General features: G+C 66.9%; 49 protein-coding genes and 1 tRNA gene (1 of these 50 running past the window's edge). 27 read left to right on the forward strand and 23 right to left on the reverse strand.

Features of this window, described 5'->3' with window-relative positions; all coding sequences use genetic code 11:
- From EV148_RS17270 to EV148_RS17290, 5 genes are all read left to right on the forward strand, one after another.
- A partial coding sequence (locus EV148_RS17270; protein ID WP_132000105.1) for an Ig-like domain-containing protein occupies positions 1-1,450 on the forward strand: 1,450 nt, incomplete at its 5' end.
- 390 nt (positions 1,451-1,840) lie between these two features.
- Positions 1,841-3,349, forward strand: a complete 1,509-nt coding sequence (locus EV148_RS17275; RefSeq protein ID WP_158287528.1) for a cadherin repeat domain-containing protein — start codon at positions 1,841-1,843, stop codon at positions 3,347-3,349.
- A 302-nt stretch (positions 3,350-3,651) separates the two neighbouring features.
- Entirely contained in the window at positions 3,652-4,944 is a 1,293-nt protein-coding gene (locus tag EV148_RS17280; RefSeq protein ID WP_132000107.1) for a choice-of-anchor Q domain-containing protein, read from the forward strand.
- Entirely contained in the window at positions 4,941-6,068 is a 1,128-nt protein-coding gene (locus EV148_RS17285) for a right-handed parallel beta-helix repeat-containing protein (protein WP_132000108.1), read from the forward strand. Before EV148_RS17280 ends, EV148_RS17285 begins: the two co-directional genes overlap by 4 nt.
- Positions 6,065-6,679, forward strand: a complete 615-nt coding sequence (locus EV148_RS17290) for a cadherin repeat domain-containing protein (protein WP_132000109.1) — start codon at positions 6,065-6,067, stop codon at positions 6,677-6,679. Before EV148_RS17285 ends, EV148_RS17290 begins: the two co-directional genes overlap by 4 nt.
- Before the next feature lie 41 nt (positions 6,680-6,720).
- Here EV148_RS17290 and EV148_RS17295 read toward each other — a convergent pair whose 3' ends face one another.
- The 3 genes from EV148_RS17295 to EV148_RS17305 form a co-directional block, all read right to left on the reverse strand.
- A complete protein-coding gene (locus tag EV148_RS17295; protein ID WP_132000110.1) occupies positions 6,721-7,317 on the reverse strand; it encodes a hypothetical protein in 597 nt (198 codons plus the stop codon).
- 295 nt (positions 7,318-7,612) lie between these two features.
- Positions 7,613-10,150 (reverse strand): choice-of-anchor Q domain-containing protein, encoded by a 2,538-nt coding sequence (locus EV148_RS17300; RefSeq protein WP_132000111.1) that lies wholly within the window; start codon positions 10,148-10,150, stop codon positions 7,613-7,615.
- A gap of 339 nt (positions 10,151-10,489) precedes the next feature.
- Positions 10,490-12,328 carry a serine hydrolase domain-containing protein gene (locus EV148_RS17305; RefSeq protein WP_158287529.1) on the reverse strand — a complete coding sequence of 613 codons (1,839 nt, stop codon included), beginning with the start codon at positions 12,326-12,328 and terminating at the stop codon, positions 10,490-10,492.
- A gap of 686 nt (positions 12,329-13,014) precedes the next feature.
- Between EV148_RS17305 and EV148_RS17310 the strand changes: the two genes are divergently transcribed.
- The 5 genes from EV148_RS17310 (at position 13,015) to EV148_RS17330 (ending at position 21,346) form a co-directional block, all read left to right on the forward strand.
- Entirely contained in the window at positions 13,015-14,199 is a 1,185-nt protein-coding gene (locus EV148_RS17310; RefSeq protein ID WP_132000113.1) for a choice-of-anchor Q domain-containing protein, read from the forward strand.
- Positions 14,200-14,388: 189 nt separating this feature from the next.
- A complete protein-coding gene (locus tag EV148_RS17315; RefSeq protein ID WP_132000114.1) occupies positions 14,389-16,923 on the forward strand; it encodes a right-handed parallel beta-helix repeat-containing protein in 2,535 nt (844 codons plus the stop codon).
- Positions 16,924-17,313: 390 nt separating this feature from the next.
- Positions 17,314-19,230 carry a DUF1800 domain-containing protein gene (locus tag EV148_RS17320; protein WP_132000115.1) on the forward strand — a complete coding sequence of 639 codons (1,917 nt, stop codon included), beginning with the start codon at positions 17,314-17,316 and terminating at the stop codon, positions 19,228-19,230.
- Positions 19,231-19,239: 9 nt separating this feature from the next.
- Entirely contained in the window at positions 19,240-20,652 is a 1,413-nt protein-coding gene (locus tag EV148_RS17325) for a DUF1501 domain-containing protein (RefSeq protein ID WP_132000116.1), read from the forward strand.
- A 121-nt stretch (positions 20,653-20,773) separates the two neighbouring features.
- The gene (locus EV148_RS17330) at positions 20,774-21,346 is read left to right on the forward strand and encodes a hypothetical protein (protein ID WP_132000117.1); all 573 of its coding nucleotides are present in this window, start codon (positions 20,774-20,776) and stop codon (positions 21,344-21,346) included.
- A gap of 250 nt (positions 21,347-21,596) precedes the next feature.
- Here EV148_RS17330 and EV148_RS17335 read toward each other — a convergent pair whose 3' ends face one another.
- From EV148_RS17335 to EV148_RS17350, 4 genes are all read right to left on the reverse strand, one after another.
- Positions 21,597-22,544 (reverse strand): LysR family transcriptional regulator, encoded by a 948-nt coding sequence (locus tag EV148_RS17335; protein ID WP_132000118.1) that lies wholly within the window; start codon positions 22,542-22,544, stop codon positions 21,597-21,599.
- A 375-nt stretch (positions 22,545-22,919) separates the two neighbouring features.
- Entirely contained in the window at positions 22,920-23,477 is a 558-nt protein-coding gene (locus EV148_RS17340; RefSeq protein ID WP_158287530.1) for an ECF-type sigma factor, read from the reverse strand.
- 137 nt (positions 23,478-23,614) lie between these two features.
- Entirely contained in the window at positions 23,615-26,137 is a 2,523-nt protein-coding gene (locus EV148_RS17345) for a serine/threonine-protein kinase (protein ID WP_132000120.1), read from the reverse strand.
- A 138-nt stretch (positions 26,138-26,275) separates the two neighbouring features.
- The gene (locus EV148_RS17350) at positions 26,276-27,190 is read right to left on the reverse strand and encodes a prohibitin family protein (RefSeq protein WP_132000121.1); all 915 of its coding nucleotides are present in this window, start codon (positions 27,188-27,190) and stop codon (positions 26,276-26,278) included.
- Positions 27,191-27,206: 16 nt separating this feature from the next.
- Between EV148_RS17350 and EV148_RS17355 the strand changes: the two genes are divergently transcribed.
- The 4 genes from EV148_RS17355 to EV148_RS17370 all read left to right on the forward strand — a co-directional run bounded on the left by EV148_RS17355 (position 27,207) and on the right by EV148_RS17370 (position 31,062).
- Positions 27,207-28,286, forward strand: coding sequence for a hypothetical protein (locus EV148_RS17355; RefSeq protein WP_132000122.1), 1,080 nt, complete (start codon positions 27,207-27,209; stop codon positions 28,284-28,286).
- Positions 28,287-29,112: 826 nt separating this feature from the next.
- Positions 29,113-29,352: a DUF2188 domain-containing protein gene (locus tag EV148_RS17360; RefSeq protein WP_132000123.1), complete on the forward strand. Its 240-nt coding sequence runs from the start codon at positions 29,113-29,115 to the stop codon at positions 29,350-29,352.
- A gap of 2 nt (positions 29,353-29,354) precedes the next feature.
- Complete coding sequence (locus tag EV148_RS17365) at positions 29,355-29,771, forward strand: ATP-dependent DNA ligase (protein WP_132000124.1); 417 nt, start codon at positions 29,355-29,357, stop codon at positions 29,769-29,771.
- Positions 29,772-30,219: 448 nt separating this feature from the next.
- Entirely contained in the window at positions 30,220-31,062 is an 843-nt protein-coding gene (locus tag EV148_RS17370) for a hypothetical protein (RefSeq protein ID WP_132000125.1), read from the forward strand.
- Positions 31,063-31,348: 286 nt separating this feature from the next.
- Here EV148_RS17370 and EV148_RS19170 read toward each other — a convergent pair whose 3' ends face one another.
- From EV148_RS19170 to EV148_RS17385, 3 genes are all read right to left on the reverse strand, one after another.
- On the reverse strand, positions 31,349-31,636 hold the full coding sequence (locus tag EV148_RS19170; protein ID WP_132000126.1) for a transposase: 288 nt from the start codon (positions 31,634-31,636) through the stop codon (positions 31,349-31,351).
- Between the two features lie 45 nt (positions 31,637-31,681).
- Positions 31,682-32,320, reverse strand: coding sequence for a tyrosine-type recombinase/integrase (locus tag EV148_RS17380; protein WP_132000127.1), 639 nt, complete (start codon positions 32,318-32,320; stop codon positions 31,682-31,684).
- Between the two features lie 173 nt (positions 32,321-32,493).
- Positions 32,494-32,570, reverse strand: a tRNA-Met gene (locus tag EV148_RS17385).
- Positions 32,571-32,718: 148 nt separating this feature from the next.
- Here EV148_RS17385 and EV148_RS17390 point away from each other — a divergent pair.
- The 3 genes from EV148_RS17390 (at position 32,719) to bfr (ending at position 34,148) form a co-directional block, all read left to right on the forward strand.
- Positions 32,719-33,246, forward strand: a complete 528-nt coding sequence (locus EV148_RS17390) for an RNA pyrophosphohydrolase (RefSeq protein ID WP_132000128.1) — start codon at positions 32,719-32,721, stop codon at positions 33,244-33,246.
- Positions 33,247-33,331: 85 nt separating this feature from the next.
- Entirely contained in the window at positions 33,332-33,538 is a 207-nt protein-coding gene (locus tag EV148_RS17395; protein ID WP_132000129.1) for a (2Fe-2S)-binding protein, read from the forward strand.
- Positions 33,539-33,677: 139 nt separating this feature from the next.
- Positions 33,678-34,148, forward strand: coding sequence for a bacterioferritin (gene bfr / locus EV148_RS17400; protein WP_132000130.1), 471 nt, complete (start codon positions 33,678-33,680; stop codon positions 34,146-34,148).
- Positions 34,149-34,161: 13 nt separating this feature from the next.
- Here the strand turns inward: bfr and EV148_RS17405 are convergent, their stop codons facing one another.
- The gene (locus EV148_RS17405) at positions 34,162-35,856 is read right to left on the reverse strand and encodes an EAL domain-containing protein (RefSeq protein WP_158287531.1); all 1,695 of its coding nucleotides are present in this window, start codon (positions 35,854-35,856) and stop codon (positions 34,162-34,164) included.
- A gap of 46 nt (positions 35,857-35,902) precedes the next feature.
- Positions 35,903-36,331, reverse strand: coding sequence for a protoporphyrinogen oxidase HemJ (hemJ, locus tag EV148_RS17410; protein ID WP_132000132.1), 429 nt, complete (start codon positions 36,329-36,331; stop codon positions 35,903-35,905).
- Positions 36,332-36,463: 132 nt separating this feature from the next.
- On the opposite strand from hemJ, the gene EV148_RS17415 reads away from it, so the two are divergent.
- The 9 genes from EV148_RS17415 (at position 36,464) to EV148_RS17455 (ending at position 44,167) form a co-directional block, all read left to right on the forward strand.
- Complete coding sequence (locus EV148_RS17415) at positions 36,464-37,186, forward strand: DUF6776 family protein (protein WP_132000133.1); 723 nt, start codon at positions 36,464-36,466, stop codon at positions 37,184-37,186.
- Positions 37,173-37,607: a bactofilin family protein gene (locus tag EV148_RS17420; RefSeq protein WP_132000134.1), complete on the forward strand. Its 435-nt coding sequence runs from the start codon at positions 37,173-37,175 to the stop codon at positions 37,605-37,607. The genes EV148_RS17415 and EV148_RS17420 overlap by 14 nt, the downstream gene beginning before the upstream one ends.
- Positions 37,608-37,659: 52 nt before the next feature.
- Positions 37,660-38,028 carry an iron-sulfur cluster insertion protein ErpA gene (gene erpA / locus EV148_RS17425; RefSeq protein ID WP_132000135.1) on the forward strand — a complete coding sequence of 123 codons (369 nt, stop codon included), beginning with the start codon at positions 37,660-37,662 and terminating at the stop codon, positions 38,026-38,028.
- Between the two features lie 28 nt (positions 38,029-38,056).
- Entirely contained in the window at positions 38,057-39,028 is a 972-nt protein-coding gene (gene nudC, locus EV148_RS17430) for an NAD(+) diphosphatase (protein ID WP_132000136.1), read from the forward strand.
- A gap of 82 nt (positions 39,029-39,110) precedes the next feature.
- A complete protein-coding gene (gene ampE / locus EV148_RS17435) occupies positions 39,111-40,001 on the forward strand; it encodes a regulatory signaling modulator protein AmpE (protein ID WP_132000137.1) in 891 nt (296 codons plus the stop codon).
- Between the two features lie 214 nt (positions 40,002-40,215).
- Complete coding sequence (locus tag EV148_RS17440) at positions 40,216-40,530, forward strand: PepSY domain-containing protein (protein ID WP_199222820.1); 315 nt, start codon at positions 40,216-40,218, stop codon at positions 40,528-40,530.
- Entirely contained in the window at positions 40,527-40,994 is a 468-nt protein-coding gene (locus EV148_RS17445) for a DUF2271 domain-containing protein (RefSeq protein ID WP_132000138.1), read from the forward strand. The genes EV148_RS17440 and EV148_RS17445 overlap by 4 nt, the downstream gene beginning before the upstream one ends.
- A gap of 16 nt (positions 40,995-41,010) precedes the next feature.
- Positions 41,011-43,200 (forward strand): PepSY domain-containing protein, encoded by a 2,190-nt coding sequence (locus EV148_RS17450; RefSeq protein ID WP_132000139.1) that lies wholly within the window; start codon positions 41,011-41,013, stop codon positions 43,198-43,200.
- A complete protein-coding gene (locus EV148_RS17455) occupies positions 43,181-44,167 on the forward strand; it encodes an FAD:protein FMN transferase (RefSeq protein WP_132000140.1) in 987 nt (328 codons plus the stop codon). Before EV148_RS17450 ends, EV148_RS17455 begins: the two co-directional genes overlap by 20 nt.
- Positions 44,168-44,203: 36 nt before the next feature.
- Here EV148_RS17455 and EV148_RS17460 read toward each other — a convergent pair whose 3' ends face one another.
- On the reverse strand, positions 44,204-45,331 hold the full coding sequence (locus tag EV148_RS17460; RefSeq protein WP_132000141.1) for an MGDG synthase family glycosyltransferase: 1,128 nt from the start codon (positions 45,329-45,331) through the stop codon (positions 44,204-44,206).
- Entirely contained in the window at positions 45,328-47,202 is a 1,875-nt protein-coding gene (locus EV148_RS17465) for an MFS transporter (protein WP_132000142.1), read from the reverse strand. The genes EV148_RS17460 and EV148_RS17465 overlap by 4 nt, the downstream gene beginning before the upstream one ends.
- Positions 47,203-47,362: 160 nt before the next feature.
- Here EV148_RS17465 and EV148_RS17470 point away from each other — a divergent pair, with 160 nt between their 5' ends.
- A complete protein-coding gene (locus EV148_RS17470; protein WP_158287532.1) occupies positions 47,363-49,012 on the forward strand; it encodes a tetratricopeptide repeat protein in 1,650 nt (549 codons plus the stop codon).
- A 30-nt stretch (positions 49,013-49,042) separates the two neighbouring features.
- On the opposite strand, the gene purD is transcribed toward EV148_RS17470, so the two are convergent.
- The 9 genes from purD to accB all read right to left on the reverse strand — a co-directional run.
- Complete coding sequence (purD, locus tag EV148_RS17475) at positions 49,043-50,323, reverse strand: phosphoribosylamine--glycine ligase (RefSeq protein WP_132000144.1); 1,281 nt, start codon at positions 50,321-50,323, stop codon at positions 49,043-49,045.
- A gap of 142 nt (positions 50,324-50,465) precedes the next feature.
- Positions 50,466-52,043, reverse strand: coding sequence for a bifunctional phosphoribosylaminoimidazolecarboxamide formyltransferase/IMP cyclohydrolase (gene purH / locus EV148_RS17480; protein WP_132000145.1), 1,578 nt, complete (start codon positions 52,041-52,043; stop codon positions 50,466-50,468).
- 79 nt (positions 52,044-52,122) lie between these two features.
- Positions 52,123-52,404 carry a helix-turn-helix domain-containing protein gene (locus tag EV148_RS17485; protein ID WP_182517827.1) on the reverse strand — a complete coding sequence of 94 codons (282 nt, stop codon included), beginning with the start codon at positions 52,402-52,404 and terminating at the stop codon, positions 52,123-52,125.
- A gap of 221 nt (positions 52,405-52,625) precedes the next feature.
- On the reverse strand, positions 52,626-53,414 hold the full coding sequence (locus EV148_RS17490; protein ID WP_132000146.1) for a zinc-ribbon and DUF3426 domain-containing protein: 789 nt from the start codon (positions 53,412-53,414) through the stop codon (positions 52,626-52,628).
- A gap of 83 nt (positions 53,415-53,497) precedes the next feature.
- On the reverse strand, positions 53,498-54,277 hold the full coding sequence (locus tag EV148_RS17495; protein WP_310734958.1) for a YiiX/YebB-like N1pC/P60 family cysteine hydrolase: 780 nt from the start codon (positions 54,275-54,277) through the stop codon (positions 53,498-53,500).
- A gap of 282 nt (positions 54,278-54,559) precedes the next feature.
- Positions 54,560-55,459, reverse strand: a complete 900-nt coding sequence (prmA, locus tag EV148_RS17500) for a 50S ribosomal protein L11 methyltransferase (protein ID WP_132000148.1) — start codon at positions 55,457-55,459, stop codon at positions 54,560-54,562.
- Between the two features lie 104 nt (positions 55,460-55,563).
- Positions 55,564-56,931, reverse strand: a complete 1,368-nt coding sequence (gene accC, locus EV148_RS17505) for an acetyl-CoA carboxylase biotin carboxylase subunit (protein WP_132000149.1) — start codon at positions 56,929-56,931, stop codon at positions 55,564-55,566.
- 39 nt (positions 56,932-56,970) lie between these two features.
- Positions 56,971-57,354, reverse strand: a complete 384-nt coding sequence (locus EV148_RS17510; RefSeq protein WP_132000150.1) for a four helix bundle protein — start codon at positions 57,352-57,354, stop codon at positions 56,971-56,973.
- A gap of 15 nt (positions 57,355-57,369) precedes the next feature.
- Positions 57,370-57,671 carry the 3' portion of an acetyl-CoA carboxylase biotin carboxyl carrier protein gene (accB, locus tag EV148_RS17515; RefSeq protein ID WP_132000151.1) on the reverse strand. It continues 166 nt past the right edge of the window, so the window shows 302 of its 468 coding nt (coding positions 167-468); its start codon lies beyond the right edge, outside the window; its stop codon occupies positions 57,370-57,372.

Genomic DNA, 57,671 nt, shown 5'->3' on the forward strand with positions numbered 1-57,671 from the left:
GGCGGGCAACACGAACGGTGCGTTCGCGATCGATCCGGCGACGGGTGCGCTGACGGTCGCGGCAGCGCTCGACTACGAGACGCAGTCGAGCTACGTGCTGACGATCGAGGTCTCGGACGGTGCGCTGAGCGGCACGGGCACGGTGACGGTGAACGTGACCGACGTGGTCGGCGGGCCGGGCGTGGAGAACATGGCTCCTGTCGCGATCGACGATGCAATCCAGCTCGAACCGCTCGGTACGGCCACGACGCTGACCGGAGGTGCAGCCAGCGTACTGTGGAACGATCTCGATCCGGATGCGGGCGAAACCGCTTCGCTGACCGTCACGATGGCGGTCGCACCGACAGCAGGTACGCTGACCTTGAATCCGGACGGAACGTTCCTCTACGCCAATACGGTCGACGCCGGTGCGGACAGCTTTGAATACGAAGTCTGCGACGCGCACGCCGCCTGCAATGTCGGTATCGTCTCCATCACGATAACGACAGGTGCGCAGAACCGTCTGCCGGCGGTCGTCGACGATGCAATGCAGGTTGCCCCCTTGGGTACGCAGACGATCCTGACCGGCGACCTCGCCAGCGTGCTGCAGAACGATTTCGATCCCGATGGCGATGCCTTGAGCGCCAAACTGCTTGTCGCTCCAACGGCCGGCATGGTGGTGCTCGCGACGGACGGCACGTTCAGCTACACGCACACGGTTGCGATGGCGACGTCCGATGCCTTCTGGTATCAGGCGTGCGACGTGCATGGCGCCTGCATGCCGGGCCGCGTGTCGATCGTCATTGGCGCCGACGTCATCAATCAACTCCCCTTGGCCATGAACGACACCACCGTTACGCTGGCACCGGGCGGCACGGCGGACACGCTGGCGGACGGCGAGACATCGGTGCTGGCGAACGACAGCGACCCCGATGAGGGTGAAACGGCGACGTTGACGGCGACGCTGATCAGTCAGCCGTCGAAGGGCGAAGTCGCGCTCAACCAGAACGGGACGTTCAGCTACACGCACGACATTGCCGCCAGCGTCGGTGACGACAGCTTCTGGTATGAGGCGTGCGACATCCATGGTGCGTGCAGCGCTGCCAAGGTGAGCATCACGATCACCGCGGACGCTCCCGAGGTCAGCTGCCAGCTGGATCCGCAGATCCATACGGTGGGGGATGCGGTGGATCTGGATCTCTCCCGTCTCTTCGTCGCACCGAATGGCCAGGCACTCGCCTATTCGATTGCAGGTTTGCCGGCATCGCTGTCGGTCGACCCGACCACAGGTTGGTTGAGTGGCGTGCTGGGCGAAGGTGACGCCTCGCTCACGCCCTACACAGCAATATTCATCGCGACCACCGTGCCCGATGGCGTCAGCGCCAGCGAGTCGGTGAGCTTCGCGGTCTTCCCCGAAGGGGAAGTGGTGTTCCGCGACGGCTTCGATCTGCCACCTCAGCACTGCCAGTGACCGAGCAAGTCGGTTGCTTGAGAGACATTCCCCAATCTCTCTTCGAAGTGATGTGGAAATCGAGATCGTAGCGGGTCACGCTGGCCGGCGGCTCCTCCCCAAGCCGCCGGCCAGCGGATTTGTCGAGCAGAAGCTCAATGCCCGCAGAGTTCTGCGTTCCGCGCCGCCTCGATAGGCCGCGGCCATCGGTCCCATCGGCTCCGGCGCCGTGCAATGCGAGCAGGGCTCGGGGGCTCGCCGCGAAACGGACGTCGTCGCAATTCCAGTCACGCCGGTTCGATTCGGAATCCTGATCGACGGATCAAAATCTTTCATTGGATATCCGAAGTTTGCTCCGCGAGCATAACGGCCGTCCGCGGTGCATTGGCGTTCGACTGTCGACGTATCGAGATGGGCTCGATCGTCACACGGCAATCGACGCAGCGGGCCATTCCATTCCACCAAGATCGCGACATCCGGGACAGATCCATGAACTGCATATCGAAAGCCAACGCCAAGCTTCCCAGCGCCACCGTTCTGACTTGCGCCGTGGGAGTCGTGCTGGCCATGGCCAGTTCGATCGCACACGCAGAGATGTTCTGCGTCGACGCGACCGCCGGCCTCCAGATCGCGCTGGACGATGCCCTTTCGAACGCCGAACCGGACGAGATTCGCATTCAGGCGGGCGACTACATTCTCAGCGCAGGGCTCGTGTACAACACGCAGGTCCCCGGTGCGGACCAGCACGCGTTGACGATCAGTGGTGGCTATGACGCCGACTGCGTGCAGCGCATCGGAGTCTCGAAGCTCAACGGAAATACACAGGTTCAGGTCATCAAGCTCGTTCTGGGGGCTCCGGTATTCATGGACCACGTGACCATCGCCGGTGGTCGTGTCGAAAACACGCCGGGAGATTCTGGCCGCGGTGGCGGCGTATTCGCGCAGCTGCAGGGCAGTTCGGCCGAGCTGCACCTGGATGCGGTGCGCCTGATCTCGAACGTGGCGTCCGGTTTCGGAGGAGGGATTGCCGTGATATCCAACGTCGGTGGTGGCAGTCACTTTTCGCTTCGCAACAGCCTCCTCGCAGGCAACGTCGCGCAAGGCGCTGGCGGTGCCGCGATCGGAGTCGTATCGAAAGGCATGGTCGACATATCGAACAACACGATCACTGCCAACGTGAGCGACAACGCGTCAGCGGTGCATCTCCAGGCCAACGACGCTTCGGCCCAGTTCCGCGTGGACAACAACATCGTCTGGGGCAACGGCGCAAGCCCTTCGTATGACCTGCAGCTCGTTGCGCCTCCCGCGGGCGGCGATCCGTACCATCTCGTTGCCAACGACATCGGATCGACTCAGGGCATGCCGGGCGACGACAGCGACCTGAACGTATCGATCGATCCTCTGTTTGTCGCTTGCGCGTTCTGCTCGAACTATCCGTTGAGTGCCGCGTCGCCACTGATCGACGCGGGTGTCGGCGATCCCGCGGGAGGTTTGGCGCAGACGGATCTGCTGGGTGCGGCGCGCGTCATGGGTGCCAGCGTCGACATGGGCGCTTACGAGTTCGTGCAGCCGAACATCGCGCCCACGGTTGCGGAAGACCAGGCCTTCGTCGTCGACGAATCGGCCGCGCAAGGCGCCATCGTCGGCACGGTAACGGCGACCGACGACTATCTGCCGCAGCCCCATGCGATCACCTATGCGATCGTCGACGGCAACACCGGTGACGCTTTCGCGATCGACGCGGACAGCGGCGTGCTGACGGTTGCCAATCCGGATGCGCTCGATTCCACCGCGATGCCGGCTTACGCACTCGCCATCAAGGTGACCGACGGCGAACTGGACGGCGTCGGCGTCGTGAACGTCACGGTGTCCGGACCCGGCGAATCGGATGTCATTTTCCAGGACGGCTTCGACGGCTGAGCGGTTGGAAGACAGACCCGATGGCAAAACCAGGAGGGCTCGCTCGCGGATCGAGTCGGGCAGTGCCCGATCCGTGGGAGCGCTTCCAAACGTGTACCGGGCGCGCGACCGGGAAAGCCCGGCTGGACCCGATTTCTCTGCATGCTCCGAGTGGTGGCCGGCGCGGGGCGACACGGCGCTGGTGCCGTCTCGCACCTGCTTCGACGAGTACGCGAGTTGCGGGCTGAAATGTCGGAATGAAAAGGAACGCACCGCGGACATCGCGGCGTTCCTGTGCGGCGCGAAACTGGGGAGAGGAACACATGAACTTTCATGAAGAATCATCGGCCGTAGCGCCGCCCGCAGGGCCAGATCGGCGAACGGCGTCGTGGAGCGAGCGCCGGAACAAGAAGGCGACCGTCGCACCGGGGCAGGCGGCGCGGCTTCGCGCGATTGCCACGGACAGGCGCCGGGAGGTCCATCCGCTGCGTGACGCGTTTCGCCGGCTGCGGTCCGCCGCGAGCATCCTGCCGCTGCTCGTCCTGCTGGCGCTCGTCACGACACGCCTCGCCGCGGCAGCCGATTTCTGCGTCGTCAACGAGGCAGGCGCCCACATTGCGCTGGAGATCGCGCGGACGAATGGCGAGCCGGACTACATCAAATTCCGGTCGGGACTGCTGAGCCTGACGGACGGGCTCGAATACGACACAGAGGCGGTGGACAGCGACCACGAGCTGTTGTACATCGGCGGCGGCTACAACGACGACTGCACGGTGCGAACGGACATCACGATGCTCGATGGGCACGACCAGATCATGCCGCTGACCGTGCTGCTGCACGGTGTCGACAAGGTGATTCTTGAACACATTTCATTTTACCGCAGCAAGACGTGTGCTCTTTGCGTGCACATGCAGAACGAGTTGGCGGCGGTCACGGTCGACTCGGCCCGATTCCTGAACGGCACCAGCGACTCGGTCGGTGGGGCTCTGGTGGCTTCGGGCTTTGGATACCTGCGCGTCAGGAACAGCCTCTTTGCCGGAAACGAATCGGTGACCGGAGCCGCTGCCCTGGTCGCGTTGGATGGTGACGCTTTCTTCATCAACAATACGATTACGCGCAACGCCACGGTCGTCGGCGATCCCATGGCCTTCTATGCCGGCCCTTACGGTTCCGGTGAAGAAGCACACTTCTCGTTCACCAACAACATCATCTGGGGCAACACTCCGGATGGCTCGCCCGTATCCGACGGCTACGACCTTTACCTCGACGACGGCGGGATCTACCGCCTTTCCGCCAACGACATCGGCGCCTCCCGCGTGCCCGCGGCCGAAGCGGGTGGCATGCCGAACCTGTCGGTCGATCCGCAACTGCCCGCCTGCTTCGTGATCTGCTTGGACCAGCGCCCGAGCCCGAACTCACCCGCAGTGAATGCAGGGGACGACATGCCCGATGGCGTAGGAGCGGCGCTCGACATTATGGGCCTGCCCCGCAAGATGGGCGCTCACGTGGACATCGGTGCCTACGAACTCGACGAGATCTTCGTCGACGGCTTCGAGAGTCTTGCGCTTGCGTCGATCTCGTTCGACGCCGACGTGCCGTTGGGGAGGACGCCATGACGACCTGGGCATGGCGCCGCGGGTGCGAGCGGTTCGGGGTATTGCGGGGCGGCTGCATGGCAGCGGCTGCGATGTTGCTTGTGGCGATACCGGCGCACGCAGCGATCTTCTGTATCGATCCGGTCGATGTGCCCATCGGCCAGACCATCACGGACGTGATCCAGGCGAGCCTCCAAGAGGCGCGCCAGAATCAGGAAGCAGATGCGATCCGATTCCGGTCAGCGCTCATTCTGCTCTCCCATGACCTGGTCTACGATGCCATGGATGGTGAGCCGGCGATCTCGATCAGTGGCGGATGGAATGTCGGGTGCACTGTGCGGTCCGGACCGGCGACGGTACTCCATGGGCAAGGCACAGCGCGGCCTCTGGCATTGCTCCTTCGCGCGGGCAGTCATGTGACCCTCAGTCATCTGATACTGCATGGCGGACTTGGCGGCTCGATCGTCAATGCGGGAGGCGGATTGTTCGTGGGGGGGGCCTCCGGGTCGGAGCCGGCTACCGTGGCAGTCGATTCGGTTCGCTTCAGTGCGAATACGGCGCTTTACGGTGGCGGCATGTTCGCTTCCGGCAACGTCACCGTGTCATTGCGCAACAATGTGTTCGTCGACAACCAGGGCTTCATGGCCTCGGCAGTGCATTTCGAAAGCCTGGCAGGCGAAATCTACATCACCAACAACACGATCACCAACAATGTGGTCACGGGCGACGCGATGCCGTTGCAGGGCGCGGCAAGTGCCGCGATGTACGTGGAAAGCAGCGGTATGCTCCATTTCAACAACAACATCCTCTGGGACAATCCGGGATCGGATGCGGCACTGGTCCTCGGTAGCGTCGCCTCCGAACTGATCGCAAATGACCTGGAGTCGTACGCTGGCTTTCCCCCCGCCATCTACGAAATGAATCGCTCGGTGGATCCGCAGTTCGCACCTTGTGGCGTACCGTGCTTCGATCGACCGATCCTGAGCACATCGCCGTTGGTCGACGCCGGTTTCGACGCGCCGGCGGGGGGGCTTCCGGCGTTGGACATTCTGGGCCTGCCCCGCAAGATGGGCGCCCACGTGGACATCGGTGCCTACGAACTCGACGAGATCTTCGTCGACGGCTTCGATTCCGCATCGCCATGACCGAAGCGCCGAAGCCGCACGATCGGGCGGCGTCGCCGGCGGGCGATCTGCACCGGTTCACCCTGCGGCGCTGCCAGGCGCCTGCACGTCGGCGTGCACATGGCGGGGGCGAAGCGCTGTTCGCGATCGATCCGGAGACCGGCCGACTGACGGTCGTGCAGCAGGCGCGCGGTGGATCGCCGGCGTACATCCTGAAGGTGGAGGCCTCCGACGGGAAGGTGGGCGGCTTCGGCGACGTCACGGTCGGCATCACCGATTGCGGCGAAGCGCCGGCAATCGTCCCGGGCCAGGTGTTCCTGATCGCACCGGGGATGGCGTCGGGCGAATCATTCGGCAGGGTGCTCGCGGTCGCCGATGGCGGCAGCGTGCCATCGGCATGGAGCTATGCCATCGTTGCGGGCAATGCCGGCGATGTCTTCGCGATCGACCCGACCACCGGGGATCTGGCGGTCGCGGGCCGGCTGGATGCCAGCTCGGCATCCAGCTACGGCTTGGCCATCAGGGTATCCGACGGCAGGCGCAGCGGCGTCGGTGTCGTCGTGATCGACATCGTGGCATCCGCTGCGAAGGCGAGTCTGGATGAGGCCGGCTTCGGCGAGTTGCCCGCATGAACCGTTTGGCCCGGTCGAGCAGCGACCGGCATGTTCGGGCATCAGGATGGCAACGACATCCGGCGCGCGGGACCCTGCCGGCGCAGCCAGCGCAGGAGGCGATCCGGATAGATCTCGCAGGCACTGAAAACCGCGGCCAGCGCGGCCACCACCGCCACGCGGAATGCGAACGACGGCCACCACGGCTGGAACACCGCCAGCCAGGCGATCACCGCGCCTGCCAGCACGATGCGAAGCCACGCATGCGCAATCCGCAGCGCGATTCTCGATGACGTGGCGGCGTCCGTGGCACGGCAGGTGTCGCGGTACAACGTGTGCCATTGCAGGAAGGCCTGCAGCAGCAGGCCGAGCCAGAACCCCGAGCCCGGTACGGCGACCACCAGGTCTTCGAGGCGACAGCCGAAGAGCCGGGTCAGCAGCCAGGCAGCCAACGCATGCGGCAACAGCAGGACGGCCGACAGCAGCATGACCGCGGGCCAGCGAAGCCACGCGGCTACGCGATTGCCGCGGTGCTTGCCGGAAAGCACCAGTACGGACGTCGCCGTCATCAATGCCGCGTCCAGCAGGAAACTCGCCACCGTGGTCGCCGCCGACCATGCAAGCAGCGTCACGCCGAGAACGGGCACGAGGTTGCGCATCGCGACGTCGATCGCAGCCCGGCCGCCGATGTCCGGCTGCCAGCGGTCGCGCGCGGGCGGATTCGCATGCATTCCGATGTCCGGCGGGTCTGTCACGAGACATCAATCCAATCGTTGGCCGGGAGGGTTGTTCGCAAACCGTCTTGCCCCCGGTACCGGCGCGCTGCGCGGGGTCCTTGCCGGTAAAGCCGTTCAAGCCGCACAGCGGCGGAACATTTCGCGTCCGGACCTGGGCATCACACCGCGCCGCGCTCGACGGCACCGGCCGTCGGTCTCGAGTCGTGGCGCGGCTCTGCTACAGTCCGCGCTTCTGGAAAGCATCCCGGAAGATCGTGTCCACCGCAAAACACGGCGACAGTTCGCTGGTATCGCCGGTGTCGAGGTTGGTTGCCGTCGCCGCCAGGTAGCCGGACGTCAAGTGCGTCGGATCCAGATCGACTGCGACCGACACGACACCGCTGCCGCTGTTCATGCTCGCGATCGCGAGACCGACGAGGCTTTCCGCGTCGGCGCCGCGCTGTCCACCGGGGCAGTTGGGGGCATGATAGAAGGCGAAGAGGATCGACGTGTCCGCCTGTGTGTTCAACGCCGCCGTCACCTTGGCCGGGGTCGAGTCCTGGTCCAGGCCGATGATGACGGGGTAATTCTGCAGCCCGTTCGGCCCGGCATCGGCGTCGCCGTCGTCGTTCGGTAGCGGCCCGAGATCGCCGAGGTCGATACCCAGTCCCATACCGTCGCGGCCATTGTTCCAGATCCTGTTGTTTACAATCGTTACGCCGCTGCCTGCGGAGGACTGCACCTGAACGCCAGCGGTGCGATTGCCGGAGATCAGGTTCGGGTACGAGTTGACTTCGCCGATCGCGTGATGGCCCGAGCCGGAACCCACCACGATGCCTGCGTCGTTCGCGTGCTGCGCGACGCCGTAGCCGGCCGCGTTGACGCCGATGCGATTGCCGAGCACGGTGAATCCCTGGGTGTTCGAGCCGAGATAGATGCCACGCACGCTGCCATCGATGACGTTGTCGCGGATCCGCACGCCGGTCGCGCCGGCGAATGCATAGATGCCGTCCGCGGCGTTCGGCTGCACGGCAAGGCCGTTCGGTGCCACGCCGATGTAGTTGTTCACGATGTAATGGCCGCTCGTCGCGCTCCCGGAGATCTGGATCGCGTTGTTCCCCAGTCCACCGAAGTAGTTTCGCGACGCGGCGTCCGAGGCGCCGATGTGCGCGTCCACGGCATTGTCCCTCAACATCACGCCGCGCGGCACGCTCCCGATCGAGCCACCCTGCGGCAGCAGCCCGCCGAACACGCTGCCGCGCACGACGTGACCTTCGCCGCCCCGCAAGTCGATCGCCGCAGTGGCGAACGCGGCGAAGGCGGAACCGAAGGACAAGCCATCGGCCACCAGCGTCGTGGTCGCCGGCTGATCCGATGCCACCCGCAGCGCGTGCGTGACACCGGCCACGGCCGGCACCAGTGTCACGCAGACGCTGGCATCGCTGCCCATGTTGTCGCTGTTGCGCTGCGAACCGGGCTGCGTATACCCGTCGATCACCACGCTGTCCGTGATGTCCGGAAGCGGGCTCTGCAGTGCGATCGTGCGCGGGCAGTTGCCGGGCATGTCGAACGTGATGGTCTGGGGCACGGGGTCGCCCACCCATGCATTCGCCGTGGCAATGGCCGCACGCAGCGAACCGGGCCCGCTGTCGCTGTTGCTGGTGACCACGATCGCGGCCGGCAGGTTGTCGTTGATGGGCGATTCGTGGGCGCCGATATCGTAGCGCGTGCCAACCAGGCGGACCTGTCCGCGCAGATCGGTGGACGGCACGGAGACGTCGGCCTGCAGCGCCTGGACCAGGCTCATGCCTTTGTTCACGGCCGGCGAGGTGGCCGCCAGGCGGTAGTCGCCCTTCGCGGGATCGACGAACTGGGGATCGGCGCTGATGACGTTGCCATTGGCGATGAGGTCGCCCTCCACGCCGCCGCCATGAGTCAGAAGCAGGTTGTTGCGTGGCGTGATCGGGATGCCGCCCATGCTGGTAGCCACAAACAGATCCGTCGCGCAAGAGGTCGATCGCACGATATTGTGGTGAAACATGAATTCGGGATTTTTCGTACGTACGTACAGGCCATATTCGCCGGTGCTGCCGCAGGCCAGATCGGCAAACGTATTGAACCCGATCTCCGACTCGCTCGCGGCGGCGTCCCTGATGAAAACAGCCCGCTCACCCAAGCCACCGACATTCGCGACAAGATTTTGTTGCATCTCCAGTGCATTTGCGTCGTTTGCGATGATGGATACCCAGCCACCATACGAGAATTTATTTTTGTTGATCACCATATAGCCGGTGTCAGGGCAAATCTGGCCGGCACTGCAGAACTTGTCGTCCACTTGGAAAACGTGGAACCGACTGAAGTGGATTGCGTAGATGACGTAGGCGCTATTGTCGCCCTTGAACAAGAAATCCGCCCCCTCCGGCGCGGGGAAAGCGTTGGAAGCGTATAGGGTCGTGAAGGACGGATCGCGCGTTGTCTGCTGGCTGCAGTCCTGGTTCCAGCCGCCCCTCAACAGGAACTCCTTGTCGTCCTTGTCTCCGCTCGGATTGAATGCCAGCCCATTGCTGAGAGAGTAGGTGCCGGTCCTGACACGGATATCCCACGTGGAACCCTCGTCGCCGGCATTGGCATCGGCGATCGCCTGCTGCAATTGCGCGACCGTGCCGACGCAGCGTCTATTGATCTCGGCGGCCCTGGCGGGCGGCGCGATCATCGCGCAGGCGACCAGGCCCAGGCACAGGCACGCAAGCGCCATTCTGGTGGACGTGTTGCGCACGGGCGGTAGCCGCGCGTCCGTGCGGCCGTACGGAAACTCCAATGGCGATGGGATCGAATTGCACACGACAGAGGCCTCCGTGATTCGTTGAATGCTGCCGGAGGAAGATCCCGGATCCTTGCCCTGGCACATCCGCGCGGACAGCCGCGGATCCGCCGGATCCAGCGCTCGACATCGTCGTGCGCCATGACTTCCACCCGGCCTCCCAAGCGTGGAATCATCGGTATATGTTCGGCGCCGCGCCAATGAAACGATGTGATGGTGCGATTCACATCGTCGATGCCCATAACCTGACGTTGTGGCGCGATGAGCCGGAGTCATGGATGACAAACCCCCGGTTCACCACAGCCAGGTGCGCAGGCCGAGCAGATGATTGACGGCGAGCCAGATCGTCAATCCGCACGCCGCAACGGCCACCAGCAGGCCATGCCAGCGCGCGATCACATTCATCGGCAGCCGCCATGTCCGCACGACCTGCGTCAGCGCCGCGATCGCGAGTGCGGCGAACAGCAGCGTGAAACCGCAGATGCCGACGCTGTACACGTTCGGCTCGAATACGCCGTCGACCGGCATCGCGATCGCGCAGGCGGTTGCAGCGAGGAACGCGATCGCGGCCAACGCCGGCAGCACCCGTGCCGACTTGCCCGGCGCCCCGCGCAGCTTGCCGAAGGCCATGCGCAACAGCCACACCGGCGCGAACAGCACGCTGGACAGCAGGAGGAAGATCGCACCGAAAAACGCGTAGACCGGCAGGCCCGCCGCGAGGAAACCGCGCTGGCTGTAGAACTGCGTGCGCGTCACGAGGGCGGTCACGCCGTCGGCGTCGCGCGTGAATATCGCGCTGGGCGCGGTCGCATCGACCAGGCGCAGTTGTCCGCCGGCGAGTGCGCGATAGCGGGCCATCTCGCCGAACAGCGGGTGGCGGAAGACGACTTCGTCGCCTTCGATGTCGATGCGATTGTTGCCGAGCATGCGCTCGATGCCGGCCATGATGACGTTGCGGGGACTGGCCATCTCGTACCAGCCGGCGTAGGGCGCCAGGTCGCCATGTGGCGTGTCCTGCGCGGCGACGGGCGGTGTTTCCCCCTGCATGAGGTACTCCATCGCCAGCCGCTCCAGGCGACCCTGCGTATCCGCGTCCATGCGGTTGATCATCACCACGTAACCCAGGCGTGGCTCGTGCGAATAGCGGAACGCGGCCGAGAAACCCGTGATGCCGCCGTCGTGACCATGAAGCGGCACGCCGGCGCGTTCGCGCACGGCGTTGCCAAACCCATAGCCGGCGGCGAGGCCCGCGCGTGCCGACAGGGTCGACGCGGGGTGCTCCATGCGCTCGATGGAGGCCGCCGACAGCACGCCCGGCACGCTGGTGCCGCGGCTGGCATACCAGCGCAGCAGCTTGGCCATGTCGGCGGCGGTCGAGACGACGGCGCCGGCCGGATACATCGAGAGATCGTCGAAAGGCTTGGCGGCGCCGTCGTCGCCGTAGCCGGTCGCGAGCGCCGTGCCGGCCTCCTGCGCCGTCCAGAACGTTTCGTTCATGCCGAGCGGCTTCCAGATGTGTTCGCGCACATAGGCGCGATAGTCCTCGCCACTGATCTTCTCGATCAGGTAGGCCGCCACGCCGTAGCCGGGGTTGGCGTACGCGAAGCGTTCACCGGGGCGCCAGCGCGAGGTCAGTTCCGCGTCGAAATGCCCCAGTTCCGCCAGCAGGGTACCGTCCCCGTGTCGCCGGAAATTGCGGAAACGCATGTCGTCGAAGCCCGCCGCGTGTTCCAGCAGGTGCACCACGCGTACCGGATCGGTGGCTTCCCACGGATTGGACAACGGCAGTTCCGGTGCGAGGGTGCGCACGGGCGCATCGAGCGACAACCGCCCCTGCTCCACCAGTTGCATCGCCGCAATGGCGACGAATGTCTTGCTGACCGATCCGATGCGCAGGCGCGTGTGCGCATCCATCCGTCTCGCCGCGGCCACGTCCGCAAGACCGACGCCATCGGCGAGCACGACGTCGTCGCCGCGCAGCAGCACCAGGCTGGCACCGGCGATGCCGGTGTCGGACAGGATCGTGTTGGCGCGGTCGAGTACCGCATCGGTCGATTCGGGAGGGGCAGGCTGTTGCGCCCATGCCGCAGGCGGCGTCGTGGCAAGCGGGGCCAGCAAGCAAACGATGCTCATGACGGCGCGCAATGGATACCTGGTCAAGTTTTCCGTGAAGTGCATGGTGTGGTCCCGATCTCGGAACAGTTGTTGCCCACGCCCTCATTGTCCGCAACGGGCGAAAGGGCGACCCTGGTGCGAATCGGGCGTCCGCGTCCGCGGAAAACCGCCGATGCCGACGCGGAAACCGTGCCGCCTGGCACGGGCGCCTTCCCGATACGCCGCGGGTGCCGCGCTTCGGTGGCCGCCACCCGTGCGCCCGCGACGGCGGCGGCTCACCCGGACGCAATCATGGGGCCATGTGCGCCGCGATGCCAATGAATGGATGTAATCGTGCGATTCCTGTCTTCGATGCGTGTGGCGCCGCGGCCGTGGCGTCGCCGCAGGATCGACAACCGCTGCGGCATCCGTGCAGCCCGGCCGTGCCACCTTCGAGCGGCATTCCCCGGTCGGGGATGTGCAGCACGCGCTTCGTCATCAGCATCACCGTGCGTAATCCGGCGATGAGTATCGGCGATGGCCATTCGTGCGATTGATGCCGGCATCGAATCATTTCATTGGCGAAGCGCCGAGCGCCAACCGCATGATGGCCACGCGCGGAACGAGAGTGCTGCACGCGACGCGCCGTTCGCGGCCGGCCAGTGCCAAGGGTGCCCGGATTCACCGCCGATCGCGTGTCGTTTGTCCAAAGCGGGGAAGCCGTCGTGCACTTCCATCTTGCGATGTCCGGGCGCCGGGGCTGTTGCTCCGGCGTCACTGCCAGCGAAACAACCGCTGTTCTGCAGCGCCGCACCGCAACGGCGATGTGCCATCGCGTGCCGGCGATGGCCGTATGCGCGCTTGCGTGCGCGACCGCATCCATGCCCGCGACGGCCGCGACGTTCTGTGTCGCATCCGAATCCATGGCGCAGCAGGCACTGGACGCGGCTGCCACGAACGGCGAGATCGACGTCATCTACTTCCACGCCGGGACATATCCGCTCGTCAACGGCCTGCATTTCTCCACGCAGGTCGCGGGTGACCACAAGAAGGTGATTGTCCGCGGCGGCTACAACCCGTCGTGCGACACGCGCATCGGATACACCGTGCTTGATGGCCAGAACCTGATACGACCCTTGCTGATCCATCTGCAGGGGCCCGACGAGCTGCACCTCGAATACCTGGTCTTCGAGCACGGTACCGTCGGCGCGGCATCGACGTTCGGGCCGAATGGCGGCGGGATGTACGTCCAGGCTTCCGTCGATGCGCAGTCAAGGCTTGTCCTGGACTCTCTCCGGTTCCTGGCCAATGCCGCCGATGGCGGAAGCGGGGGTGGCCTGGTCGTGGCCGGCGGCGTCAGCCTGGAACTTCGCAACAGCCTGTTCAGAAGCAACACGGCGCAGGACGGTCATGCGGCCGGCATGGTGCTGTACGGGGACGCGCACATCGTCAACAACACGGTTTCAGGCAATGCCGGTCTCCCGCCCGAGCCACAGGCGGCGTTCTTCATCACCATGGCGCAAGGCCATACGGCCTGGCTCGGCAACAACATCTTCTGGGGAAACCCGGGGGCAGCGCACGACCTGCGTCTCGAGGTATTCGGAGACGGTGCCTTCCAGCTCGTCGCCAACGACATCGGCACGCGCGGCGGCGTGGAGCCCGTTGAAGTCGGCGACACGAATCTCGACAACGTCGACCCGCAGTTCGACATGCAGGACACCGGCTTCTTCGACCTGCCGCTCGGACCCGCATCCCCGCTGATCGACGCCGGCGAGAGCGCACCCGCCGGTGGGTTGCCGGCTTTCGACCTTCTCGGAGCGCTGCGCGTCAACGGGCAAGGTGTCGATCTCGGCGCGTACGAGCTCGACCGGCTATTCGCCAATGGTTTCGATGGGTTGCCGGTCGAATGAATCCGGCACCTGAACCGATGGCGAGAGATGGCCCGCGGCTGAAGGAGGGCGGGGAATCGCAGCGGGTGCGGCGTCGAGCACGCCACGTCGGCGACGCCGCAGACCCTCGTTCCCGATACCTCGACGCAAACGACGAACCGCGGCCATCGCGGTAACGGTGACGCCACATATCGGTTTGGAGAAGGTTTCATGAAGAGTCAGCGACACTGCGATGCACGGCTTGCCATGCGTGGCGTGGCGGCGATCTTCCTGGCGTCGCTCGCATTGGCGGTGTTTCCGGCACGGGCCGCGGTGCGCTGCGTCGGCACCGCGCAGGAACTGCAGCAGGCCGTGGCGGACGCCAAAGCCGCCGAAGCCGGCTCGGTCTGGGACATCCGTGTCAGGCAGGGTACCTACACGGTGCCCGGCGGGCTGGACTTCGCGACGGTGGCGTCTTTCCCCGCAGACAAGCAATTCACGTTGCTCGGCGGATACACCGCCGGCTGCTCGTCGTCGCAGCGCGCGCGCGATCCGGACCTCACGGTCGTCAAGGCGGGCGGGGGGGCGTTCGCCTTCCGGGGCAAGAACAGGAAATACGACATCGAATCGATCCGGTTCGAAGGTTTCGCCTTTTTTGACGTCCGTGACGATGATGGGCTTACGGGCGGAAATGCCGACTCCCTCATCGTCGTCGACAATCATTTCGATTCGGGTGGGAGCGTTCTTATCACTTCACGCACGACCAACCATGTCGCCTTCCGGGGCAACCTCGTTACCGGCATCACCGCGCTCGAAGCATCACCGGTCGACATCTGGATTGACAACAACGAGGCCTCGCCCGACATCGGCTTCAACACGATGGTCGATCTCGATTGCCAGGACAGCAGTGCCGCGAGCGGCCTGACACTGCACAGCCGGAATCCGACCCTGAAGTTCCATCACAACATCATCTGGTCCGGCGCCTGCACCTACGACATCTACAACGACACAAGTCACGAGGGCAAGGTCATCATTCCGTACAACAACCTGTACGGCAACCAGCAGGGCGGATTCCCCGTCGGCAGCGGCAACATCGTCGGCAGCGACCCGCAGTTCGTCGACGCCGCCGGCGGCAACTTCGATCTTGCCGCCGGATCGCCAGCGGTTGACGGCGGCATGAACGTTGCGGAAATGGCTTCGCTGTTCATCCCGGTACCGACCTATGACCTGCACGGGAATACCCGGCCAGTGCTTCCCCGCTTCGATATCGGGGCGTACGAACGCCAGCCGGACGTCGTGATTCCGTCCACCTTCACCGTCACCAACATCAGCGACAGCGGCCCCGGTTCGCTGCGCGACGCGATCCTGCAGGCCAATGCCGATGCCGGATACGCGCAGACGATCAAGTTCGCCATTCCGGGCGGTTGCCCGCGCACGATCGCACTGCAGAGCCCGCTCCCGGACGTCACCGATACCCTGTTCGTTCTCGGCTACACGCAGCCGTTCGCCCAGCCCAATACGCTGGCGATCGGCAGCGACGCGAACGTGTGTGTCGTGCTGACGCCGGCGAGCAGCGGGGTTGCCCATGCAATGCGCGTCCCCTCCGGCCAAGTCTCCACTCAGTTGACCGTCGAGGGATTGGGTTTCGGCAGCGGAACGTATACGTTCACGAGCGCCGCGGTCAGGCTCCAGGGCGGGAACGGTCACAAGGTCCGCGGCAGCGTCTTCGGCGGCGAAATGCCGCCCCAGGGTCACATCCACCCGCCGCTGGGCAATCTGCAACGCGGCATCATGATCGGCGGCTTCGCCACGGGCGTGGTGATCGGCGGCGAAAACGAAGCGGAGCGAAACTATTTCGGCGGCCTGCAGCAGAACGCCATCGTGCTCAATGACGGCACGACAGCCAATCACGTCATCGAGAACAACTACTTCGGCCTGATGCCCGACGGCAAGGTCGCGCAGCCCAACATGTTCAGCGCGATCAGCGCCTCGGGGGGCTCCGGTGTGCACATCATGGGCAATGTCATCGCAGCCGGTGGTGGCTGCGGGATCCACCTGCTCAACGAGTCCGTGAAGAGCTTCTTTATCCAGGAGAACCGGATCGGCGTGAATGCGATCGGCGTCGACGATGAAACGCTGGCCAACAGTGCCGGCATCTGCATTGCCGGCGGTTCGAAGGATCACGTCATCGGCGCGGACGTGGGAGCGTTCATCGATTCCAGCAGCTTCTCGAACGACATCCGCAACAACAACGGCGCGGGTATCCGGATCGACCCCACGGCCGGCGCCGGGACGGTGATACGCGGCAACCGGATCAGTTCGAACGGACGCAGCGGCACCGGCTTGGGGATCGATCTGGACCTGCCAGGCCAGCTCCAGAACGACGACGGCGACGGCGACGCCGGCCCGAACGGTCTGCAGAACCACCCGATGATCGTCGGCTCGACCCCGCACGGCGAGAACGGAAGCCTGCGCGAGGTGGTCCTCGGCCTGAACACGACGCCGGGAGCGTACTTCGTCATCGATGTCTACCGTTCTTCGTCGTGCCCGCAAGGACAGAAAGGGGCGAACGCAACGACGTACGTCGGCGGGGTCGACGGCACCGCCGTGGGGAGCGGCAACCGGTTGACGTTCGACGTCTCGGGCATCGGTGCGCCCGGTTACCTCACCGCGACGGCCACCACGGCCGACGGTACCAGCGAGTTCTCGCCCTGCTTCAGCGAGGACACGATCTTCCGCGACGGTCTGGAAAGGCCGGGGCTGTGAGGGCCCGCAGGTTGGTACGGCCCTCGCGGCCGAGCGCCGGTACGTTCAATCGCACAAGGAGAGTTCATGGTGCGTGGAAGCGCTTCTCTCACGAATGCGGCGCTTCGGTCGCGGCTGCGCCGCTCCTACAGAGAAGCCGCTCTGTTTCTTGAGAGACTGCAGATGAAGTCTTATTTGCACCTCTGCGATGACGGCGAGGGCGATGCAAAACGGCGCGGGACATGAACTGCCTTGCGCATTGATCCAAGTACCGTCGCCGCGTTCAAGATGGCTCTCCTTCGATGAGTCGATTGAATCGTCGCATTGAAACATTTCATCGAGAGAGCCGCGCGCGCCGGCTCCGCACGCTGGCATGATGCGGAGAGCATTCTTGCGGCGGCGTAAGCCATCATGAGCACGGCAGGCATCGCACCATCAGTAGCAGCAGCGACGAACGACGCCATCATATGCGCTGCGTCGCCGACGTGCCGCTGGGTCAGTTTCGGCGCGCAGGAAGAGCAGGCCGCCATCGAGGGTCTGCGTGGCGTCGGCACACCCACCATTCGGTATTTCCAGATCGCCGTCGTGCTGATGTTGTGCTTGGTCGCGCGGGCGCGAGCAGCCGACGACCTGGTTTTCGGCAATGGTTTCGAGGTTCCGGCCATCAGTGAGGCGGATGCCGCACGTTTCCTCGACCAGGCGACGTTCGGCGGGCGCCCGTCGGACATCGCGCAAGTGCGTAATCTCGGCTACGAAGCGTGGTTGGAACAGCAGTTCTCCGCGCCGATTTCGCTGCAGAAGCCGTATCTGGACTGGCTGCACGCAAACAGCCAAGGGGTCTACCAGCAGGCGCGGCTGGAGGCGTGGTTCATGCAGGCGGCGCAGATGACCGATCCGAGTGACCCCACGCACGCGCACTCGGACCAGCTGCGCCAGCGTGTCGCTTTTGCGTTGTCGGAGATCATGGTCGTTTCGGACCGAAATGCCTCCCTGCTGTTCCAGCCGTGGGCACTGGCGGACTACTACGATACGCTGGCGCGCAACGCCTTTGGCAACTACCGGCAGTTGCTGGAGGACGTGACCCTGCATCCGGCCATGGGTCGGTATCTCAGCATGCTCGGAAACCGCAAGGCCGATGACGTGCTCAACATCCGGCCCGATGAGAACTATGCGCGCGAGGTGCTGCAGCTGTTCTCCGTCGGTCTGGTCATGCTCAATCCCGACGGCACCGTGTTCGACAGTGATCCGGTCATGCCTGGCGTACAGCCGGTGCCCACCTACGACCAGAATGTCGTGCGCGGATTCGCACACGTGTTCACGGGCTGGAATTTCTCCGGTTGCACGGCACAGAACTACGGCAACTGCGAGCCCAGCAATCCGTACTTCGCCCCGTGGTTCACGCCAATGCAGCCGGTCGAGGCCTTTCATGACGACACGACCGCCAAGCAACTGCTCGTCTATCCGGGTGTGGGCCTGCCGGGTGGTCTGCTCGCGCCCGGCGCGAACGCGCAGCAGGAAATGGCGGCCGCGCTGGACAACGTATTCCACCACCCCAACATCGGACCGTTCATTGCGCGGCAGCTGATCCAGCGCCTGGTGACGAGCAACCCGACCCCGGCCTACGTCGGACGGATTGCGGCAGTGTTCGACGACGACGGGCAGGGTGTGCGCGGCAATCTGCGCGCAGTGGTCCGTGCGCTCCTGCTCGACCCGGAAGCACGCAACGGACACCTTTCGGCGCCGGAAACTTTCGGCAAGGTACGCGAACCGATTGCGCGGCTGGTGAAGCTGTGGCGGATCGCGCCCGGCGCTTCGGCGAACGGGCGCGTGTTCCAGTATTCGCACCCGCAGGACCAGTTCGCGCAACTGCCTCTCGGTGCACCCTCCGTATTCAACTTCTTCCGCCCGGATTTCGCACAGTCGGGCGAGATCCGGGATGCTGGGCTGGTGTCGCCCGAATTCCAGATTCATACCGATACCCAGCTTGTCAGCATGCCGAACTATCTGGGGTGGCGCATCTTCTGGTTCTGGCAGGGCAGCAATTACGACATCGCTGCCGCACCGGAGGAGACGTTGATGGACTACTCGGAGTTGCGCGCGCTGGCGGTCAATTCTGCAGCACTGGTGGATCGGCTGAACCTGCTGATGATGTCCGGTCAGATGTCCGACTACATGCGCCAGTTGCTGATCGCGCGCCTCGACGGGCCATTGCCGGATCAGATTCCCGGGTTGAGCGGGGGCACGACCGAGGAGCGTCGTTCGCTGTTTCGCGTGCAGCAGGCGCTTTACCTGATCGTCACTTCCCCCGAATTCTCGATTCAGAAGTAGGAGCCGTCCATGACTCCCGATCGTCGTGCCTTTCTTCGCCGCTCGCTCCAGGCCGCGCTCGGCGGCGTTGCGCTGAACAGCCCGCTGGGCAACCTGGTGGCCGTCGCCGCAGCGGCGCGGCCGGCCGTACCGTCGACATTCTCCGACTACCGCGCACTGGTTTGCGTATTCCTCCACGGCGGCAACGACAGCTTCAGTAGCGTCGTGCCCGTATCGCCCGTCGACTACGCAATCTATCAGGCGACGCGGCCCGCGCTCGCTCTGCCGTTGGAACAGATTCAGCCGAACACGCTCGTTCCGCAGCCGGACGGAATGCCGAGTGACGGCGCCACCTACGGCCTGCATCCTTCGCTGGCTCCTTTGAAGGCCTTGTTCGAGCAGCAGCAACTTGCCATCGTGGCCAATGTGGGGCCGCTGCTCGGTCCGATCACGAAGGCGCAGTACCAGGCCAATCCGCTGCTGGCACCACCACAGCTTTTCTCGCATTCGGACCAGGCGAACTTCTGGCAGACATCCCGTCCGGACGACGCCAGCGCGGACGGTTGGGGTGGGCGGATCGCCGACCTCCTTCTTGATGCCAATCCCGACGCAACGTTGCCGATGACAATCTCGATCCAAGGCCAGAGCCTGTTCCAGCGCGGCAGCCTGATCGATCAGTACGTGGTGCGTGGATGCGCCGGAGGATCGTGCGCCGCGGAACGCATCGACTATCTCGGTACGTATCAGAACCAGCTCGGCATTCAGACCTTCCAGGCTCTGGCGGCCGAAGGCGCGCAATCGCACATGTTCGAGCGTGCCTACGCGCGCGCGACGCGCCGCACGATCGATCACTACGAGACGCTGTCAGCACTGATCAGCACGGTGCCCGACTGGAACGTGCCCTTCCCATCGACGAATCTGGGCGGGCAGCTGCGCCAGGTCGCCAACCTTATCAGCCTGCGCGGTCCAGGCGCGCTCGACATGCATCGGCAGCTCTTCTTTGTTGGCCAGGGCGGCTACGACACGCATGACGATCAACTTGCCATACAGCCGGGGCTGCTCGCCGATCTTGCGCAATCGCTGGTCGCGTTCCAGGCGGCAATGGCGCAACTCGGAGTCACGGACGAGGTCACCACCTTCACCGCATCGGATTTCGGTCGCACGCTGTCCACCAACGGTGATGGCACCGATCACGGCTGGGGTGGCCACCATTTCGTCCTCGGTGGCGCCGTGCGAGGCGGTCGCTTCTACGGGCGGATGCCGTCGCTCGCGCAGCACGACAACCCGGACGATGCCGGCTACGGCCAGATAATCCCGACGACCGGCGTGGACCAGTATGCGGCGACCTTGGCTGCGTGGTACGGGGTCAATACCGGCGACCTCCCGCTGCTTTTCCCACGTCTTGGCGAGTACGACTCCCCGAATCTCGGATTCATGACATGACTGGCGTTTCGGTTCCGTATCTCCCGCCTTGCGTTGTGGCGGCTGCTCCTGCGGACTGGCACGTCGTGCGGCGAATGCAGATGGATCTGCGGAGCACGCGCCCGGTACGTCGATATCGCCCATGGACAAATCAGGCTCCCGACGCATGATCTTGCACGCAGACTATTCCGCCATGGCCGACGCTTCAGTGATCGAGGCGAGGCTGATGATCGCTTCGATGCTGGGTCCGAATGCGAGCGTTCCGGCAGGTTCCGATGACCACGACGATCGCCGGATCTGGAAGGCCCTCGCGCTTCTGTCCGAGGCGCAGGCAATCTGCGAGAGCCTGAATGCCGAGCAGCGCCACGCGGAGGCCGGCTGGAAGTGGCTCTGTCTCGCGACCAAGCTGAAAGCGGTAATGGACGTCGTCAATCAGGTGCGCGAAGAGTCACCCGCATTTCGCGAGCGCGTCTACAGGAAGTGGGTCCGCTTGTGCGAGGCACGACCGGATCCGGTCGTCTACTGGCACTTCATCGACGTCGAGCGGGACCGCTGTGCGACGCTGGACCGCTCTCCGCTCCGCTGGGTTGCCAAGCGCCGTAGGCGCATCTGGGTCGTCGACGGAGGCATGTTCGAGGGCTACGCGACGGACGATCTTTCGGCCAAGGCGATCAAGTGGCTGGCGCAGTACGTGGCGGACTTGCATGCCCAATGACGTCGTGCGGCTGCCAAGCGTTTCAAAGCGGGCGCCGCTCGACTGCATGGCTTGACGCAAAGGTTTGGACATATGTGAAGAGAGGCCGATTACACTCCCTAGTGTCCGATACCGTGACAAGCCCAGGAGTATTGGCAACGCTTCTCTTCAAAAGCGCTATTCCTCGCGCCCCCTCGGCGGCATCGCGTGGCAGGCATCCATCCTCCGGTGCGAAAGCGGCCCCATGATCATTGTCTGGCGGCTTTCCGCACTAGGCAGCGTTCCTCGCTGCGCGCAGGTTTGCACCGACCAATGCGTCGTCGGGAACAGCAACTTCCTCGATGGCAATTGCATGTTCGCCGTACAGATGCGCGCATTCGCTGATCAGTGCTTCGACGACGGCGCGCAGCATGCGATTCGGATACGGTTGCCGGTGGTAGTGCAGGAAGACAGGTACGTCGTAGGGCCTGAAGCCAGGCACGAGTCGCACATGGTGATCCGGTTGGAGCAGATGAAGTGGTACGACGGCGCGGCCGACGCCCTCAGATACCGCATCGATCAACCCATAGATGTCGTCGAAGTAGGCGCGCAGCATCTTCGGAACGGTCGCGCCGGTCTGTGCCAGGAAGAAGCGTTCGGTGAAGTTGTCGCGCGGATCATGATCGATGTAGCAATCCTTGCGTCCAACGTACAGGTTTGATTCGATCAGCACATTGCGCTCTACGCCGAGGCGGACGTTCTCGATGCCCATGCGTTCGCATTCGGACAACGACACGCTGAAATCGACCTTGCCGTCCGCCAGAAGCTCGTGCAGCTGGCTGATCTCGCCTTTGCTGAACTGACACGACAACCGGGGGTTGTCGCGCAGCAGCGGGCCCACCGCCGGAATGAGAACCGAGCGCAGGCATGAGGAGAACGAAACGAGTCGAAAGTGGCCCGAGATCCCTTGCGGGCTTCCGACGAGACTGTCCAGCAGGTCCTGCTCCTGGCGCTCTATCGACGACGCGAAGCGCTGCAGCACCCGTCCCGACTCAGTGAGCTCGAGCCCGCCGCGCAGGCGCAGGAACAACGCCTGCCCGAGCCTGCCTTCGAGGCTCTGGATGCGCTTGGTCAATGCCGGCTGGCTGATGTTGAGCAGTCGGGCGGCGCGGGCGTATTTGAGCTCGCGCGCCAGTATCACGAACGATTCGAGTTGGGTGGAGGAAATGCGTACGCCCATGGATAAGTGATCCGGTTGTCAAAGGCTGCTCGGGAAGTGGCCTCCGTGTCGGTGTCGGGACGTTCGCAGCGAACGAAGTCCTCCTTCGCAGCGCGGCCACGCTTGACTGCACGGGGGGCGTGGAACGATTTGGCGTGGCCACATATCAAGGCGCCGACGCGATCGGACCCATCGATCGCCCCGTTTCTTCCCCTGTCATATAAGGAAACGGACGACGGAGTGCGGTCCAGACGTCATGACCCGCGAATGGCGCGCGCACCCTCGCGTTTCAGGTGCCACATGCGATGGCCCGAGGTCGGAACGAAGCTGGCACGACCGACCTGTCGTGCAATGCGCGACGTTGCGGGACGACGCCAGTGGACCGCAGCCTTCAGGTCAAGGTGCTTCCAGGGCGATCTGCAGGTAGTTGCGGGCGAATGCGAGATCGCGATGGATCGTGCGTTCCGTGACGCCGAGCATCTCACCGATCGCGACCGCGGAGAGGCCGCAGAAGAAGCGCAGCGCGAACATTTCGGCCATTTGAGCGTCCTGCTGTTCGAGGGCGCTCAGCGCCTGGTCGAGTGCCAGGGCCTGTTCTGCGTCGGTGCCGAATTCTTCGGCTTCGCCGACGAGCTCGGTCCGAATCAGGTCGCCGCCGCGCTTCTTCGCGATCCGTTCGCGGGCATGGTCGATCATCGTCTGCCGCATGGCACGCATTGCGAGATTGAAGAAATGCCGGCGGTCATTGATGGCGTCGAGGCGCCCTCTCGAGAGTCGCAGGAACGTCTCGTTCACCAGTGCGGTCGGAGAAAGCGTCGCGGTCGCGCCGCCGCCGAGCTGGCGTGCCGCGAGGCGCCTAAGCTCCGAATAGATCGCGGCGTATGCGCGATCGCCGGCGCCGCGATCGCCGCATCCGGCAGCGCGTAACCATTCGGTGAGTGGTGGCTCTTTCATAAGGCAAACTCCGATGGCGCGAGCGAGGGCGCATACGGGTGGCGAACGCTGGCCGAGGAATGCAACGCTCGATCGACTCCGTGCCGCCACGTTGCTGTGGACGGCGGGATGACCGCCGACACGGTACGTTCGACATACTATAGCCGCGTTGCGGGGGCGCGACCTCCGGAGCGATCAGCTTCCTGCAGGGGGTGACCATATGCCCGATTGAAGATTGCGGACGCCTCTGTTCGAAGGTTCGCGGCGCCTTTGGCGTCTCCGCGCCGCTCGACGATGTCGGCGAGCAGAAGGTCGATATCACCCACGCGGACGCTGCCCGCCCGCTGTCCGCCAAGAAGCCGATCGCGCGCCGCAACGACCTGCCTCTCGCCATCGGCGGCATCACCGCTCGCAGCGATCGCGGCGCCGATTGCAGCATCCGCAAGCGCGACATACTGGTCGTCTCCGGCCTTGCGTGCGAGCCCATCGCGCGCGCCGCGCAGGACGGCAAGCGCCGCCGCCGGGTCCTGATCGAGCAAACTGAGGCCGAGCGCGAGTTCGGTAGAGCTTCGGCGGGGATTGTTCGGAGCGAGCTCGAGCGCTTTCCGGAGCGTCGCAGCGGCTTCGTGGGTGCGACCAGCGCGATACAGCGCCCATCCGAGAGACGCGGTCGTGATTCCGATGATCGGCGCCCCGGGCAGGCGTTTGCGTGCAAGGTCCCCTGCGTTGCGCAGGGTCTCGATTGCTTCCGCGAAGCGGCCGCTGTTGGCCAGCGCGAGGCCGAGCACATTGTCGACATAGATGCTGCGCGGATGATCCGCGCCCACCGTCCGCTCCAGCATCGCGTGGGCGCGCGCGGCCAATGCGGCGGCGTCGCCGAACCGTTCGTCGTACAGGCGGTCGGCCGCGACGTTCATCAGATCCATGGCGATATCGGCGCTCTCCGGGCCTTCGCGAGCCATGCGCTCCTGCAGGATCTCCTCGTGCAACCGTTGCGCTTCCGCATGGTCGCCGCGCAGGTTCGCGAGTTTCGCGAGACCCGTGACCGCTCCGATCCGCGGCGGGGCGTAGTCCGGGCCGCTGTCACGCAGCAGCTCGTGCGCCTCCTCGAATGCTGCACGCGCGCCATCGATCTCTCCGCCTTCTTCGCGTGCGAGCGCCAGTTGTACCAGCAGGGCCCCCAGTCTCGCAGACGGTACTTCGTCGCTTGCACGAACTTTCGCGACTCTGTTCTCCAACCAGCCGCGCGCCGTGGCCACGTCACCCGCACTGATCATCGCCTGTGCAACTGTCGTACTCAATCTCGCCTGCAGGTCCGGGACGTCGGCGAATTCCCTGTCGATATCCGTCATCGCCTGGTGCAGCAGCTCGATCGCTCCGCCCTTGGACTGCCGGGCGCTGTAGGGATCTGCGTCGGCGAACAGATTGTTGAGGAATATCTGGGCGCGATCCACGCGCTCGGCAAAATGCCGGGCTCGTTGCGCCTGCCAGAGCGTCATGGAACCGAGCGTCAACATGCCCGCGAGCGCTACGCACCCAATTGCGACAGCCAAGCGATGGCGCCGGCAGAAGCGGGCAGCCAGATACGCGGCGGAAGGCCGGCTGATGCTGATCGGGCGATGATCAAGCCAACGATTCAGATCGTCGCGAAGCGAAGGCACCGACGGATATCGGTCGGCGGGAAGCGGCGCGAGCGAGTGCGAGATGATCCGGCCCAGATCGCCTCGCAGGGCGCGCACGATGTCGCGTCGACGGATTGACTCCGATTGATCCCCGGAGGTCGTTCGCGACGAACAGTCCGCGAGTTCGCGCGTCGTCCATTCCCGGCCGGTGTCGCCGCGTTCGAGGATCGGCAGCCGCCGTCCGGCCACGAGTTCGTACAGCAGCAAGCCGAGCGCATAGACGTCGGTCGCGACCGTCACGCGTTCGCCTCTCAACTGCTCTGGCGCTGCATATTCGGGCGTGAATACACGCGTCTGCGGAGTATCGCCGCCTGGATCGAGTATGCGGGCGATACCGAAATCGAGCAGTTTGACCGAGCCTTCCTGGGTCACCAGGACATTTGATGGCTTCAGATCCCGATGAACGACGAGCTGTCCATGCGCGTGGGCGACTGCTGCGCAGATCTGGACGAAGAGCTTCACGCGTCGGCGCAGGTCCGGAACGTGGGCATCGCAGTAGTCGATGAGCGGCATGCCATCGACGTACTCCATCGCCAGCCACGACAGGCCGCCCTCGCTCCCGGCATCGATGAACGCGGTGATGTTGGGGTGGGTGAGCGTTGCAAGTACGCGCTGCTCACGCATTGCGGCCTCATTCGTCGCTGCCCAGCTTCCACCCAGCACCTTCAACGCTACGCGCTGCGTGAATCGGGCGTCGCTGCGTTCGGCAAGATAGACGACGCCCATGCCGCCGGAGCCGATCTGCCGCAAGATCCGGAATGGCCCAAGGCGCTCCGGGAGTTCGCCGCTGCCGGAGTTCGTCATCAGATCGCGCGCCGCGACACCGAGGGGATCGACGCTCGCATCGGGCGTAGGGCGAAGCAGTTTGCGGACAGCCGCAGCCAGTTCGGGATCGACAGCACTGGCGCGCTCGAGTTCACGCGAGCGGTCTTCGGCATCTGTTGCCTCGATTCTGGCGGCGAGCTCCCGGATCTCGCGCCAGCGGTCTGGTTCGAACAACGGCCCTGCTTTTGGCACCTTCGACGCGCCGGTCGCGGCGCCCTCGATCGGATCCCACGATCCTGCCTTTCAGAGAATAGCTCAACCAGGACTGTCTTCGGTGCGCGCCTTCTCTCGCGGTGCCCAGGCCAGCTCCTGCTAATCAGCCTTCTGCGCGGGCGTGAAGAACGGGATCGGCGTGCCCGCGTAGATCGCCTCGGGCAGCTTGCCGTCCCAGCGCTCCGCCTTGACGCGCTCGACCTCGATGCGGCGCAGTTCGAGGACTTCCTTGCTCTTGGCGAGCGCCTCGTTCTGCACGCGCAACGCATCGGCCTGCGCGTTCGCGGCCTTGATCGTCGCGTATGCCTCGCCGTCCGCCTTCGCCTTCAGCGCATTCGCTTCCGCCTCGGCGACGGCGACCTTCTGCTTCTGCTCCGCCTCGACCGTCTTCACCTTGTTTTCCGCCGCGAGGCGCAGCTGTTCCTGCGTGACCTTCTCGTTGATCGCGGCCATGTACTCGGGCGAGAACGCGAAGTTGCGCATGTCGATGTTGATGACCTGCGCGCCGTACACCTCGAGCTTCTGCTTGAGCGCGGCGTTGATGTCGGTCGACACCTGCGAACGCTTGGCGATGAGGTCGGGCGCGTTGTACTTCGCGGTCACCGCCTTGAACACTTCCTGCGTCGCGGTCTGCACGTACGAGGACAGGTCGCCGTCGTGGCTGTACTTCTCGTACACCTCGGCGACGCGGTCGGTGATGATGCTGTAGCGCACGGTGAGGCTCACCTTGACCGGTTGCTGGTCGCTCGTGCTGCCGTCGGCATTGTCGATCTGCGCCTGCTCGGCGCGGATGCTGAACAACGCGAGCCGCTGCCATGGCATGACGACTGCGAGACCTTCGTTCTCGATGCCGCGGATCGCGCCGAACTGGGTCAGCACGCCGCGCGAGCCGGTCGGCACCTGGCGGAACGGCCAGAACGCCGACAGCAACAGGCCGATCACCGCGACGACGACGACGTCACGCACCACCTTCTCGAGCAGCCAACGCCCCTGGGCGTCCTGATAACGCGCCATCTGATCCCCCTCCCGGATGATCGCGGCGACGACGGTCGCCGCGCGGCGCGCAGTCTGCGGCACGCGATCGAATGCCCGCAAGCACGGCGCGCGGGCAGGTCGAACCGGCGACGATGAACGCTGCTTTGCAGCGATGCCCGAAGTACATATCCTCCGGACGGGACGCCCGGACCTGGAAGCCTGGATGCGCAGTCGTATCGTTCGTTCGCTCGCGGCGGCGCTGATCGTCGTCGCGGGTGTCATTGGATACTTCTGGTACCAGGCCCCGCCTCCAGCCTCTCCCGCCCTGTTGCCTGCAGGCGCGACCGCGCCCGTCGCGACGACGAACGGGGAGGCGCCGCGGCCGGCGAACGCGTCCCGGACCGATGCCGTGCGAACCGCGTCGGTCCTGCCGTCCAGCTATTTCGATGGCGTGCGCGACTACGCAGAGCTGGCGAAGAAAGTGGCTGCGGCAGGCAACGATGCCGATGCCCTTTACGCGAAGATGATTGCCGCCGGTACATGCGACCAGCCGGAGGAGTTGCGTGACCGGTGGTTCGCGCGGCGTAAGCAGCGCGAAGTCGTGTCGCCTCAAGCTGAAGCGTCTTACCGAGCGGCAAGGGCGCATCGTCTGCGGTTCTGCGAGACCTGGGACGGTACCTCGTTTGGAGAGGCCGTCGGCGAAGCGGTGCAGGTCGACTCCGACAGCGACCTCGTCACATCGCAGAGGCTGACGGAGGACGAGGACAGGGAGCGGGCGACGGCGATGGCCCTGGAGATTTTCCGGACCTCGCACTCAGGAACTGCGATCCGGAACGCCGCCAATTATCTCATGAGCGTCGGCGCGGACGCGTGGACCGACGGCAAGGAAGTCGTGGCGGGTTCGTATCTGGCGAAGCAGAGCCGGGAGATCCAGTGGCTCGCGGCACACATGGTCGCATGCGACGTGGGTGGGGGCTGTGGCAGCGATGGCTTCTACGCCTGGTCGGACTGCGAGATGTTCGACATGTGCCACCCGGGCGTGAGCATGGACGAAATCTGGAGGAGGACCAACGCTCCGGACGTCTATGAAGCGGCTCGCCGGATGGCGCTGCTGATGAGGCGTCCTTCCGGCTAGCGGGCGGTGCGCGGTGCGCTCGTGCGGGGACAAACCCATTCATTTGGGTTTGGCGCGGTATTGCCTGCTCCCGGGAGTAAGAGAAGAAGAGCAAGAGCAAGAGCAAGAGCAAGTCAGATCCCCGTGCTTTGCTCCCTTAGCCCGCAGTAGGACACGCGAAAGGCGCGAGAAGAGGCTGGGCGTACTTGATGCGCAAGTATGGTCTCGCCGCTGCTTAAGTGCAATATATATATCTTTACTATTCATATACTTATGTTGCAAAACGTCAAACAATCGTCAATGAATTGACGGGGTTCCGCAGCTGATCGAGTGTGATCGAACCTCCGGAGGGTTCGGCGCCGGTAGTCGCTCGATCAGGGCCATCTCTGGGTCGACAGCATCGTATTCCCCGGGCTTCGACCCATCGGCCATCTTCCAGCCGAGAATGCGCCAGCCGGAGCCCGTTGGGACGGCGTCGGTAAAAAACCGGTGCGAATCAGGGCATGAGCCAGGGACGCAGCGCACGCGACGTTCCTGGTTGATGAGTACGAGCTCCACCTCGGCGTGCCAAGCGGGGCTCTTGCTCCAACCCTTCCATGCATCGCATAGCAGTGCTCGACGTGAGCGGACGCCGGCGACGAAAGCGGTCTCCAGCAAGGCAGCACAGCGCGCGTACGACGTTTCATAGCTCTCCTCCGGCGTGTCAGGCGGCAAGGTCGTCGGAGAATGTCTCAGTACTCAAGACGACCCATGGAGCGTCGTCCCATGTGGCCGTCTGTCCTCGCTGAGGCTTCGGTCAGCCACTGGCTGGTTATCTACAGCTCCAAGTCGTTTCGAGGAGATCGCCATGGGCCCCTACGTCATGCACCTCGTCCACAGCAACGTCGACCACCGCTGGCACCTCGAACACGATGGCGAGGACGTCGGGGCGTTCGACACGAAGGCCGACGCGGAAGAAGCTGGTAAGGCTCGCGGAAACAAGCTGTGGGACGTCGGCAAGACCGCGCAGCTCGTCGTCCACCGTCAGGACGGTTCGATCGAAACGGAGTACACCTACGGGCAGGACCCCGAACGTCACCCGGGTTGACCATGGCACGCAAGCAACTGGGCGAGCCCGCCAGCATCGAGAACGTCGCCTTTGCCCCCGAGCTGTGCCGGAGCGAGCCACAGGCGCCTGCAGGTGACGACTGGCTGCATGAGGTGAAGTGGGACGGCTACCGCATCCTTGCTACCGTGGTTAATGGGAAGGCCCGGCTTTGGTCGCGCAACGAGAAGGAGTGGACGGACAAGATCCCGGCCATCGCCGCCGACGTTGCTGCCCTGAAGCTCGACAGCGCCCAGCTCGACGGTGAACTCGTCGCAATAACCGGCGGAAAGGCGGACTTCAATGCGCTCCACGCTGATCGCGCTGGAGCGTCGCTTGCCTACGTCCTCTTCGACAAAGTCCTAGAACGAGTGGGGCTACCCATGCAGCATCAAGCCATACCCGGAGCTCTCAAAACGTAACCTTACAGATCAAGCGTGGCGATCAAGCGGCCAGCCGGTGCTCGTAATACGGCCGTTCGCGGTTGTCGAGAATGGCGTACATCGCGGCGAGGTCGTTCGGGTCGGCACGCAGCTAGGCGTCGACGTTCTCAGGCTTGATCGGAATGGATGCAGCGGTCATGGCCCTGCCGCGGTGACTTTTGGCGGGCGTTCATCCTTGTGTAGCCTCGCTGCGTCTACAGCGCCGCTCTCCGCATTCTCCGGGCGCCACTAAAACACTACCATCAATAGCGCTGCTACGCTGACCCTGCCGCCAGCAGGACCGCTGCGGTGTTCTATGGAATACTCTAGAGAGGGGGTAGACATGCGTAAGGGAGCTATCCGATTCATCGCCGGCATCGCGAGCCTGTTCGCGCTAGGCACCGCGTCAGCGACATACACGCAGTGCCCCGGGTGCACGCCTGCGCAGATGTTGCAGACTGCTATCAACATGAAGCAGGGGACGTGGCTCGTCTGGAATCCGACGATCGGCAGTATCCGCAAGTACCAAGTGACCTGTGGGATCGTCAATGGGACCGACCCGGGAACGGAGTCTAGCGCACCAGCCACCGATGGAGTCGTCGCCACCGACGACGACATCACCACCGATGGCCTAGCCGTCGACGACGGCAGCAACACGACGGCCGCGACTAACTGCACGGGCATCGAGCTTTCGGTTCCGCAGGGCGTGCTCGACGTCGCCGCGAAGCTCTACCAGCTCTCGCAATTGACCAACGGCACATACAAGGCTGCCGTCGAGGTCTACGCGAACAACTGGAACATCCCGACGGTGCCGAACCCCTCGGCCCATGATTACCTCATGGACGGTAACTACCGCGCGCAGCTCAACGATCGCCTCCAAGATCACGGGCTGGAGTACGCGAACAACGGAATTCTTGACGGCCTCTTTGAGTTCCTGCGAGCGCATGCGGACGCGGCGTTGCAGTTCACCAGCGGCGTTAATGCCACCATCACGGTGATCTTCAACGACGGGTCGAAGCTCAAGGTCAAGTTGACCTTGGACAAGCCCCCCGCGTACGAGAAGGGTTCTGCGCGCGATTCGACGGGGCAGCTCCTCCCGGACGACAACGTCCCCGAGTACGCCGGCCGCTGGTTCTACGGCGCGACCGAACAGCGCAATGCCGATCGCATTGTCCAATTGCTTAACGCACGGGGCGCTGAGGTCATCATCGGCACGCGACGCAACGGCTTCCTGAACTGTACGTGGAATAGCGTCAACAATCGCCTGAGCTGCCACTGGTCCTCTTACTGACGGGCCTAGCAAGTCCTCAGAGACCCGGAGCACCCTAGGAGCACCTAGGGTCGCTCCTAGTCTGCCCGTTGCGCGTATCGCACATCGCGTTGGGCGCGCAAGGTATTCCTCAGTTGGATGTCGACCCGCGTCATCGCTGGTGGCTATCGCCTGCGTCCCTGTGCACGGGCGCGTATTCGCTGACTCGGTGGTCGGCATATAGCCTGCACGCCACACCTCAGCTCGCTGCCGCCTGATCGGGCTGGCATGTGTAGGAAATTGACCGTCGTCTGTGTAGGGCGAATGATCACTCCCGACCCACTTCATCCCCTGGCGTTGGGCCCCTGAGCGGTGATAGCAAGGCTGCCGACAACCGCACGGGAATCGGCAACACTTTTCGAGCCGTACCCTCCCGAGGCGAGTCGATGACACTGATCTTCCAGATCAAGGGCTGGCAGGTCGTGAAGCGGGCCATCGGTAGTCGGCCGCGGGTGCCCAAGTCGCGAGCAATCTGCGACACGTTCGCGCCGGGCAATCGGGTCAGGCCCACCGCCTCGCGCTTGAACTCCTCGCTGTATCGTTTTCTCTGCTGCATGACACTCCTCCTGCCCCATCATGGGGCTTAACTGAAGTGTCCGTGTTAGCGGGGTAGAACCCTTGGGTAGTTCTTCTGGTGGCGTAAAGGGAGTGTCTCGAGCAGCGCATCGGCAGGGTTGTTCTGCGACCGCTCACTGGCGATGGCGAACCGGAAGATGCGGCTGAGCTGACTCCGAAGGCGCTGCGCCTGCTCATGGTGCCCCCGATCGGCGACGCGGGTCAGCAGTGGACGTACATGTGCGACACCCACGTCCGAGATGGGTAGCCTTCCGATCCAGGGGAACGCGTGGTTCTCGAGGCGGTCGCGCTCCTTGTCATGCTGCTTCGGGGTCCAGTCCCTCTTCCTGACAGCCAGCCACTCGCGCGCGATCGCCTCGAACGTATTGGCTGCGCGTTCCTCGCCTGCGCGCTTGGTGTCCTTCCGATGTTCGCCGGGATCAACGCCCGCAGCGAGCAGACGACGCTGTTCGGCTCGCCAGTCGCGTGCAGCAGCGAGGGTCACGTCAGGGTAGGCGCCCGGGCCGATCGTGTTTCGCATCCTCGTGATTGGGCGGCGGTAGTCCCACTGCCACAACTTGGAGCCGTTGGGGCGAACCAACAGGTAGAGGCCACCGCCATCAGCGAGCTTGTGCTGCCTTTCACGCGGCTTCGCGCCGCGAACAACGGTATCGGTAAGGGGCATCGTGTCCCATGACGGTAATGGCGCTCGTCAGCAGCGCCGCTACCGTCAACATTACCGTTCGCTACCGCAGGCTTTCAACGAATTTCGTGAGACTTTGCAGGACGACCATCTCGTCCAAATCCGCATCACTGCGAATATTCTTGGACTTCGTCGGACGACGTCGGAGTAGTATGTGGTGGCTATGGGTGGACTCGAACCACCGACCCCAGCATTATGAGTGCTGTGCTCTAACCGGCTGAGCTACATAGCCAAGTGGCGCGTGCGCACGGCACGCGCGGAAGGGCGTGCGATTCTAGTGCCTCGGGGCGGCCTGTCAAGCGCCGTGAGGTCCGTTCGCCTTGCCGCCCGCGCGAGGCGTGTGGAAGAATCGGTCGCATGTACGTTACCGGCCATCATCCATGATCGACCCCGATGGCTACCGACCGAACGTCGGCATCATCCTGCTGAACGCGCAGGGGCACGTGTTCTGGGCGCGCCGGATCGGGCGCGACGGCTGGCAGTTCCCGCAGGGCGGGATGCGCAGCGACGAGACGCCGATCGAGGCGATGTACCGCGAGCTGGCCGAAGAGACCGGCTTGCTGCCGCAGCACGTCGAGGTACTCGGCTCGACCCCGGGCTGGCTGCGCTACCGACTGCCGCCGCGCCTCGTGCGGCGCCACGACCGCCCGGTCTGCATCGGCCAGAAGCAGGTCTGGTTCCTGCTGCGCCTCGTCGGCGAGGAATCGGCCGTGCGCCTCGACGCGACCGACAAGCCCGAATTCGACCACTGGCGCTGGGTCGACTTCTGGTACCCGGCCGCGCACGTGGTCACGTTCAAGCGGCGCGTGTACGAGCAGGCGCTGCGCCATCTCGTCGCCCTCGCCGAGGACAGCTGCCGGGTGACCCTGCGCGAGCAGCGCTGGCTGGCGGAACTCGTCGGCACCTGAACGTCGCGGCAGTGTCGTCCCGAGTAGTTGACAATCATTCTCATTTACATTCAAATGTAGGCATCCCGATTTCCCGGATGCCTGCATGTACGTCTGCATCTGCAACGCCGTCACCGATCGCGCGATCCGCGAAGCCGCCGAGAGCGGTGCGCATTCGTTCGCCGAAGTGCGCCGTCGCACCGGCTGCTCGGATTGCTGCGGCAGTTGCGAAGAGCTGGCGAGCCAGATCTTCCACGACGCGCTCGCGCGCAAGCGCACGCTCGACCTGCCGCTGATCGCCGCAGCCGCCTGACGCGGGCGCGCGCACGCGCCTCGCCACGCACGCGCGGAATGCGTGCGATTTTCGTTTCCTCGTGGTGCCGTCGCGCGCGCTATAGTCGCGTCGTTGCGCCGCGCGCCCGCGCGGCATCGCCCGTGACGGAGACCGTGCAATGAAAGGGAACGCGAAGATCATCGGCCACCTCAACAAGGCGCTGTTCAACGAGCTGACCGCGATCAACCAGTATTTCCTGCACGCGCGCATGTACCGCAACTGGGGCTACAAGGAACTGGCCGAGCACGAGTACAAGGAATCGATCGACGAGATGAAGCACGCCGATCGCCTGATCGAGCGCATCCTGTTCCTCGAGGGCCTGCCGAACCTGCAAGCGCTCGGCAAGCTCATGATCGGCGAGTCGCCCAAGGAAGTGCTCGCCTGCGACCTGCAGCTCGAGATGCAGGCGGTGCCGGACCTCAAGGCCGCGATCGCCGACTGCGAAGCGCTCGGCGACTACGTCAGCCGCGAGCTGTTCGAGGACATCCTCGAATCGGAGGAAGAGCACATCGACTGGCTCGAGACGCAGCTCGGCCTGATCGACAAGCTCGGCGAGAATCCCTACCTGCAGACGAAGATCGGCGGCTGAGGCGCCGCGCGCGCTACATCCGCGCGCCTTCGAAGTCGAACGCGAGGTCGCTGTCGGCGGCCTGCACGAAATTGCCCTGCACGAAGTCGACGCCGACGCGCACGAGCGGGGCGATGCCGTGCACGTCCTCGACGCGCGGCGCGATCACCCGCGTGCCTCGTTCGTGCAGGCGCTCGAGCAGGGCGACGAACGCCTCGCGCTGCTCCTCGCCGTCGAGCGCGGGCGGCCTGGCGAGCTTGACGAAGTCGACGGCGAGCACCGGCAACGGATGCACGTCGGCGAGTTCCGCGTCGAACGCGGACAACGACAGGCGCGCACCGAGCGCGCGCAGCGCGTCGGCGCAACGTTGCGCCTCGGCAGGCGCCTCGATCGCGTCGGCGGCGCGCAGCTCGACGACGATCGAGCGTGCATCGATCGCATGCCGCGCGAGCTCCGCGGCCAACGCGGCTACCATGCTCGGGTCGCGCACGCTCGCCAGCGACTGGCTCACGAACAGCTGCGTCGAGCCGGCGCCGTGCGCGGCGACGCGTTCGACGCAGTGCGCGAGCACCCAGCGGTCGACCGCACCGATGAGCCCGGCGGCTTCGGCCGCAGGGATGATCTCGGAGGCCGGATGCAGGCGCCCGTCCGCTCCGCGCAGGCGCAGCAGCGCCTGGAACTGCGCGCCCTCCTCGCCGCGCAGCGAAACGATCGGCTGGAACATCAGTTCGAAACCGCTGCCCGCGAGCGCGTGTCGCACCTGGCCGGCGAGATCGCCGCCGTGGCCGGCGTCGAGGTCGCGCACGACGAACACGCCATGCCGCGACTGCGCCTGCATGGCGGCGACGAGTCCGTGCGCGGCGTCGTACATCCTGCGCGCACTGCGCGCGCCACGCGCGAACGTGCACAGGCCGACGTCGAACCCGCCGATGCGGGCGAGGCCGTCGCGCAGGCGCGAGGCTTCGGCTTCGAGTGCGTCGGCGGACAGTTCGCGATCGAACACGAGGTAGCGGTCGGCGCCGTCGCTCGCGACGCGATCGCCCGCGCGCGCCGACGCGCAGATCGCGCGCAGGGTCTCGGCGGTGCGCGCTGCGGCGCCGGCCGGGTCGCTCGCGTCCGCGGCGACCAGCACGAACAGGCCGCCCGCCTGGATCGCCGCGTCGTCGCGCGCGAGGCACTCCGATACTTCGCGCAGCAACTGCTCGCGCGAGCACGCCGTACCGCCACGCGGGCCGAAGTTCGGCGGCGTGCCGCCGGCCGTCTCCACCGGGGCAGCGGCTGGGGCGGGAGCCGGCGCGGCCGCGGCCATCGAAGCCAGTCGCGTCCAGTATTCGGGTGGTGGGACGACCAGCAACGGGAAACCGTTCTCGCGCGTCGCGCCCGCGACGACCGGCGAGTCGCGCGTCGCGCCCGCCGGCGATGGCGCATCGAGCCGGCCGACCAGGCCGTCGAGGCGATGGCGGCTCGCGCGATCGGGCGCGCGCGGTGGCTCGAGCAGGCCGACGCAGGTCGCGCGCAGCTCCTCGAGCAGGTCGGCCTGGGGCGCGAAGCCGAGTTCGCGGCACGCTGCGCCGACGCGCGCGGCGTCGTCCGCGAGCAGGCGCAGCACGTTGAGGTCCCAGGTCGTGCGCAGCTGCTCGCCGCGGCGGCGCAGCCGTTCGATGCGTGGCGACAGCTGCTGCGCCCAGAGCCGGCGCGGAAACTGCGCTGCAGGGTCGTTCGCCATCATGGCCGTCCCCGTTCGGTCCGCGCCGATCATACCAGCCGCGCGCCGCTCAGCCGGGCTTGACAACCACCAGCAGCACGATCGCGACCAGCAGCAACGCCGGCACTTCGTTGAAGATGCGCAGCCAGCGGCTGGAGCGCCGGTTCTCGTCACGCGCGAACGCGCCGACCATGCGCGCGAGCATCACGTGGTAGACGACCAGCAGCGCCACCAGCGCGAGTTTCGCGTGCAGCCAGCCCTGCTGCAGGTAGGCGGGACTCGCCTCGGCGAACGCGCCGAGGGTGAGCGCGCCGAATACGAGCGCGAGCACGCCGCCGACGTGCGTGATGCCGAGCAGGCGCCGTTCCATCACCTTGAGGCGCGCGCGCACGACCGCCTCGCCCGCCTCGGCGTGGTAGACGAACAGGCGCGGCAGGTAGAACAGGCCGGCGAACCAGGTCACGACGAAAACGATGTGGAACGCTTTGAGCCAGAGCATGCAGGCGGTCCGCTGCGAAAACGCCGATTGTACGGCGCGCGCGGCGCCGGCCGCGACCCGCTTCCTTGACCCGGGCGCCGAGCGCGTCTATAAGCCTGCACCTCGCGCAGCGCGCGCGGCCGATCCCGCGTCATGTCCCCGATCCCGTCCCTCGTCATCCGCCGGCACGATCCGGCCCGGCAGCGCCGCACGCGCCTGCTCGTGGCCGCGATGTGGCTCGGCTCGCTGCTGATCGTGGCGGGGCTGGTGGCGACGTTCGTCGCGCGCGCGCCGGGCGAGGACCATTCGGCCGAACTCGCGGCGGCGCGCAAGGAGGGCGAGGCGCTGAAGTCGCGCATCGCGGTGCTCGAGCGCTCCGAGCAGATCGCCAAGGCGGCGCTCGGCGACGTGCAGCAGACACTGCGCGACCGCGAGGAAGAGATCGACGGGCTGCGCGCGGACCTCGCGTTCTACGGACGCCTCGTCGGTGGTGGCAAGCGCGAAGGCCTCGCCGTGCACGCGCTGCGCATCGCACCGGTCGCCGGTTCACAGGCGTGGAACTTCACCGCCACGCTGACGCAGAATTTCAAGCGCGGTGCGGACGTGAGGGGACGGCTCACGCTCAGCGTCGAAGGCATCGCCGACGGCAAGCTCAGCACGCTCGACTGGAGCGCGCTGAGCCAGGGGCAGGACGCGTCCGGAATCGAGTACCGCTTCAAGTATTTCCAACAGGTCGGCGGTACCATCATGCTTCCCGCTGGATTCGCCGCCAATCGCGTCGTCGTTCGTGCCGACGGCGACAGCGGCCGCGTCGAGCAGGAGTTTTCCTGGAAGGACGCCGTCAAGGGCGAGGAGAGCGACAATGTTTCGCAGTGACAAGCGCAACGACCGGGCGATGGCGGCGATCAGCACGCTGATCGCGGCCGGCACGACGATCCGTGGCGACGTGCATTTCAGCGGCGGCCTGCATCTGGAAGGCTCGATCGAAGGCTCGATCTCCGCCGAGGGCGACGATGCCGTGCTCACGCTCAGCGACAAGGGGCGCGTCGACGGCGAAGTGCGCGTCTCGAATGCGGTCGTCAACGGCGTCGTCAACGGCGACATCTTCGCCGGTGGCCGGCTCGAGCTCGCCGGCAACGCGCGCATCACCGGCAACGTGCACTACAAGGTGCTGGAGATGGCCGCCGGCGCGCAGGTCAACGGCAAGATGCTGTACCAGGCCGAACCGCAGCGGCGCCTGCCGTCGCCGGGCCTGGCCGACGACGTCGACCCCGCGGCCGAGCCGGCGCACGCTTGAAATCGGACGGCAGCGCTCCGACTTCCCGTCGGGTGACGACGCCGCAGACGCCATGAACGACACCGCCACCCCGAGCTACCTCGACGCCGGTCCCGCGCCGCTCCTGTTCACCGCGGCCGCGGCGGGCAAGGTGCGCGAGCTGATCGCCGAGGAAGGCAATCCCGGGCTCAAGCTGCGCGTCTACATCAGCGGCGGCGGCTGCTCGGGCTTCCAGTACGGCTTCACGTTCGACGAGGCGCGCGCCGAGGACGACCTTGCGGTCGACAGGGACGGCGTGACCCTGCTCGTCGATCCGCTCAGCCTGCAGTACCTCGCCGGCGCCGAGATCGACTATTCCGAATCGCTGACCGGCGCGCAGTTCGTGATCCGCAATCCGAACGCGAAGACGACCTGCGGATGCGGCTCCTCGTTCACCGTCTGAGCCGCGTGCGCGGCGGCCGGCGCGCCGCATGAGCGAACGCACCAACATCTTCGCGGGCCTCCCGCTCGACCGCAACGCGGAACGTCGTGACGACGCGGCCTGGGCGGCGGCGCAGCGCGCCGATCCGCATGCGCGCTACGTCGTGCTCGGCGCCGACGCGCGCGGCGGACGCCCGGCCCTGTTCGCGCCCCTGCATGGCGCCTTGCGCCTGCTCGACGCGGGAGAATGCCGCGACTGCCTCGCCGGCGTGCCGGCGACCTATCTCGGCCACGACGATCGCGGGCCGCTGTTCGCCGTCGCGCTGGAGCGCGGCGACGAGACGCGCATCGCCGACGCGCTCGGCGCGGCCTGGATCGACCTGCGCGGCGCGGGCACGCGCCTGCCGGCGTTCCAGAGCGGCCTGTTCGCCTACGCGCGCGCGATCGCCCATTGGCAGGCGCGCACGCGCTGGTGCAGCGCCTGCGGCGCGTCGCTCGAACTCGTCGCCCTCGGCCATCGCGGCAAGTGCACGAATGCCGCCTGCGGCATCGAGCACTTCCCGCGCGTCGACCCGGCCATGATCGTGATCGTGAGCTGGCAGGATCGCTGCCTGCTCGGCCGCCAGCCCTCGTGGCCCGAACACCGCTGGTCGACGCTCGCCGGCTTCATCGAGCCGGGCGAATCGCTCGAGGACGCGGTGCGGCGCGAAGTGTTCGAAGAAGCGGGCGTGCGCGTCGGCGCGTGCGAATACCATTCCTCGCAGCCGTGGCCGTTCCCGTCGTCGCTCATGCTCGGCTTCACCGCCGAAGCGATCGACCCGACGATCCGCGTCGGCGACGAACTCAGCGACGCGCGCTGGTTCGGCGTCGGCGAGATCGTCGACGCGCTCGCCGCGCGCACCCTGGTGCTGCCGCCGCGCCTGTCGGTTTCGCACGAGCTGATCGCGCACTGGCTGCGCATGCGCGGCGTCGAACTCGCCGACATCATCGGCGACGAGCCCTGGCTGCGCCCGCAGGCGTAGGCGTCGCCGGCGCACGCGGCGTCCAGTTGCGCGCGCGCCTCCGCTAGAATGTGCCCAAGCTCCGCCGCGCATCCGATCGACCATGGCCCAGATCCTGCTCGCCGTCCTGCTCGTCCTCGCATGCGCTTACGCCTTGCCCGACCTCGCGCGCTGGCGCGACTTCTCGTGGCTGCAGGTCTGGCTGGCGCAGTGGACGCGCGCGAGCGGCGACGCGGCGCGGCCGCGCTTCGCGGCGGTGCTGCTGCCGCTGCTGTTGTTCGTCGTCTGCGAGCTCATCGAGTTCGTGCTCGACCACGTGCTGTTCGGCCTGCCGGGCTTCGCGTTCGCCGTCGTCGTGCTGTTCTACTGCTGGGGCCCGCGTGACCTCGACGCGGACATCGACGCCGTGTTGCAGGCGCCCGACAGCGACCGGCGCCTCGCCGCGGCGCAGGCGTTGCGCGCCGACGGTGCGGCGGCTCCGCTTCCGTTCGAGTCGGCGCCGCTGGTCGAGGCGACGTTCGCGGCCGCGCTTTCGCGCTGGTTCGGCGTGCTGTTCTGGTTCGTCGTGCTCGGCCCGGCCGGCGCACTCGGCTACCGGATCGTGCAACTGCTCGCTCGCCATCCCGGCTTCGCCGACCACATCGACGCGAACCAGGGCGAACTGCTCGAACGCACCGCGCGCATCCTCGACTGGGCGCCGGCGCACCTCGTCGCGCTCACGCTCGCGCTGGTGTCCGATTTCGACGCGGTGATCAAGACCTGGCGCGACTACCACGCCGCACACGGCAAGGGCTACTTCACGCTCGACCTCGGCTTCCTCGGCGCGATCGCCAAGGCCGGCATCGACGCCGACGTCGAGGCCGGCGACGGCTACGCGAGCGACGTCAGCAACCCGCTGGTCGAACTCGCCGATGCGCAGCGCGTGCTGCGCCGCATCCTGGTCGGCTGGCTCGCGTTGATCGCGCTGGTCGCGTTGATCGTGCTCACGCACTGACACGCGTCGTGCGGCCGGCGATCGCCCGTCGCCGCGGTCGCGGCAATGCGCGTGCGGCGTATCGCCGCGCAACGCGTCTTCGATGATTCCCTGCCTGCATTCCGCTGCGGGCGCGCCGCCGCGCCGGCCCTGATCGCGCGCGGTTGATCTGGATCAAGCGCGCTCTGCGCGCGTGGCGCACAGTGGCGCTGGTTTCGCTGCGCACAGGTCGACGATGAGGGTCCCGCAAGCCAGCCGCATGCTCGCGCTCGGGCTGCTCCTGCTCGCCATGACGCCCATCCGTGCCAGGGACGATTGCGATGCGCCGGTCGCCGACTGGCAACCGCGCAGCGCGGTGCACGCCCTTGCGCAGCGCAACCGCTGGCAGATCGACAGACTCAAGGTCGACGACGGCTGCTACGAGATCAAGGGCCGCGATGCGGACGGCCGTCGCTTCCGCGCCCGGCTCGATCCGGCGACGCTCGACGTCGTGAGCATGAAACAGGAACACCACGCGCGCGGGCGCGAACACCCGGAGGAACACCGATGAAATCCGCATGGCCATGCGCGATTGCCGCGACGGCGCTCGCCGTACCGTCGTTCGCTGCCGCACGACCGGTCGCGCTCGAAGCGCGGCTCGCCGACTACGGCGGCAGTGGTGCCTATGTCGCGATCTACGTCACCGACGCCAAGGGGGCCCACCAGGCGACGTTGTGGGTCGCCGGCACCAAGTCCAAGTACTGGCGCCACCTGCGTGACTGGTACAAGGCCAGCGGCGGCAGGGCGAAGGTCGACGGCGTCAGCGGCGCAAGCGTCGGTGCCGGCCAGACGCTGCGCGCCACGGTGGAAATCGCCGATGCGCTGCTCGACGCGGGCTACGAGATCCATGTCGATACCGCGGTCGAGGACATGGCGGAGAACCCGTCCGAGGTCGTCGTGCCGCTGACGACCGGCGATGGCAGCAAGGCCGTGGCCGGCAAGGGCTACGTCGCGTCGTTCCGCTACACGCTCTGAAGGTGCGCACGCACCGATGCTGCGCACGCTGCATTCGATACCGGCGCTGATCATCGCGCTGTTGCTGGTGGTGGTCGCCGGAGCGGGCGTGGCGTTGTCCATCTTCCCGGCATTCGAGCACGCGGGTGCGGCAACGGGTGCGGTCGATGTCGCGACCCTCGCCGCTCGCGTCGACGCGCGCCTCGACGGCGCGGAAACGATCATGCGCCGGCCTTCGGGCGTGATCGTCGCCTACCATCTCGCCGGCCAGGCGCAGCGCGCGTCGGTCGTCGATCCGGCGACGGGCGAGGCGCTCGCGGACTGGCAGCCGCCGCGCGCGCATCGCTGGCTGCGCGACCTGCACCGCACGCTGCTGCTGCGCAATGACGGCGCGCGCATCGCGGTCGGCATCGCGGCGGCCTGCCTCGTCCTCGTCGTGGTGTCCGGCCTGTTCCTGCTCGCCCGTCGCATGGGCGGCTGGCGGCACTTCGCCGGCCGCATGCGCGGCGACGTGCTGCAACGCGCGCACGATGAAACGGCACGCATCGTCTTCGCCGGACTCCTGCTGACCGCGCTGACCGGCGTCGCGATGTCGCTCGCGACGTTCGGACTGTTGCCAGAAGGAGGGGATTCCGAGCCGTTCGGGATGCACGCGAGCGGTGCCGACCGGATCGAGCTGGAGCGGATGCCGGCCCTGCGCTCGGTCGACGTGGCGCAGCTGAAACAGCTCAAGCTCGCCGATCGCGACGACCCCACCGACGTCATCGAGATCGAAACCGCCGGTGGCACGGGCGTCGTCGATCCGGCGACGGGTACCTGGCTGTGGTGGCAAGCCGCCGACGGCTGGCAGCGCTTCCACGCCACGGTGGCGATGCTGCACACGGGCGAAGGCGCGTGGTGGCTCGGCCTCCTGCTGGGCCTGTCGTCGCTCACGGTGCCCGTGCTCGCCGCGACCGGTTTCCTGCTCTGGTTGCGCCGTCGCCGCAGCCTGCCGCGTCTTGTCGGCAATGCGCCCCTGCGCGATGCCGACACGCTGCTGCTGGTCGGCAGCGAAGGCAACACGACCTGGGGTTTCGCCATCGCGCTGCACGATGCGCTGGTGCGGGCCGGCCTGCGCGTGCACACGGCGCCGATGAACGACCTGCGCGCGTGGGGCGCACGCACGCGCCGGCTGCTCGTCCTGACGGCGACCTACGGCGACGGCGCCGCGCCGGCCAGCGCGTCGCGCTTCCTCACGCGCCTCGGGCGGATGGCGCCCGCGGCCGCGCTCGAATTCGCCGTGCTCGGCTTCGGCGACCGCCAGTTCCCGCGCTTCTGCGGCCATGCGTACGCGGTGCACGAGGCCCTCGTCGCGCACGGACTGCACGCGCTGGCCGCTCCCGCGACGGTGGACCGGCAATCGGAACCCGAATTCCTGCAATGGTGCGCCTGGCTCGCGCGCACGCTGGATCGTGCGCTCGATGTCCGCTACCGGGCACTGCTGCCGCCGACGACCACGCTGCAGGTCGTTTCACGCGAGGACTACGGCATCGATGCGCAGACGCGCACGTCGGTCCTCCGCCTCGCTCCCGTGCGCGAGCACGGCCGCCGCGCCCGCCTGCCGCGTTTCGAGACGGGCGACCTGCTCGGCGTCGTGCCGCCCGGCGGGGTCGCGCCGCGCTACTACTCGTGCGTGAGCGCGGCCGCCGACGGACGCGTCGAAATCTGCGTGCGCAGGCAGCCCGGCGGCGCCTGCTCACCATGGCTGGCGGACCTGCAGCCCGGAGCGACGCTCCGTGCGTTCTTCCGCGCGCACGAAGCATTCCGCCTGCGCGCAGGGTCGGCGCCGGTGGTCCTCGTCGGGGCCGGCACGGGCATCGGTCCGCTGGTCGGCTTCATCCGCCACAACGTCGCCGGACGCCCGATGCACCTCTACTTCGGTGCGCGCAGCAAGGACGATGGCTTCCTCTACGGCGACGAGTTGCAGCAGCTCGTGGCCGACGGCCGCCTGCGCACGCTCACCACCGCGTTCTCGCGCGCCATCCCGCGCGCGTACGTGCAGGATCGCCTGCTCGCCGACGCCGCGCGGCTGCGCGAACTGGTCGTGCGGGGAGCGTGCGTCATGGTCTGCGGCGGGCGCGCGATGGCCGAAGGCGTGGCGCGGGCATGGGAGCAGATCCTCGCCGGCTCGGGACTGTCGCTGCCGCGACTGAGGGCGCAGGGGCGCTATGTCGAAGACGTCTATTGAGCGGCTGCCCGACGCACGCCTGCAGCGTTGCCACGCGAGCGGCGCGACGATGGGAACGCGATGGTCGGCGCAGTTCCATTTCGAACCGGGCCTCGACGTGGACCGCGTCGGCGCCGAACTCGGTTCGGCGGTGGCGACCGTCGACGCGCAGATGTCCAACTGGCGCGAGGATTCCGATCTCGCGCGGCTCAACCGCGCAGCCCCCGGCCAGTGGGTCGACGTGCCGGCCGAACTCGCCCATGTGCTCGATCGCGCACTCGGGATCGGCCGCGACACCGGCAATGCATTCAACATCGGCGTCGGCGCCCTCGCCGGCGCCTGGGGCTTCGGACCAGGACGGGGCGACACGTCCGCCGGCGCGCCGGGCGGAGGCGCCGCGCCCGTGTTGCAGGGCGCGCTCGACATCGACGTCGCGAATCGCCGCGCGCGCCGCAATGCCGAGATTGCGCTCGATCTCTGCGGCATCGCCAAGGGATTCGGCGTCGACGCGCTCGGCCGCGTGCTCGGTCGGCATGGCATCGCGTCCTGGCTCGTCGGCATCGATGGCGAGATGCGCGCGCGCGGGCGCAAGCCCGACGGCACGCCGTGGGCGATCGCGATCGAGGCGCCGGGATTCGAGCGTCGCGCGGCGATGGGCGTCATCGAACTCGAAGACGCCGCGGTCGCGACATCGGGTGACTACCGCCATTGGCGGGATACCGACGCCGGACGCATCGCGCACACGATGGATCCGCGCACCGGCGAGCCGGTGCGCAACGGCGTCGCGTCGGTGACGGTCCTGGCGCAGGACTGCATGGACGCCGACGCCCATGCGACGGCGTTGCTGGTGCTCGGGGAGCACGCCGGCCGCGCATGGGCCGAACGACGTGGGCTGGACATGCTCATGCTCGTACGCGGCGAGGGCGGCATCATCCGGACCATCGCCACGGGCGTGTTCGCGGCTTGGGCGCGCGCCGGGGCGGACTGAGCCTTTCCCGCCACGGCCGCCACACGAGCGATCGCGCTATCCGATGCCGCGCGCCTCCAGCACGCGCGCGAGCACGTCGCGTGCGGCGTGCGGCCGGCCGATGGCGGCCGAGCGCGCAGCGAGTCGGGCGAGGCGCGAAGGATCGGCGACGAGTTCGCGCACGCGGTATTCGAGTGCGACCGCGTCGACCGCCTTCTGCGCCGCGCCTTGCTCGAGCAGGTAGTCGCAGTTGCGTTCCTCCTGGCCCGGGATCGGCGCGTGCACGATCATCGGCTTGCCGAGCGCGAGGCATTCGGAGGTGGTCAGTCCACCGGGCTTGGTGATGACGAGGTCGCAGGCGTGCATGAGGCGGTCGACCTTGTCGGTGAAGCCCTGCGCGAGCAGCCGCCGCGGATGCCGCGCGGCGAGTGCCTGCAACGCTTCGAGCGCTTTCGCGTTGCGACCGGCGAGCGCGACGAGCTGGAAATCGGCATCGAGCGCGAGCAGGCGCGCGGCGACCTCGTCGAGCCCGCCGAGGCCGGCGCCGCCGCCCATGAGCAGGATCGCGCGTCGCGCGGGATCGATGCCGAATTCGGCCGCGCATGCGGCGCGATCGTGCGGCTGCGCGAAGGCCGGCATGATCGGGATGCCGGTGACGTGGATGCGCGCGGCGTCGAGGCCGCGCGCGCGCATGCGGAATGCGACTTCGTCGCTCGCCGCGAACCAGGCGGCCATGTCGGGCACGACCCACATGCCGTGCAGGTCGAAGTCGGTGACGACGACGTGCACCGGGCACGCGAGGCGGCCGCGGCTGCGTTCGCGCATGAGGAGCTCTGCCGGCAGGAAATGCGTGCAGACGACCACGTCGGGCGCGAAGCGCGCGATCTCGCGGCGCAGGTCGAGCGTATGCAGTCGCTCGATCGCCCGACGCAGGCGCGCGGCCGGTGCACCCGGCGGCGTGCGGTCCATGATCCGGTAGAGCATGGCCCAGGTCGCCGGCGAGTGTTCGACCAGCTTGAGGTAGAGGTCGGTATAGAGCACGCGGAACGCGCGCGGCACGTGCTGCATGACGTCGAGATGCAGCACCTCGACGTCGCAATCCGCGGCAGCCGCGCGCAGCGCTTCGGCCGCGCGCACGTGGCCGGCACCGGCGGAAACGCTGAGAAGGAGCAGGCGGCGCGTCATGCGTCGGCGCCGCGCAGTTCGCGCACGCGCCGTTCGAGCACGGCCGCGCTCGCCTCCGTCGCCGCCAGCGGCGCACCGGCGACGAGGCCGATGCGCGCGCGGAAACGCCGCGGCAGGCGCGCGCGACCGAGCGCGCTGTCGCGCCGGCTGAACACCGATCCCCACAGGCCGCGCAGCGCGAGCGGCACGACCGGGACCGCGCGGCGCGCGAGGATCTGCTCGACGCCGGGCCGGAAGGTGTCGATCGTGCCGTCGCGCGTGAGGCCGCCCTCGGGGAAGATGCAGACGAGTTCGCCGTCGGCGAGCGCACGATCGACCTCGTCGAACGCGCGTTCCAGCAGCTCGGGATTCTCCTTGCGCCCGGCGATCGGGATCGCCTTGGCGGTGCGGAAGATGAACTTCAGCACCGGGATGCGGAAGATCTTGTAGTACATCACGAAGCGCACCGGCCGCCGCACGCTGCCGCCGATGATCAGCGCGTCCATGAAGCTCACGTGGTTGCAGACGAGCAGCGCGGCGCCTTCCTCGGGGATGCGTTCGATGTCCTCGACCTTGATGCGGTAGAGCGTGTTGACGAGGATCCACGACAGGAACCGCATCAGGAACTCGGGCACGAGCGTGTAGATGTAGATCGCGACGAGCGCGTTGAGCACGGCGGTGGCGAGCAGGATCTGCGGGATCGAGAGGCCGAGCGCGGACAGGCCGAGTCCGAACGCCGCCGCGGCGACGATGAACAGTGCATTGACGATGTTGTTGCCGGCGATCACGCGCGACAGCTCGCTGCGCTCGGCGCGGCTCTGCACGAGCGCGAACAGTGGCACGATGTAGAAACCGGCGAAGAGGCCGACGAGGACGAAGTCGAGCGCGATACGCCAGCCGCCCGGCGCGGCGAGGAACGCGAGCGCGGAAAGGTCGTGCAGCGAGGTCGCCGCCGGGCGCGCGAAATAGAGGTCGAGGCCGAACACGGTCAGTCCGATCGAGCCGAACGGCACCAGGCCGATCTCGACCTTGTGGCCCGACAGGCGCTCGCACAGCAGCGAGCCGATGCCGACGCCGATCGAGAACAGCGCGAGCACGAAGATTTGCACCGATTCGGTGCCGCCGAGGAAGATCTTCGTGTAGTTCGGCAACTGCATCGTGAACACGCCGCCGAAGAACCAGAACCAGGAGATGCCGAGCACCGAATTGAACACGGTGCGGTTCCTTGTCACGAAGCCGAGCACGCGCCAAGTCTCGGTGAACGGGTTCCAGTTGAAGCGCAGGTCCGGCGCGGTCGCGGGCGCCGGCGGGATCGCGCGGCTCGTGAGCCAGCCGAGCAAGGCGACGCCGATCACGAGCGCCGAGGCCGGCAGCGGCCCACTGCTCATCGCGACCCCGCCCGCTATCATGCCTATCAGCACGGCGAGCGACGTGCCCATCTCGACGAGGCCATTGCCGCCGACGAGTTCGTCCGGGCGCAGCGTCTGCGGCAGGATCGCGTACTTGATCGGGCCGAAGACGGTCGAATGCAGGCCCATGAGGAACAGCACCGACAGCAGCAGCGGGATGCTCTTGAACCAGAAGCCCGCCGCGGCGAGCGCCATCGCCGCGATTTCGAACAGCTTGACCCAGCGGATGATGCGCGCCTTCTCGTACTTTTCCGCGAGCTGTCCCGCGCTCGCCGAGAACAGGAAGAACGGCAGGATGAACAGGGCCGGGGCGATGTTCGAGTAGAAGCCGACCGCGTGCTCGTCCAGGCCCATGTGGTAGCCGACGAGCACGACGAGGGCGTTGCGGAACGCGTTGTCGTTGAATGCACCGAGCGCCTGGGTCGCGAAGAACGGCGCGAAGCGGCGCGTGCCGAGCAACCGGAACTGGCTGGATCCGCTCATGGTTCGCCTGCCTGGAAGGTCGCGCGAATGTAGCAGGATCGCCCTGCCGATCGCGGCCGCGGAGGCCGGCGAAGGGAACTTCGCGACATGGGCGTGGTCCCGGCGCAGCCGCCGGCGAGGCGCTAAAATGCGCGGCTGGTCCCTCCGAGCCGCCAAGCCGATGTCCCTGCGATCCCTCGCCCCGCTCGCCCTCGCCGTCGCCCTCGCGTTCGGCGCGACCCACCTGCACGCCGAGGCCCTGGTCAGGCCGGTGCCGACGCCGGACCTGACCAAGCTCCCGCCCGACCGCGCCGACGAGCTGCGCAAGACGCGCGAGGCGTTCGAGAAGAGCAAGATCGCGCTGGTCGGCGACCCGCTCGCCGAAGCCTACGCGATCCTCGGTGCCGCCTATGCGCGCAACGGGTTCATCGAGGCGGCGACGATCGCGCTCGAGGACGCGAGCCTGCTCGCGCCCAGGGATGGCCGCTGGATCTATGCGCAGGGCGTGCTCGCGCGCGCGCAGAAGCAGGCCGCGGTCGCGCAGAACTATTTCGACATCGCGCTGCAGCTGAACCAGGACTACCTGCCGATCCGCGTCACCGTCGCGCGCAGCAAGATGGACAACGGCGACTTCGACGGTGCGCGCAAGCTGCTCTCCGACTACGTCGCCAGGCACACCGACCAGGCCATGCCCTATGCGATGCTCGGCGAGATCGCGCTGAAGCAGAAGCGCTATGCCGAAGCGATCGAACAGACGCAGCGTGCGCTGGCGATCGAACCGAAGGCGAATGCGTTGTACGCGACGCTGGCCGAAGCGCAGGCCGGCGCGGGCAACGCGCAGGCCGCGGCGGAGGCGCGCGCGAAGGCGGGCAACGTGGCGCCGCTGCTCGTCGATCCGCTCGGCGACGGCCTGCTCGGGCGCCCCGCGGCGGCCACGACCGCGGGTGCGGCGGCACCGTCAGGCGGCATCGGCGACGTTCCCTCGCTGCTCGCGCTGCACCAGTACGACGCCGCGCGCAAGCTGCTCGACACCGCGCTCGCCGCGAATCCGAAGGACCCGGCGCTGCTCGCGCTCTATGCGCGTGCCGAAGCCGCCGCCGGCAACCTCGCAGCGGCCAATACGCGCGCGGACGCGGCGATCGCCGCCGACCGCAACAGCGCGCTCGCCCAGCTCAGCAAGGGCGTCGCGCAGGAGATGGGCAACGACGATGCGGGTGCGCAGCGCTCGTACCAGGAAGCCGTGCGGCTCGACCCCAAGCTCGGCGAGGCACGTTCGCTGCTCGCCGCGCTGTTGCTGCGCACGGGCCGTGCCGCGGACGCCGCGACGCAGTATCGCGCGCTCGTGCAGCTCGACCTGCGCGATGCCGAGCACTGGATGCAGATGGTCGCCGCCGACGTCGTCGCCGGCCAGTGCGGGTCGGCGTTGCGCGATGCGAGCGACCTGCTCGCGACGGACATCAACAACAAGTTCGTGCTGCAGCTGTTCGTACGCATCGCCAGCACCTGTCCGCAGGCGAACGCGAACGAGCGCCGCGGCGCGCTCGAATACGGCAGGAAGCTCTACGGCGAAAACCCGAGCGCGCCGAATGGCGAGGCCTACGCACTCGCGCTCGCGGCGAACGGCAAGTGGGACGACGCGGTGAAGATCCAGCAGGCGGCGATGTTCGTGCTCGTGCGCAACGGACTCAAGGCCGCGCTCACGCCGTACCGCCAGGTGCTGCAGCAGCTGCAGGCGCACAAGCTGCCGGACCGCCCCTGGCCTGCCGATGCCGCGGTCTACCACCCGCTGCGACTGGCTCCATACAAGCCGCCCGCGAAAGCCGCGGGCTGACGCGCCAGCGCCGCGCGTGGCGCCGGCGGCTCAGCGCCGCAGCGCGCGGTGGCCGATGTCGCGGCGGCAGAACCCGCCGTCGAAACGGATCGTGCGCACGCGCGCATAGGCGCGCTCGCGCGCGGCGCCGAGGTCGTCGCCGACCGCGCACACCGCGAGCACGCGACCGCCGGCGGTGACGACGCGGCCCTGCGCGTCGAGCGCCGTGCCGGCGTGGAACACCTTCACGTCGGTGCCGTCGGGCGCGTCGAGCCCTTCGATCACGTCGCCACTGCGCACCTTGCCCGGATACCCGGAGGCGGCGACGACGACGCCGAGCGCGGGACGCGGGTCCCAGTTCGCGCGCGCGCGATCGAGTCGGCCATCGAGGGCGTCCTCGACGAGATCGACGAGGTCGGACCTCAGGCGCAGCATGATCGGCTGCGTCTCCGGATCGCCGAGGCGCGCGTTGAACTCGATCACCTTCGGCGCGCCGTGGCGGTCGATCATGAGGCCGGCGTAGAGGAAGCCGATGAACGGTGCGCCCTCCGCGGCCATGCTCGCGATCGTCGGCCGGATGATTTCATCGAGTACGCGCCGCTCGACCTCCGGCGTGACCACCGGCGCCGGCGAATACGCGCCCATGCCGCCGGTGTTCGGACCGAGGTCGCCTTCGTCGCGGCGCTTGTGGTCCTGGCTCGTCGCGAGCGGCAGCGCGTTGCGGCCGTCGCTCATGACGATGTAGCTCGCTTCCTCGCCGTCGAGGAATTCCTCGATGACCACGCGTGCGGATGCAGCGCCGAAAGAGCGCGCGCCGAGCATGTCGTGCAGGGTCTGCTCGGCGTCCGCGAGCGTGAGTGCGACGACGACGCCCTTGCCCGCGGCGAGGCCGTCCGCCTTGATCACGATCGGCGCGCCGTGGCGGCGCACGTGGGCGAGCGCCGGGCCCAGGTCGGTGAACACGGCATAACGCGCGGTCGGGATGTTGTGGCGGGCGAGGAAGTCCTTCGCGAACGCCTTGGAGCTCTCCAGCTGCGCGGCGATCCGGCTCGCGCCGAAACAGCGCAGCCCCGCTGCGTGGAAGCGGTCGCTCACGCCCGCCGCGAGCGCGGCCTCGGGCCCGACCACCGCGAGTGCGATGCCTTCGCGCTGGGCGAGGGCGAGCAGCCCGTCGACGTCGGTCACCGCGACGTCCGCATTGCGCATGCGCGGCTCGCGCGCAGTGCCCGCGTTGCCCGGCGCGACGATCACTTCGGACACGCGCGGCGACTGCAGCAGCTTCCACGCGAGCGCATGTTCGCGGCCGCCGGAACCGATGACGAGGATTTTCATTGGAAGGCCGGGAATGGGGAATCGGGAATAGGGAATGGGAAGAGCGAAGGCGCGAAGCGGAGTGGGTATCGGAACATGGGGAGCGGCAGCGGCGAATGCGCTTCAACCATTCCCTGTTCCCGATTCCCCATTCCCGGCTTCTTCAATGTCGAAAATGGCGCACCCCCGTGAACACCATCGCCATCCCGTGCTGGTCCGCCGCGGCGATGACCTCCGCGTCGCGCATCGAGCCGCCGGGCTGGATCACCGCGCGGATGCCTGCTTCGGCGGCGGCGTCGATGCCGTCGCGGAACGGGAAGAACGCGTCCGACGCCATCACGCTGCCGGGTACTTCCAGCTTCGCCTCGGCGGCTTTCATCGCCGCGATCTTCGCGCTGACGACGCGGCTCATCTGGCCCGCGCCGATGCCGATCGTGCTGCCCTGGCGCGCGTAGACGATCGCATTGGACTTGACGAACATCGCGACGTGCCAGGCGAACAGCAGGTCGTGCAGTTCGGCGGCATCTGGCACGCGGCGCGAAACGACCTTGAGGTCGGACAGCAGCAGGGTGTCGCGATCGGCGTCCTGCACGAGCAGGCCACCGGCGATGCGCTTGTAGTCGTACGCGTGCGGCGCGGCGTCGCCCCACTCGCCGACGGCGAGCACGCGCACGTTCGGCTTGCTCGCGATCGCGGCGATCGCGTCGGCGTCGAACTCCGGCGCGACGACCACTTCGACGAACTGGCGCTCGATGATCTTCTTCGCGGTCGCGCCGTCGAGGCGGTGGTTGAACGCGATGATGCCACCGAACGCGGACACCGGGTCGCAGGCATAGGCGCGTTCGTACGCCTCGCCGAGGTTCGCGCCGAGCGCGACGCCGCAGGGATTGGCATGCTTGACGATCACGCACGCAGGCGTCTTCTGGAACGCCTTCACGCACTCGAGCGCGGCATCGGCGTCGGCGAGGTTGTTGTAGGACAGCTCCTTGCCGGCGAGCACGCGCGCGCCGGCGACCGTGCCCGGCGGCAGGTTGCGCTCGACGTACAGCGCGGCGCCCTGGTGCGGATTCTCGCCGTAGCGCAGCGTCTGCCGGCGCTCGAAGGCAAGACGCAGGCCGGGCGGGAACGCCTCGGGCTTTTCGGCGTCGGTGCGCATGCCGAGCCAGTTGGCGATGATGCCGTCGTAGCGCGCGGTGTGCGCGTAGGCGGCCGCGGCGAGGCGACGGCGCAGGGCGAGGCGCGTGCCGCCGTGGGCGAGCGATTCGAGCACTTCGGCGTAATCGGCGGGGTCGACGACGACGGCGACGTGTTCGTGGTTCTTCGCGGCAGCGCGCAGCATCGCCGGGCCGCCGATGTCGATGTTCTCGATCGCGTCGGCCATCGAGCAATCCGGCTCGGACGTGATCCGCTCGAACGGGTACAGGTTCACGACCAGCAGGTCGATCGGCGCGATGCCATGTTCGGCCATCACCGCGTCGTCGGTGCCGCGCCGGCCGAGCAGGCCGCCATGCACGGCCGGGTGCAAGGTCTTGACGCGCCCGTCCATGATTTCGGGGAAGCCGGTCACGCTGCTCACGTCCGACACCGGCAGGCCGGCTTCACGCAGGGCCTTGGCGGTGCCGCCGGTCGAGACGAGCGCGATGCCGAGCGAATCGAGGCCGCGGGCGAGGTCGATCAGGCCGGCCTTGTCCGACACGCTGAGCAGCGCGCGGCGAACCGGTACCAGGGTGGCGTCGAACATGAGCGGGCTTCGTGCCGGGGGAAGCGCGCGATTATAGCGGCGCGGCGGCGGCCGCGCGCTGCAGGGCCAGTGCGCCGGCCTAATCGGCCAGGCCGTACTGCTGCAACTTCTTGCGCAGGGTCGCGCGGTTGATGCCGAGCGCGGCGGCGGCGCGGCTCTGGTTGCCGCCGTACCAGGCCATCACTTCGCGCAACAGCGGCGATTCGACCTCGCGCATGACGAGCGCGTGCAGGCCTTCGCCCGGCTCGGATTCGACATCGGCGAGGTAGCGGCGCACGGCGCGGACGACGCAGTCGCGCAGCGCGGGTTGCAACGAGGCTTCGTGCGCGGTATCCGCGCGCAGGGGGATGGCGGCATTCACAACGTGGCCCTTCTCGGCGAGCGATCTTCCATGCGTGGGCCGACGGCGCGTGGCGCACGTCGGGAGGGGATAGTAGCGCCGTGATCGGGCGTTGATAAGTCCCTCGCGCAATCGTTCACGATCGGCGGCACGCCGGACAGCCGCTAAGCCTTCACCGATCGATACTTGCGCGATCTATCTCGCGGCGTGCTGAGAACCCGCAGGCAAGTGCGGCGGTCGGGTCACTCGAACTTGAACTCGAATGCGACCGCGTCCTTGCCGGGATCGGCGACTTCGAACACCAGCGCCGTACTCGCTCCTGGCGCGAGGCCCGCGGCGATCGTGCGCGCATCGCCGAGGTACTCGCGCGGCGCGAAACGGCGCATCGCGATGCGCTTCTCGTCGAGGTCGGACAGCGTGATCTCGACCGTCGGGAATGCCTGGGCGAACGCCGCGTCGTTGCGCAGTGTCGCGGAAATGATCAGCGCGCCCTGCACCGACGGATGCGGGCGGATGTCGCGCGACAGCAGTTCGAGCGTCGCCGCGTCATGGCGCAGCGGCAGGCGGCAGCCGAGCTTCGCGCAGAGCGGGTCGAGCCAGGCGCGCGCGCGGGCGTCGTCGATCCAGCGCGCCTGCTCGGCCCAGGCGATTTCGCCGGCGAGCGTGAGCAGCAGCAGCGCGCAGCCCGCGAGCCATGGCCCGTTGCGGCGTTGCCGCGCGCGGCGCCGGCGCTTGGCGAAGGCGGGCAGCGAGGAGCGTTCGGCCGCGCGCGCGCGGTCGGCCGCTTCGGCGAACAGGGAGGCTTGCGCGGGAACCGGCCGGAACACCGGCAGCTCCAGCTGCGGTGGCGCCGGCAGCGTCGCGTGCACGTCGAGGCGCTCGATCGGCTCGGGCGGCAGCTGCAGGCTCAGCGTGCGCAGGGCATCGAACACGGCGGCGCAGTGCCCGCACCGCACGCTGCCGTGCGCGGCGGCGAGCTCGGCGCCGTCGACCTTGTAGATCGTCAGGCATTCGGGGCACTGCGTGTACATCGGGCAAGGCGCGTGCGGGGTCGATCGATTCTAGCAGCCTCGCGCACGCCGGCCGGCGCGCGGCCTGCCGCCGCTTCGCTGCCTCAGTCCTCGCCGGCCTCGGCCGCGAGCGCCGGCGGGGTGGCCCAGGTCAGCGCGTGCGGATCGAAATCGCGCAGGCTCGGCTTGACCACCGCGAAGTATGGCGACACGTCGAAATCGCGCGGGACATACAGGCTCGAATCACGGATGTGGAGGATCTCGCGCACCTGTTCGCGCCCGGCTTCACCCTTGCTGCGCGCGATCTCGATGTCGGGCAGCACGGGGTAGCGGATCGAGGCGAATGCGGCCGCGATCAGCGACGAGCAGATCGCGCTGGTCGGCTCGCCGCCGCCGAAGGCGAGCAGGTGGCGGCGGTAGCGTTCAGGCACGGGCGGCGGGCGCACGAGATAGCGCGCGAGGTCGATGATGTTGCGCAGGTCGTACTGCTGGCCGAGGCGGCCGATCGCGTAGGCGAGCACCGCATCGATCTCCTCCTCGCGCAGGCCGACCGGCCGGCAGATGCGCGTGTGCATCTGCGCGTAGCGCTCGACCGGCACCGCGCGCACGCCGTCGTTGACGTCGGCCTCGATCAGCAGCGGCGTGTCGTCGCCGCGCGAGGCGGACAGCGCGTCGCCGATGTAGAGCGCTGCATGCGACCAGGTCGACTGCGTGAGCGTGCGGATCGCCGCGGAGAAGCGGCTCGTGCCTTCGACGAGCAGCACGTCACCCTTGCGCAAGGTCGCCGCGAGCAGTCCCGGACGGCTGGTCGCGACATGCAGGCCGGGGCGCGGGCGCGCGAGGTAGCCGGCGAGGCGATGGCCGAGCCACTGCAGCACGCTCACGATCTCCTCCGCGCCGGTCGCGATCCGCCGAGTCTATCGCGTGCCGGCGGTCGTAGTGAAAGGCCAAAGATTAAAACACGAAGGACACGAAGAAGAGCGAAAGCGGAAGCCAAAGGAGAAGCTTGAAACACGGAGCGCATGGAGAAGAGCTGTCGATGGCCTGGCGGCGCAGACGCACCCTTGGCCGATTTGAATCTCCGTGTGTTCCTTGTGCTGCGTGTTTCAATTTCTCTCGTTCTTCCTCCGAGTCCTTCGTGTTTCAGTCTTTCGCTTCGACGCCCATCACATGCGGCGGCGGCCGGAGATGCGGACCCAGTCTTCGCGCGTGGCGACGGTGAGATCGTCGAACCATTCGGCGTAGCGCGCGAGCAGTTCGTCGGCCTGGCCGACGAGGATGCCGGACAGCGCGAACGGTGCGCCTGGCTTTATGCAACCCGCGAAATGCGGCGCAAGTTCGCCGAGCGGGCCGGCGAGGATGTTGGCGACGAACACGTCGCAGGCGCGTACGACGAACTCGTCGGGAAGGTACAACGAGAGGCGGTCGGCGACGCCGTTGCGTTCCGCATTGTCGCGGCTGGCGAGGATCGCCTGCGGGTCGTTGTCGATCCCGTCGACGTGCTCGGCGCCGAGCTTGATCGCCGCGATCGCGAGCACGCCCGAGCCGCAGCCGTAGTCGATCACGTGTGTTCCGGCGAGGTCGAGGCCGTCGAGCCATTCGAGGCAGAGCGCGGTCGTCGGATGCGTGCCGGTGCCGAACGCGAGGCCCGGGTCGAGGCGCACGACCACCGCGTCGGCGTCGTCGCCGGGCGGTTCGACGTTCGACGGATAGATCCACAGGCGTCGGCCGAAGCGCATCGGCTTGAACTGGTCCATCCACGCGCGCGTCCAGTCCTGGTCGGCGACCTCGCGGAAACGCACCTGCGAAGGCTCGATCTCCGGCAGCAGCTCGGCGAGCACATGCAGGAGACCCTCGCGATCGGTGTCGGCTTCGAACAGTGCCTGCAGCGAGATCTCGCCCCACAGCGGCGTCTCGCCGACGCCGGGTTCGAGGATCGCGCGCTCGTTCGGCGTGTCGGCCTCCGCGTCGAGCAAGGTCACCGCGAGCGCGCCGGCTTCCTCCAGCGCGAGCTCGACGCGTTCCTGTTCGGACTCGCGGATCGTGAGGGAGAGTTCGAGCCACATGGGATGGGAATGGGGAATGGGGAGTAGGGAATGGTAAAGCTCAAAGCGTTGCGTGGGCATGCGGCTTGACGATTCCCCATTCCCTATTCCCCATTCCCGGGCCCTCAACCGATCCCGATCGCCTTCTCCTTCGCCTCGGCCATCCGCTTCTCGAGGTAGTGGATGTTCTGCCCGCCGGCCTGGAAGCCGCCGTCGGCCATGATGCGCTGCTGCAGCGGCACGTTGGTCTTGATGCCTTCGACGACCATCTCCGACAGCGCGATGCGCATGCGCGCGATCGCGGTGGCGCGGTCACGGCCGTGCACGATGAGCTTGCCGATCATCGAGTCGTAGTTCGGCGGGATGCGGTAGCCGTCGTAGACGTGCGTGTCGACGCGCACGCCGGGGCCGCCCGGGCATTCGAAGCGCTTGACCAGGCCCGGGCTCGGCATGAACGTGTCGGGGTCCTCGGCGTTGATGCGGCATTCGATCGCGTGGCCGTCGAGGACGATGTCCTCCTGGCGGATCGTGAGCTTTTCGCCGGCGGCGATGAGCAGCTGTTCGCGCACGAGGTCGACGCCGGTGATGAGCTCGGTCACCGGATGCTCGACCTGGATGCGCGTGTTCATCTCGATGAAGTAGAAGCGACCGTTCTCGTAGAGGAACTCGAACGTGCCGGCGCCGCGGTAACCGATGCGCTTGCACGCCTCGACGCAGACCTTGCCGATCTCGGCGCGCTGCTCCGGCGTGATGCCGGGCGCCGGCGCTTCCTCGACGACCTTCTGGTGGCGGCGCTGCATCGAGCAGTCGCGCTCGCCGAGGTGGATTGCATTGCCCTGGCCGTCCGCGAGCACCTGGATCTCGACGTGGCGCGGGTTCTCGAGGAACTTCTCCATGTAGACCTCGCCGTTGCCGAACGCGGCCTTGGCTTCGGACTTGGTCATCTGGATCGCATTGGACAGGTGCGCCTCGGTGTGCACGACGCGCATGCCGCGGCCACCGCCACCGCCGGCGGCCTTGATGATCACGGGATAGCCGATCTCGCGCGCGATCTTCGTGTTCGTCGCGATGTCGTCACCGAGCGGCCCGCCCGAACCCGGCACGCACGGCACGCCCGCCGCCTTCATCGCGCGGATCGCCTCGACCTTGTCGCCCATCAGGCGGATCACGTCGGCGGTCGGCCCGATGAAGATGAAGCCGGACTTCTCCACGCGCTCGGCGAAGTCGGCATTCTCCGACAGGAAGCCGTAGCCCGGATGGATCGCCTGCGCGTCGGTGACCTCGGCCGCGGCGATGATGCGCGGGATGTTGAGGTAACTCTCAGCCGCGGCCGGCGGGCCGATGCAGATCGATTCGTCGGCCATGCCGACGTGCTTGAGGTTGCGGTCCGCGGTGGAATGCACCGCGACCGTCTTGATGCCGAGCGTATGGCATGCGCGCAGCACGCGCAGGGCGATTTCGCCGCGGTTGGCGATGACGACTTTATCGAGCATGGGAATGGGGAATCGGGAATGGGGAATGGTCGAAGGCAGTCATCGGGAATTGCCACCCTTGTCCAGTGCATTCATGAGAGCCGTGATTCGGGCGAACAAGACGTTGGTGCACTGCTCGAACTCGGAAGATCCTTCGATGTAGCCGAGACGCGTTGCGATCTGGATTTGCGTATCGAGCTCCGACAACGACCCGCGTGCAATGGAGAGGAAGCGAAGGTATTCCGCGGTGGATCTTCTCGCTGCGCCCTCGGCAATGTTGGAGGGGATGCTCACCGCGGATCGCCTCGCTTGGGACACGAGCCCGAAACGTTCTGAATCGGGAAAGGAACGAGACAGGCGATAAACGAGTTCCACGAGCGACATGGAATCCCGCCAGACGTCGAGGCGTTCATGTGGCCGCTTTGACGATTCCCCATTCTCCATTCCCGATTCCCGGCTTCAGCCAATGACGAACATCGGCTCGTCGAATTCCACCGGCTGGCCGTTCTGGACGAGGATCGCGAGCACGGTGCCGGCGACGTCGGCTTCGATCTGGTTGAACATCTTCATCGCCTCGATGATGCCGAGCGTTTCGCCGGCCTTGACCGCCTGGCCGATTTTCACGAACGGCGGCGAATCGGGGTTGGCCGAGGCGTAGAACGTGCCGACCATCGGTGCCTTCACGACGTGGCCCTCGGGCAGTGCCTTGCCGCCGGCGGACTCGGTCGGGACCGACGCGCTCGCCGGCGCGGCTGCCTCGA

The sequence above is a fragment of the Dokdonella fugitiva genome (assembly GCF_004342425.1).
In the GTDB taxonomy this organism is placed as follows: Bacteria; Pseudomonadota; Gammaproteobacteria; order Xanthomonadales; family Rhodanobacteraceae; genus Dokdonella_A; species Dokdonella_A fugitiva.

Bases quoted from the DNA above. Each gene is read 5' to 3' on its own strand.
- EV148_RS17395 (WP_132000129.1), top strand. From the start codon at position 33,332: ATGTACGTCTGCATCTGCAACGCCGTCACCGATCGCGCGATCCGCGAA.
- EV148_RS17330 (WP_132000117.1), top strand. From the start codon at position 20,774: ATGGACAAATCAGGCTCCCGACGCATGATCTTGCACGCAGACTATTCC.
- EV148_RS17340 (WP_158287530.1), bottom strand. From the start codon at position 23,477: ATGAAAGAGCCACCACTCACCGAATGGTTACGCGCTGCCGGATGCGGC.
- EV148_RS17470 (WP_158287532.1), top strand. From the start codon at position 47,363: ATGTCCCTGCGATCCCTCGCCCCGCTCGCCCTCGCCGTCGCCCTCGCG.
- EV148_RS17405 (WP_158287531.1), bottom strand. From the start codon at position 35,856: ATGATGGCGAACGACCCTGCAGCGCAGTTTCCGCGCCGGCTCTGGGCG.
- EV148_RS17305 (WP_158287529.1), bottom strand. From the start codon at position 12,328: ATGAGCATCGTTTGCTTGCTGGCCCCGCTTGCCACGACGCCGCCTGCG.
- EV148_RS17420 (WP_132000134.1), top strand. From the start codon at position 37,173: ATGTTTCGCAGTGACAAGCGCAACGACCGGGCGATGGCGGCGATCAGC.
- ampE (WP_132000137.1), top strand. From the start codon at position 39,111: ATGGCCCAGATCCTGCTCGCCGTCCTGCTCGTCCTCGCATGCGCTTAC.
- EV148_RS19170 (WP_132000126.1), bottom strand. From the start codon at position 31,636: ATGCAGCAGAGAAAACGATACAGCGAGGAGTTCAAGCGCGAGGCGGTG.
- erpA (WP_132000135.1), top strand. From the start codon at position 37,660: ATGAACGACACCGCCACCCCGAGCTACCTCGACGCCGGTCCCGCGCCG.
- EV148_RS17455 (WP_132000140.1), top strand. From the start codon at position 43,181: ATGTCGAAGACGTCTATTGAGCGGCTGCCCGACGCACGCCTGCAGCGT.
- EV148_RS17450 (WP_132000139.1), top strand. From the start codon at position 41,011: ATGCTGCGCACGCTGCATTCGATACCGGCGCTGATCATCGCGCTGTTG.
- EV148_RS17415 (WP_132000133.1), top strand. From the start codon at position 36,464: ATGTCCCCGATCCCGTCCCTCGTCATCCGCCGGCACGATCCGGCCCGG.
- EV148_RS17295 (WP_132000110.1), bottom strand. From the start codon at position 7,317: ATGCGCAACCTCGTGCCCGTTCTCGGCGTGACGCTGCTTGCATGGTCG.
- EV148_RS17335 (WP_132000118.1), bottom strand. From the start codon at position 22,544: ATGGGCGTACGCATTTCCTCCACCCAACTCGAATCGTTCGTGATACTG.
- prmA (WP_132000148.1), bottom strand. From the start codon at position 55,459: ATGTGGCTCGAACTCTCCCTCACGATCCGCGAGTCCGAACAGGAACGC.
- EV148_RS17445 (WP_132000138.1), top strand. From the start codon at position 40,527: ATGAAATCCGCATGGCCATGCGCGATTGCCGCGACGGCGCTCGCCGTA.
- EV148_RS17325 (WP_132000116.1), top strand. From the start codon at position 19,240: ATGACTCCCGATCGTCGTGCCTTTCTTCGCCGCTCGCTCCAGGCCGCG.
- purH (WP_132000145.1), bottom strand. From the start codon at position 52,043: ATGTTCGACGCCACCCTGGTACCGGTTCGCCGCGCGCTGCTCAGCGTG.
- EV148_RS17290 (WP_132000109.1), top strand. From the start codon at position 6,065: ATGACCGAAGCGCCGAAGCCGCACGATCGGGCGGCGTCGCCGGCGGGC.
- EV148_RS17460 (WP_132000141.1), bottom strand. From the start codon at position 45,331: ATGACGCGCCGCCTGCTCCTTCTCAGCGTTTCCGCCGGTGCCGGCCAC.
- EV148_RS17275 (WP_158287528.1), top strand. From the start codon at position 1,841: ATGGGCTCGATCGTCACACGGCAATCGACGCAGCGGGCCATTCCATTC.
- EV148_RS17380 (WP_132000127.1), bottom strand. From the start codon at position 32,320: ATGCCCCTTACCGATACCGTTGTTCGCGGCGCGAAGCCGCGTGAAAGG.
- EV148_RS17510 (WP_132000150.1), bottom strand. From the start codon at position 57,354: ATGGAGAATGGGGAATCGTCAAAGCGGCCACATGAACGCCTCGACGTC.
- EV148_RS17280 (WP_132000107.1), top strand. From the start codon at position 3,652: ATGAACTTTCATGAAGAATCATCGGCCGTAGCGCCGCCCGCAGGGCCA.
- hemJ (WP_132000132.1), bottom strand. From the start codon at position 36,331: ATGCTCTGGCTCAAAGCGTTCCACATCGTTTTCGTCGTGACCTGGTTC.
- EV148_RS17370 (WP_132000125.1), top strand. From the start codon at position 30,220: ATGTTGCAGACTGCTATCAACATGAAGCAGGGGACGTGGCTCGTCTGG.
- EV148_RS17490 (WP_132000146.1), bottom strand. From the start codon at position 53,414: ATGTACACGCAGTGCCCCGAATGCCTGACGATCTACAAGGTCGACGGC.
- EV148_RS17350 (WP_132000121.1), bottom strand. From the start codon at position 27,190: ATGGCGCGTTATCAGGACGCCCAGGGGCGTTGGCTGCTCGAGAAGGTG.
- EV148_RS17440 (WP_199222820.1), top strand. From the start codon at position 40,216: ATGAGGGTCCCGCAAGCCAGCCGCATGCTCGCGCTCGGGCTGCTCCTG.
- bfr (WP_132000130.1), top strand. From the start codon at position 33,678: ATGAAAGGGAACGCGAAGATCATCGGCCACCTCAACAAGGCGCTGTTC.
- EV148_RS17355 (WP_132000122.1), top strand. From the start codon at position 27,207: ATGATCGCGGCGACGACGGTCGCCGCGCGGCGCGCAGTCTGCGGCACG.
- EV148_RS17360 (WP_132000123.1), top strand. From the start codon at position 29,113: ATGGGCCCCTACGTCATGCACCTCGTCCACAGCAACGTCGACCACCGC.
- purD (WP_132000144.1), bottom strand. From the start codon at position 50,323: ATGAAAATCCTCGTCATCGGTTCCGGCGGCCGCGAACATGCGCTCGCG.
- accC (WP_132000149.1), bottom strand. From the start codon at position 56,931: ATGCTCGATAAAGTCGTCATCGCCAACCGCGGCGAAATCGCCCTGCGC.
- nudC (WP_132000136.1), top strand. From the start codon at position 38,057: ATGAGCGAACGCACCAACATCTTCGCGGGCCTCCCGCTCGACCGCAAC.
- EV148_RS17465 (WP_132000142.1), bottom strand. From the start codon at position 47,202: ATGAGCGGATCCAGCCAGTTCCGGTTGCTCGGCACGCGCCGCTTCGCG.
- EV148_RS17315 (WP_132000114.1), top strand. From the start codon at position 14,389: ATGAAGAGTCAGCGACACTGCGATGCACGGCTTGCCATGCGTGGCGTG.
- EV148_RS17390 (WP_132000128.1), top strand. From the start codon at position 32,719: ATGATCGACCCCGATGGCTACCGACCGAACGTCGGCATCATCCTGCTG.
- EV148_RS17320 (WP_132000115.1), top strand. From the start codon at position 17,314: ATGAGCACGGCAGGCATCGCACCATCAGTAGCAGCAGCGACGAACGAC.
- EV148_RS17285 (WP_132000108.1), top strand. From the start codon at position 4,941: ATGACGACCTGGGCATGGCGCCGCGGGTGCGAGCGGTTCGGGGTATTG.
- EV148_RS17365 (WP_132000124.1), top strand. From the start codon at position 29,355: ATGGCACGCAAGCAACTGGGCGAGCCCGCCAGCATCGAGAACGTCGCC.